The organism is Neobacillus sp. PVCKKU3 (genome assembly GCF_058323225.1).
Genome location: NZ_JBLVQN010000052.1, coordinates 1 through 44,878 on the forward strand (window position 1 = coordinate 1; position 44,878 = coordinate 44,878).

Consider the following 44,878-nt stretch of genomic DNA (forward strand, 5'->3'; position numbering starts at 1 on the left):
GAGATTTATGACCGATTTGGAAGGCCAATCGTCAGCAATTTGTCGGTTAATACCATTTCCTATACCAGGGATGTCAATATCTCAAATCAGGAGGTATTGAAGGTTGCACAAGAACTGGCAAAACTCATAAAAAAAGATACTGATAAATTAACAGAGCGGGATTTAAAGGATTACTGGATCTTAACACGGCCGGAAAAAGCTGAACAAAAGCTGACAGCAAAAGAAAAAAATAATAAAGATTTATCCAATAAAGAATTATACCAGCTGCAGCTAAAAAGAATTGACCTGAAAACAGATTTGGCTGAAATCAGCCAAGAGGAGCTGGAAGTCGCAGCTATTTATCGTGAGATGGCAGGCGGCTATGCTTTGACACCACAAATTGTCAAAAATGAAGATGTTCCATTGGAGGAACTCGCCATCGTAAGCGAAAATTTGGATCGTCTTCCGGGCGTTGATGTCGTCACGGATTGGAAGAGAGAGTATCCTAATGGGGACATCTTTCGTTCTGTTTTAGGAAATGTTACCACGTCAAAAGAAGGGCTTCCCGGGAATTCACTAGATTACTATCTTCCTAGAGGATATAGCCGTAATGACCGTGTGGGAAAAAGTCAGATTGAGTTATTATATGAGGATGTTTTAAAAGGACAGAAAGAAAAAATCCAATACGAGACAGATAATACCGGAAATATTGTTTCGAGCAAGGTAATGAGCGAAGGAAAGCCAGGCAAAGACTTGGTGTTGACGATTGACATAGAATTGCAAAAGCGAGTGGAAGAAATTCTGGCGAATGAACTGATGTCCGCAAAGATCAATGGTGGAGGGCCATTCTTGGATCGTGCCTTTGTTGTCATGCTGAACCCAAAAACAGGTGAAGTTCTATCCTTGGCCGGGAAAAAACTCGAGCAAAAAGATGGGAAGTGGACTGTGAATGATTATGCTTTAGGGACCATTACCTCATCCTATGCCATGGGTTCTGCGGTAAAAGGGGCTACTGTGTTAACTGGTTTCAAGACAGGCGTGATACGGCCAGGTACCCCTATCTTGGATGAACCGCTTAACATTCAAAGTACACCTGTCAAAAAATCGTATACCAACATGGACGTGATTGACGATTTAACAGCGCTAAAAAGATCATCGAACGTGTATATGTTTAAAACAGCCATAAAAATGATGGGGACAGAATATTACCCCAATATGAAACTGCCTGGAGGAACAGTGGTTTTCAAAACCTTTAGGTATTATTTTAACCAATTTGGGTTAGGGGTTAGGACGGGGATTGATTTACCGAACGAGGCTGTGGGCCTTCCTGGAGATACTTCCATACCCGGTAAAGCTCTGGATTTTGCGATTGGACAGTTTGACACCTATACTTCCATTCAATTGGCCCAATATATTGCGACAATTGCTAATAATGGAAATAGGATTAAGCCAAGCATAGTAAAAGAAATTCACGAATCCACAACGGAAAAAGAGTTGGGGCCTGTTTATTCATCAATAGAGCCAGTTGTTCTGAATCGCATAGATATGGAACCTAGTCATATAAAAAGAGTGCAAGAAGGATTAAGGAAGGTTTACCAAGAAGCTGGAGGGACTGCTACATCTTCCTTTGCAGAAGAGCCGTTTCGTTCCTATAATATTGCAGGGAAAACAGGGACAGCAGAAGCATTCTATTATGACCCAATTAAGAAAAAACTCATTACCGACAAACCAACCTATAACTTAACATTGGTCGGTTATGCTCCATTTAATGACCCAGAGATTGCCTTTTCCATTGTCGTTCCCAATACACAAACAGATTCCCATCCCGTAAATAAAAAAATCGGGCAAGGAATACTGAAAGCGTATTTCGATTTAATGAGACATGGGGACGGTTCTTCTGCTTCATAAAGCGGATGAGCCGCCCTTTTTTTGATGCACGAGAACCGTCCCCATGCATCACTCCCGTGTTTGACAGTAGATATTTGGAAATAACTAGATAAGGGAGGTTTTCGAGATGCCGAATTTAAGATATTTAGAGCCGACGGAGCTGCTTGAGAAAATTTATGCTACGCTTTGCTCAGAATATGAGGATGCGCAGCATTATGAAAGTGAGCAGGACCAAGAAGAAATAAAAGTGACAAAGACTCGGCTGACCAAAAAAATATTTAATGAGTTCGTTGTGGATGAAGAGTATTTCCTAACGATGAAGAAAGAAACGTTTAAAGAGAGATATCAATTGTATGAGGCAGATTTAATAAGGATGATTCAAGAATGTAGCGAAAATAGGATTGATTATGAGACGTTTATTCAAATCATCGATGACCTAATTGCCAGTGCGAAATTTCGACTCCAAGCGTTTGAGCAGCTTTCCGATGAAATACAAAAATTACAGGAGGAAGACGAGCCGGACGAGGAGGAAGGAGAATGATGCATGGGGACGGTTCTTCTGCCTCTTGAAGCAGAAGAACCGTCCCTGTGTTTCAAAAGGAGATCCAAATGACAACAACCAAAACCTATATCAAAGAGTGGCAGCAAGCCCTTCAAAATGAAATTAATCACCTAAAAAAGTACGGGGGAAGCCGTTATATTGTGACAAATGGCAGGCTGTTATCAAACGATGACGCCTACAGCTATTACTTCGATACAGCCATCCCATTAAGGATACCCGTTGGTTCAGGGATTAGGTTGGAGTGGGGCGCGATGAAAAGCAGCGGAAAGGTGCTTTCATCCGAGGGCAGGGGAGTCATCCTTGCATTGGAGCAAAGCTTTGGCGACCTCATTTCCGATGCTTTTTTGCTCCATGATCCATGGGAACTGCTCGAACAATTAATCGAACGCTTGGATGAAATCAAAAAAAACAAGCAAAAGCGGCTGAGAGTGAAAAGATTGATGAATCCTTCGATGGAAACCAAGCATCCGGCAGACAAGATTAAGAGCAATGTCCACGAAGTAGTCCTGCGGTCAAAATACAATCCGGTCACGTTCGTCTGGGGGCCGCCGGGAACCGGAAAAACCTACACCTTGGCGAGAACGGCAGCCAACAAATATTTTCAGCAGAAAAAGGTGCTGATTCTGTCGCATAGCAATCAAGCTGTCGATGTCTTAATGGGCGAACTGACAGATTTTATTAAAAGGAAAAACCGATTCCGGGAAGGGGATGTGCTTCGCTATGGTGGTGGCGGTGATACGCTGTCGGCTCATCACGAAATTACCACAGGTCTGCTCATTGAAAAACAGGACCCGCTTCTAGCCCGGGATCGAGAGAAACTAATAGAAGAAAGACGAAACTTAAAGCAGGATATGGCCCATTCTTTTAGCAAACGAGATTCGGATCATCTGCTTGAGCTTGAAACACAAATTGCTAGACTTCTGGAAAAAGTCCGGAAGAAAGAAGTCCAATTAGTAAAAGAGGCGTTCATTATTGGAACGACGCTGGCAAAGGCAGCCAGTGACAGCACCGTTTATGAGCAAGAGTATGATGTCGTCGTCCTTGATGAAGCCAGTATGGCCTATGTGCCCCAGGCAGCTTTTGCGGCTGCACTGGGTCATCGGGTGATTATTTGCGGGGACTTCAAACAGTTGCCTCCGATTGCTTCAAGCCGCGATCCGCTTGTGGCCAAATGGCTGAAAGAGGATGTGTTCCATCATGCTGGGGTTGTGGAATCCCTTAACGATGGGGAGCTTCACCCGCAGCTTTTTTTATTAAAGGAACAGCGGAGGATGCACCCCGATATTTCTGCTTTTACCAACAAGTATATCTATCATTCACTGGTTGGAGATCATGAGAGTGTTTATAAAAGCAGGAACAGAATCACAAGCCTTGCCCCCTTTAAAGGACAGGCTGCCGTGCTAGTGGATACAAGTTTTACGGGCTTACATTGTATGAGTGATAAAGCGACTAATTCAAGATTTAACCTTTGGCAGCTGCTATTGTCTTTTCAATTGATTCATGAAGCATACCTGGACGGGGCTAAATCGATTGGGTATGTGACACCATACCGGGCGCAGGCGAATCTGATGGAATTACTGCTTGAAGAGATATACACGAATGAGCTCGGCCTAGCGGATATTATTGCGGCCACTGTCCATCGATTCCAGGGTAGTGAACGGGATGTGATGATCTTTGATACAGTCGACAGTGCCCCGCAGGACCGGGCTGGAATGCTCCTAACCGGCAAGGACAGTGAACGCCTGATTAATGTCGCGATTACGAGAACGAAGGGGAAATTTCTTCATGTCAGTAATCGAGATTTTATCCAAAAACATGTTTACTCAGGAAAAACGCTAAGACAGCTCGTTGACTATCAGGTCAGGCGCACTCAAGCGGTCACGACGAAGGAAATTGGTTCATGGATTCGCAGCCAACACCCCAAATTAAGATGGATTCATGCACTAAAGCTAGAAGCTGTCTTTCGGGACCTGAAAGCGGCAAAGTTATCGATTACCATCTCCCTGCCGAAGGGAACCGAGTTAACGGGAGAATGGAAGGAGCAGTTAACAAACAGGGGAGAGCGGGTTAAATTAACCCTTATTTCAGACCAGGAAGAGAACCTACCGTTTCCGTATGTCATGGTAGACGAAAAGGTTTTGTGGCTCGGACTCCCGCTTGAAGGCGCCAGAGAAATTCGCCCTCCTTATGTGGCGGCTAGACTAAGCTCCAGTAAAATTTGCGAATACTTGTTAAAACAAATATGATGCACAGGGACGGTTCTTCTGCCTCAAAAGCAGAAGAACCGTCCTTTTTTAGTGCGATTTATGCACAGGAAACGTCCCTACGTCCCAACGCAATTGATGCACGAGAACCGTCCCCATGCTTCACCCATGCTTCAATCTATGCTTCATTGTTTAAATAGTCTGAAATATGTCTAAACTGTTGGTGTAAATTATATTTTTGAGGTGGTATTTTGAAGAAGTTAATAGGTTTTAGTGTGTTGAGTGTTGCTTTGGCAGCGGGGCTTGGGTATGCGGTGTTTTGGGAAGATAAAGATGATGCAAAAGATCCTGGCCAAAAACAGGGTTCCTTACAGCAGGATGCAAGCGAAGTAATGAATAAGGCGGTCGAGGTTGCAGTATCCGATGATGGCAGTGTGAATGCGAATCATTTGTATATCCCATGGACGATTAATAAGAATGGCGGTTTGTTTTTCCTAAGCCAGCGGGAAGGGTCGGTCATTCAAATAAATGGTGACCTCGGCTTGGTAGACGTTCAGAATGTAAAGACCTCTGAGAAGATTTTCAATAAAGGGGAAGCCGGTTTCCTTGGGTTTACGTTAGCACCTGATTTTGCAACAACAAAGAAAGCATTTGCTTTTCACAGCTATCAGAAAGATGGCGAGACCCTGAACCGGATTATTTCACTCAAGCTTGAAGATAAGACGTGGCAGGAAGACAAGGTTCTCTTGGATAAAATTCCTGGCGGCGAGGTTAATAACGGCGGCCGAATTAAAATCGGCCCGGATGGCATGCTGTACGCGACTACCGGTGATATCGGCAAATCGGCGAACGCCCAAAATCTTGACAGCTTAGCCGGAAAAATTTTAAGAATGACCGTGAATGGGGATGTTCCAGCAGATAACCCATATAAAAATTCTTATATTTACTCCTATGGCCATCGTAACCCACAGGGATTGGCTTGGGATCAGGATGGAAACCTGTATAGTTCAGAGCATGGGGAATCAGGGCATGATGAAATTAATCTGATTCAAGCCGGGAAAAACTATGGCTGGCCTGTTGCACAAGGAGATAAAGAGGTACAAGGCATGATGAAGCCGATTCTTCAATCCGGTGATCAAACGTGGGCGCCATCAGGTATGGCTTTTAATGATGGAAAGCTCTTTGTTGCTTCCTTAGCCGGAAAGAAAATCTTTACGTATGACCTTGCCAGCAAGAAATTTGAAGAGTTTTACAGTGAGGCAGGAAGATTAAGGGATGTGCTGGTCGATCACAATGAATTGTATACAATTACCAGTAACCGTGACAAACGCGGAAATCCGACTGATAAAGATGACCGGTTAATTCATATTTCCTTAACAGAAAAAGCGTCTGCCAACTAAAAAAAGGTAATCGTCCATTAAAACAGGACGATTACCTTTTTTGTTTCTCGGACAGCTATCATCCGCCGCCCAGGCTCTTTACATAATCAGCGACTGCATCAATTTCTTTCGTCGTTAAGTTATCTTTAAATGGCGGCATTTGGCCTTTACCATTCTCTACCTGTCTAATAATAGCAGCCTTGTCCATTTTGGTCTGTTGTAAATTTGGACCATTATGTCCGCCTGCGCCTGCATCACCATGACAGGCCATGCAGTTGTTTTTATAGACTGCTTCACCAGAGGCGGTGCCTGAGGTTTCTTTTTTCGTTTTGTTAGCCTGCTGCTTTTCCTTTACATTCTGCTTAACTGGAGAGGTATTGATTTTATTTTTAGGGATATCCTTAACGGATCCGTATTTGCCCTCCAATGAGAAGGTGTAGATTTTATCGCCATGCTTGGTTCCGGCCAGTGTATTTCCGGCAGCATAGATGGAGATATACTGCTTTCCGTCCACTTCATAGGTAATCGGCGGGGCATTTGCACCGGCATCCATTTTAAACTCCCATAATTGATCGCCTTTAGAAGCATCGTAGGCAATAATCCGTCCATCATTATGGCCGGTAAATAAAAGATTTCCTTTTGTTGTTAACAAACCGCTGTAGGCGATGGCATCCCATTTCTTTTGCCAAACAATTTTATTCGTCTTAACATCAAGAGCGGTCACAGTACCTCGGCTAGGAGAATTTTTCACTGGCTGCCAGACGCTGCCGATATATTCTTTCCCCTCGGTAAACCGGTCCTTTTCCTCTTCTGCATAATGGGCATAGGCAAAATAATTGTCATTAGCCATTACGTAAAAATACTCTGTGTTCGGGTTATACGCAGATGGCGGCCAGTTGGCTCCTCCCTGCGGCGTTGGTTTTAGTGTGACAGGCTTATCCCAGAAAGGAGTAAAGATACCGCCTATCTCACCCTTAAAGTCTTTTGGCAAATCGCGTTTTACATCTTCCTCCGTTACTACTTGCGGTACAAATGCATCACCAATTGGGAACGGCTGAGTCGGTGATGTTTTTTGGTTGGCATTTTGCGGAACCGGCTTTTCCTCAATGCCAATCAACGGTTTTCCGTTAGTCCTGTCCAAAATATAAAGCCAGCCTGTTTTACCAGCTTGGACAATACCTTTACGCATTTGTCCGTTCATGTTTACATCAAATAAAACGACAGGGTTGGCCGGGTCCATGTCCCAAATGTCATGATGCACTTCCTGGAAGTGCCATTTATATTCTCCCGTATTGGCATCCAGTGCAAGAACGGAGTTAGCAAATAAGTTATCTCCTTCCCGATTGCTCCCGTTCAGGTCTGGGGAGGTATTCCCGGCTGCAAAATAAATCATCCCCAATTCAGGGTCAACTGCTGGAGTGTTCCATACCGGCGCTCCGCCGGTCAGCCAGTCTTTGCTGCCCTTTGGCCATGTTTCGCTTCCTTTTTCACCAGGGGCAGGAAGCGTATAACTCCGCCAAATTTGTCTGCCTATTTCTGAGTCATAAGCGGCTACGTACCCTCTTATCCCATATTCACCGCCAGCAATCCCCGTATAGACCTTGCCATCATAATAGAGCGGGGCGCTTGTAATCGTATAGCCTTTTTCCCAATCATCGACCCTCGTTTCCCAAACCACCTTGCCTGTTTTTTGATCTAAAGCAACAAGTCTGGCATCCAGTAATCCGATAAAGACTTTTCCATCCCCTAAAGCGACACCGCGGCTTAACCACCCGCAGCAGACAGTATTCATGCCGCTTGGTATCTGCGGACGATATTCCCAAATCATCTTTCCAGTTTTGGCATCAAGTGCCTGGACCTGATTTGCTCCGGTAATGGTGAACATAACGCCATCATAGACAAGCGGAGTCCCCTCACCCGAATATTTGAACTCAGTCCCGGAACCTAAGCTTGTGACCCATTCTAATTTTAAATTTTTCACATTAGCAGCAGTGATTTTTTCAAGAGGGGAGTATCTGCTATTACGGATATCTCCGCCATTTGTGATCCAATTCCCTGATGGAGGGGCGGCAAGTTCATCTGCCCCAAACTTTGGAGCCACCTTTCCCTTGTAGGTCATATGCTGATAAGCACGATAGTCGGTGCCAGCCAGTTGATCCTTTGTCTGATTATCCCCAGCCCCCGGTTTGCTGTCCTCACCCTTGTTTTCTTTCTTTGCTTCAGACTGCGTCTGATGCTGTTTCTCAGGCTTGTGGGCAGTCGTACACCCAGCAAAAACTAACATAAATAACGTAATAAAAATCCAACCAATCTTCTTCAATTAATTATCACTCCTTTCAAATCTTTTACAGTAATTTTCCCGTAAATGAATAAAAGGATGCATGGGGACGGTTCTTTTGCTTCAGAAGCAAAAGAACCGTCCCCATGTTTCATGATATACTTATAATTAAATTGGTAAGAGGAGATCGGATGGTACATGCCTGCAGCAAAAAATGTTTCTTTAGTTAAAAATCGTAATTTCTTGATCGTTGCCATCGCGTTAGGGGTCATATTAAACCCTTTAAATACAACGATGATAACGGTTGCATTACCTGAGATAAAAAATGAGTTTTTGCTTACATCAAAAGATATTACGTGGTTAATTGCTTCCTATTTTATTGTAAGTGCTATTTTCCTGCCCCTCATTGGTAAACTTAGTGACACTTATGGGAGGAAAAGAATCTTTTTATTTGGCCTATTGTTGGTAGGTATTTCTTCATTTACTGCTCCATTATCGCCGAATATGCCATTTCTCTTAGGCATGAGAACAATACAAGCGATCGGTACATCCGCTCTATACCCTGCTGGAATCGGTATTGTTCGCTCCTATATTCAAAAAAATCAAAACAGAGTAATCGGTACACTATCGGTATTTGCGACAACGTCGGCGGCATTTGGACCGACCATCAGCGGACTGTTAATTCAGCAGGGCGGCTGGCATGTGATTTTTTATGTGAACTTTCCGATTATCATTATTTCGGCTATTTTGGTTGTTCTTTTTATTCCGAATGATGTGAGGAGTACAAATAATACATTCAAGTGGGATGGAATTGGGATTATTTTGTTCAGTTTATTTATCACATGCTGGATGTATTTTTTCCAAACACTCGCAAATGGCTTGAATGTATGGGCATTAATTGGTTCTTTAGTGCTGACATTTTTGTTTTACTTTTTCGAAAAAAAGAAAGCGGGGCCCTTTATCGATGTTATTTTCCTAAAGAATAACCCCAATATTTCATTAGTGTATGTTCAGTATATTTTGGCAACGGTGATCTTTTTTGCCCTGCTGCTGTCCATGCCGATTTATTTGCAATCTGTTTTAAAGCTTAGCTCTCAACTTACGGGTATCATCATGCTCTCGATATCCATATTTTCCATTGTTACCACACCGCTTGCGACACGTTGGATCGATAAGTCGGGATATAGAAAGCCGTTACTAACAGGAGGGATTATTGGCGTAGTGGGAGGTGTCCTATTGCTGACAATCAATCATAACTCGCCGCTGTACTGGATATTTATCGTATTAGCGACGATTGGATTAAGTAACGGTATTCTAAATATAGGTTTACAAACACGGCTCTATTCATTTGTTTCTGTAGCGGAAACGGGAACGGCCTCAGGTCTGTTTATGACATCAAGATTCATCGGTAATATCCTTGCCTCCAGCGTATTCGGCGTCATCTTCGCAGCCGGAGTAAACGACACCAGCCAAAATTGGTTGACCATCATTTTACTCATTGTATCCGTCATATTACTGCCAGGAATCCTGTTCATTACAAAAAAGATGCATGGGGACGGTTCTGGTGTTTCGGCCAGTCAGTAGTTTCTATAAGTTTTATTTAAAAGTAAAGGTGTTAGAAGCAAGTAATGGATAAATACTTGCTTCTAACACCTTATTTAGATCTGCCTGAAGTTGTAAAAAAAAGGACATTAGTTTGCGAAATAATAGTATCTATTTCACAAAGTTACAAAGCTTGCCAATCTGCTCTACTTCAACAACTACCACATCTCCGGACTTCATTGGGCAGCTTCCTGAAGGTGAGCCGGTAGCCAAAACATCACCTGGCTCCAGTGTCATAACTTGTGAAATCCAACTGATAAGGAAAGGGATGGAAAGGGACATCTGATTCGTATTACCATCTTGTACCACTGTTCCATTTAATTTTGTTACGATTCGTAAATTAGTAGGATCTAATCCAGTTACAATACACGGACCCAACGGACCGAATGTATCAAAACCTTTCCCTCTTGTGAATTGGGGATCGGTTTTTGTAAGGTCCCTTGCTGTTACATCATTAAATAAAGTGTAGCCAAAAACGTAATCCATTGCCTCTTCTTCTTTTACATTTTTGGCCCGCTTCCCAATAACGATTGCCACTTCTCCCTCTAATTCTACCTGCTGCGTTAAATCAGGTGATGGAAGGATGATTTCACCCTGGTCTGGGATCAAGGAAGAGGTCGGTTTTAAAAACAAAAACGGCTCTTTAAGATTGGCCGTTCCGCCAGTCTCTTTTGCGTGTCCAGCATATGTCCAGCCAAAATTAACGACTTTAGAGGGGATAACTGGCTCCAAAATCTTCACATCGCTATATTTAACCCTTACACCATCAAATTTCAGATCATTATTTACAATTTCAGCAAAATCACTGGACAATTGTAATATCTCATTATCTTCAACCATTCCATAAGAAGCTTTACCGTTAGGTTTCTGATAGCGAACTATCGTTTGTGTTTTTTGAAGCACCTGCATTACCATATGAACTCCTTCACTTACTTGATGTATCTTACCTGTTGCTGATTATATCATATTGTTCTTTTTGTTATTAACCTAATTTTATTACCAATAAATTTGCTATCCTCTACGAGCAAATATGCCCTACAAGTTATAGATGATCTTGTAGGGCATTTTGTTTATGCTGATTTATTATTGGAATTAAGTTCAGACTCAATATGGGATGTTTTAGAAGATTCACCCATACGCCAGTAGGTAAATAGACTTATTGCTATACAAACGGCAACGTAATAGAAGAAGAGAGATTCCTTTCCGGCATTCTTCAACCATAAGGCAACGAACTCAGCTGACCCGCCGAATATAGCAACGGTGAGGGAATACGGAAATCCTACGCCAAGTGCTCGAATTTCGGTTGGGAATAATTCCGCTTTTACAATCGAGTTGATCGATGTATAGCCCGTCACAATCACGAGGCCTACCATCATTAGTAAAAACGCCATGACTGGATTTTTTGTCTGCTGCATAAGCATAAAGAGCGGTACTGTCAGGATGGTACCAAATACTCCGAAACCGATTAATAGCGGGCGGCGGCCAATTCGGTCTGAAAGTGCACCCGCGAGTGGCTGTAGTATAACAAATACGAGTAATGCCAGAAAGTTAATCCAGCTGACAGATTGTTTATCGATTCCTACCGTATTAATCATAAACTTCTGTAAATATGTTGTAAAAGTATAGAAGGCAATCGTTCCGCCGAGCGTTAAGCCAACCACTGTAAGAACTGCCTTAGGATATTTCATTAAAACCTTAATGGTTCCAGCCTTCTTACGGGTTTCTGAGCCCATTTTGGAAAATTGTTCAGATTCGTCCATTGTGCGGCGTAACCATAATACAGCCAATGCCCCTAATGCGCCAATGACGAACGGAATACGCCAGCCCCATGAATACATAGCGCTATCACTAAGTACTTGCTGAAGGATAATCATTACACCGAGTGCCGCCAGCTGCCCGCCGACAAGTGTAACGTATTGAAAACTAGAGTAGAAGCCGCGGCGGCCGCTGCTAGCCATCTCGGATAAATAAGTGGCGGAAGTTCCGTACTCGCCGCCGAGTGAAATCCCTTGAATCAGCCTAGCAATAACGAGAATGATAGGTGATAGAATACCAATGCTGCTATAACCAGGAGTACAGGCAATGATTAAAGAACCCCCGGCCATGATGGTGACGGAAAGTGTCAACGCAGCCCGGCGGCCGCGCCGGTCAGCATATATTCCCATTAATAGACTTCCAATTGGCCGCATGAGAAATCCGATAGCGAAAATCCCAGCTGTATTAAGCAATTGAATGGTTGGATTTCCTTGTGGAAAAAATACAGAAGAAAAATAAATGGCAAAAGCAGAATAGACGTACCAGTCGTACCATTCGATTAGATTTCCAAGCGATCCCTTGAAGATGTTACTTGTAATACGTCGTGATGCTGCACGATCATTTTGTTCTTTCACTCTTAAATCCCCCTTTTATGTTGTAAGCGAATACAAAAAATGTAAATCCAGAGTCCGTTTCGCCCCGTGATGTTTACAAGCTTACTTATTTACAATGCAACTTTCATGCCAAATTGTTTCAGTGGTAACAAAACCTTTATTTATAACGGAATATAAAGAAAATTAATAATTAACATTTTTCTTTCCAAAAAAATAACCGGCAAAAAATTCCGATTAAAACGGAATTTTTTGCCGGATAGATTGAACCAAAACGGATTTTTTTTCCTCTGCATAAATAAGTACCTACTGAATTCCGGAGTCTTTAAAATATTTCATTGCTCCCGGATGGAGGGGCACAACCAGACCTTTTCCTGCTCCATCTCGATTAATATTATTTGCAGCTTGATGCGCTTGTTGCACTGTATTCAAGTTTTCAAAGAATGTCTTGGTCATTTTATAGACTTGATCATCTGTTAGATCGGATCGAACCAGAAGTATGTTACGAATGGCGACTGTCGGAATGGGTTGGTTATTTTTGTAGACACCGGCCGGCAGTTCTGCCTTCTCAAAGAATGGATACTGTTTCGTTAAATGATCGATAATGTTAGCTTGAATGGGAACAATTGCAACTTCCTTCAATTTCTGCAGCTCCAAGACTGCGTTATTGGGAAGGCCGGAAGTAACAAAGGCAGCATCTATTTTTTTGTTTTTTAATTGTTCCATTGCTTCAGCATAGGAAAGGTATTCAGGCTGTATATCCTGATAGGTAATGCTATGTTCCTGCAAAATCATTCGCGCATTTCGCTCAACCCCGCTATTCGGGGCACCTACACCGACTCGCTTTCCTTTTAAATCGTAAACGGACTGAATGTTTTCATCTTGCAGTGTAACAATTTGAACATAGTTAAAATAAAGTCCACCTACTGCTTTAAATGGAGGCTGCTTGGATCTTTCATCCCTAGATTTTACATAGCGGTCCAGCTCGAAGGCGGCTGTATCGGACATGACAAAAGCCAGGTCCGCCTTATGATTCTCCAATAGGCTCACATTCTCGACTGATCCGTCTGTGGACCGGACGGCAGTATTGTAGCCGAGTTTCGTTTTATACACTTTCGCTAATGCCTCCCCAATGGTGAAATAGGGACCAGAAACCGCGCCGGTTGCAATCGTTAAATAGTTTTGTTCGTTTGCTGGATGATGAGATATTTTTTCTGGCTGCTTCGTACATCCAAGTGTAAAAGCCTCTAGTGTGAACAGGGCAATCCCCACCATTAAAAAGAACCTTCTCATTCCGATTCCCTCAAATATTGCTTCAATTTTTCTCGTAATCCCCGCTCGCTGATGGCTAATTGTTTAGCCGTGTTCATGCGGTGACCCTGATTTTTTTCCAAAGTATAAAGGATATATTCTCTATTTACTTCCACAAGCGAAAGGCCCTCCGGAAGGAATAGACCATTCTCATCAGGAGATTCTTTAGAAGGAATATCTTTACGATAAACGGCTTCAGGGAGATCTGAAAGCTGGATCACCTCGTTATCCGATAGGGCAACAGTATATTCTACTATATTGGAAAGTTCCCGAACGTTACCAGGATAGGAGTAGTGGTAAAGCATCTTTTTTGCATCAAGGCTGCACGATTTCGTGCGGATATTCAGATTAGCAGAATAGAAAGCTAAAAAATGGTCGATGAGAAGCGGAACGTCTTCCTTGCGCTCCCTTAATGGAGGAACGTGGATTGGAATCACGTTCAAGCGATAGTAGAGATCCTCGCGGAAGTTCCCTTTTGCCACTTCTTCTAGCAGATTTCGATTTGTCGCGGATATAATTCTTACGTCCACTTCCTTTGCCGCTTGAGAACCGAGTGGAGTGACCACCTTTTCCTGAATCACCCGCAAAATCTTCGCTTGAAGGGCAAGAGGCATTTCGCCGATTTCATCTAGGAAGATGGTACCGCCATCGGATTGTTCAAAAAGGCCTTGTTTGCGCTGATAAGCACCTGTAAACGCGCCTTTTTCGTGCCCAAACAGTTCGCTTTCAAGCAATGATTCTGGAATGGCTGCACAATTAATGACAGAAAACGCGTTTTGTTGGCGTATGCCTTGAAAATGAATCGCACGGGCCACTAATTCTTTGCCGGTTCCGCTTTCCCCCGTAATCAAAATATTGGAGGGAATATCCTTCACCTTCTCAATTAATTGGAATACCTTCTGCATACATTCACTCTTACCGATTAAACCCGCATAGGATTCCCGCTGGCGTACCGCTTCGCCCAATACTTGAACTTGCTGGTGCAGCTGCTGAAAAGTAAGGGCCTTCTTTAACATTAATTTAACTTCTTCGATATTTAGGGGCTTTGTTAGATAATGATAGGCGCCTTCTTTAATGGCTTCAACGGTGGAATCGATTGTGCCATAGGCGGTCATCATAATTACAACCGTATCCGGCCACTTTTCCTTGATGAGCCGAAGAAGATCCATTCCGCTCGACCTGCCTAAATTAAGGTCGAGCAAAACGCCATCAATCGCTTCGCTTTCCAGCAATCTTTGGCTGTTCTCCGCATTAGATGCTGTCCAAACTGTATATTCATCCTCAAGAGCGAACGAAAGGGAGGAGCAAATAGCCTGTTCATCATCAATGATTAAAATATTCATTATGAAGCATCTCCTTCATTAGCAAAAAATAGGCTGAAAGTTGTTCCGGTGTTTTTGGCGCTTTTCACTTCAATCCGTCCTCCATGCTCCTTCATAATCTTTTGGCTAATGTACAGGCCTAATCCAATTCCTTGATTCTTAGTGGTATAAAAAGGCTGAAATAGATGTAGAGCATCCTCTTCCTTAATCCCTTTCCCCGAATCAGCAATCCTCAGAATTTGCATGGACCCCTCGGTTGAAACATGAAAAGTCAATCGTTTTTCCCTCGCGTCTGCCATTGCCTCGATAGCATTAAGGATTAAATTGATTAGTACCTGTTTAATTCGGCCCCGATCCATAAACACTTCCAAGGTTGGGGGAATATCAATTTCTATCATGATCCCTTCACTTCGGATTTGTTTCATAAAAAGATCCGTGACCGATTGAACCAATTCTTGCAGATTTTCCCATTTGCGGTGCATCGGTTTTTCCCGCGAATAATCTAGTAAATCCTCAATAATTCGGTTCATCCTTGCTACTTCTTCCGGGACATGGCGGACGAGTTCGGTTCGAAACCGCGGATCGTCTATTTTTCTAGGAAGCAGCTCAACAAAAGTCTTAATCGCAGTAAGTGGATTGCGGAGTTCATGAGCGATACCAGCGACGAGCTGACCTAAAGCCCGCATCTTTTCCTGTGCTATTAATGCTTCTGTTTGTCTATTAACTTCTTGTTTTAATCGTTTATTCCAAATAAAGCTCCCTATCAGAATGATAAAAATGATTCCCATCACGATGAGCAGCCCATAGACCAGATTTCGCCACCAGCCAATGGCTAAACCGCTATATGGTTCAAGATACTGGGAATATAAGCGTTCGTAAGTACCGTTATGATGGGTTTCTGCTAAACCCTTATTCAATACATTTAATAGTTTATAATTGCCTTTGCGTACGGCAAAAGCATAATCCGCTGGCGGGATCAGTCCCGTCCGAATTCGGTAGTGTTTTTGTTTGTCAGCATTTTGGAGAACGTATTCAGCCGTCCACCGGTTCCCCAAGAATACATCTGCTCTTCCTAAAAAAAGCATGTCAAGCGCATCAGGCTGGTTAAAGGCTTCTAGTATTTGACTCCCTCTAATACCTTCGAGTTGTGTAATGACAGCATCTTCCCGCTGAAGTGCTGCCACTTTTCCTTTCAAATCATTGATACCGGAAATATCTCGAGTGCTGGAGGGAATCACGACAGCGTCCGACATCGTTAGATAGGAATCGCTGAAGTCAATAAAAGAGTTACGGGTACTGGTGTATTTTAGTCCTGCCATCACGTCAAGCTGACCAGCCTTTAGCATTTGAATCGCATCATCCAGCTCAAGCGGAATAAATTGGAGTTGATATCCTTGGTGTTCTACCACTTTCCGGATCAGTTCAATGTCAAACCCGACAGCTTCGCCATCTTGATCCAAATAGGAAAGGGGCGGTAAACTTTTATCAAATCCGACTCGAATCACATGCGGATCCTGCGCTGCCGTCAATTGTGGGAAGGCAGTGAATAGCAGGAGTGTTAGAAAAAATAGTAAACCTAAATATCGCAAAAAAAGCCCTCCCCATATAAACGAAACTTCGATCAGTGGGGGTATAATAACCCAATTATTTTATTTATTGTATCACTCTTAAGCTTAATCAAACAGAGTCTGCGTTAGATTTGGGAAGATGTAAAGGGACGGTTCTGCCTCGTTTCGTACCTGTACTGAACAAGAGATAAGTAAAATCTGTTAACTCCCTGATAGAACCCAGTTTAGAATAAGTGCCTGTCAACGCCACCATTTTTCGACATTATGGAGTGCATGACAGGCACTTTTTGTGTTCACAATATTGACATGATTATTAAATCCTGCTAAGGTAATATAGTTACTTTCGATAACAGTTACCATCGGTAACTATTTTTAGGCGGTGATTTACATTAATTATTCACGGAAATTTTTCCATAAACTATTAATGCTGTATCGTCCTTTTGAAAAAAGGCTCAATACTGAGCTCAGGAAGCATGATCTGCACCGAGCGCAATGGACAATCATTTATTATTTGGAAAATATCAATCCTGCCACCCTTGTTGAACTTTCCAATTACCAGGGCGTCGAGAAACCGACGATTACCAGAACTGTCGGTCAATTAGAAGAATTGGGGTACGTCGAGCAGGTTCGTGGAAAGGATAAGCGGGAAAAGCGGATGCAATTAACTGAGGCAGGCAAAAAGTTATACCAAGACGTTCGCGAGACCGTTGATGCCTATGAAGAAGAAATTTTAAGGGGGATTTCAGAAGAGGATCTGAAAACGGCCATCCGTGTAATGGATGAGATCCGAAAAAATATAATTCAATCGGGAGATGGAGAAGTTGGAACAAGCGAGACCTAAATTGTGGACGAAGGATTTTATCATTATTTCGGCTGCAAACTTTTTCTTATACTTAATTTTTTATTTATTATTGGTGACCATCGCGGTTTACGCTGTCAATCATTATCATGCTAGTGAAAGCCAAGCGGGGCTGGTGACGGGAATTTTCATTATCGGAACCTTGATTGGCCGTCTCGTGATTGGCCGCATCATCGAATCCGTTGGAAATAGGAAAACGATGCTTTTTGGTCTCATCTTTTTTATTTTGACATCCTTATTATATTACATCGATTCAGGAGTTACCTTTTTACTATTTACCCGCTTTGTACATGGTTTAGCTTTAGGGGTAGCCAGTACCGCAACAGGAACGATTGTTGCCCAGATTATCCCGAACGCACGCAAAGGCGAAGGGATTGGCTATTACAGTATGAGTACCACCATGGCCACTGCCATCGGCCCATTCATAGGGTTATACATGAGTCAGCATACAAGCTATTCAGCCATTTTTAGTTTCTGTTTGGCTTTAGGCCTCATCAGTTTCATCATTGCCTTGTTTATGAAAGTGCCGGAAGTCAAAGCATCTGCCAGAAAAGCGGCGGTTAAGGGAGGATTCAAGCTTTCCAACTATATTGAGCCAAAAGCGCTGCCAATTGCCTTGGTCACACTGATTGCCGGCATTTGTTACGCAAGCGTTCTATCTTTTATTAATTTCTATGCGATTGAAATTAATTTAGTAAGCGTGGCGAGCTTCTTCTTTATCGTCTATGCTGTAGCGATCCTGGTATCACGCCCAATCACGGGACGATTAATGGATGTGAAAGGCGCCAACTATGTGATGTATCCTACGTTTCTTCTTTTTGCAGCAGGATTATTCTTATTAAGCACAGCTAGCAACGGCATCATCTTCTTGCTTTCCGCTGTCCTGATTGGATTCGGATTCGGAAATATCCAATCTTGTTCACAGGCCATTGCCGTGAAAGTCACACCGCTTGAGCGGATGGGATTGGCTACATCTACGTACTTTATCGCACTAGATGCAGGCCTAGGATTCGGTCCATATGTGATTGGCTTCATCATCCCGTTAACCGGCTACCGTAACCTATATCTCATCATGGCCATTATAGCCCTAGCCTGCACGGTACTCTACTACATCATGCACGGAAAAAGAAAAGAAACCCTTGCGGAAGTTAGACTGTAAGGCATAGGTTGAGGCATGGGGACGGTTCTCATGCCTCAATTTGCTTGTTTTCTCCAGTTTTCGGTAAAATAAGAAGAGAAAATAAAATAGAAAAGGTGAGAACATGAGTCAATTATCCGAGTTTTTATCCAGTCATCATAATGAAAATGTTGAGGAATTAAAAGAATTGCTCCGGATTCCCAGCGTTAGTTCCCTATCTGAGCATAAAGAGGACATCCAAAAAGCAGCTACATGGATTGCCCATAAATTAGAAGGCATTGGCATGGAACATGTGCAAATCGTCCAGACAAAAGGGCATCCGATTATTTATGCTGACTGGCTTCATCAGGAAAATGCCCCGACTGTATTAGTATACGGGCATTATGACGTACAGCCTGTTGACCCAGTTCATTTATGGGAAACCCCTCCGTTTGAACCAACCATCCGCGATGAAAAGATTTATGCCAGAGGGGCAACAGACGACAAAGGACAGACATTCTTACATATCAAAGCAGTGGAAACCTTGCTAGCGTTAAATGAAAAATTGCCGGTGAACGTAAAATTCTGCATCGAAGGAGAAGAGGAAATCGGAAGTCCTCATCTGCCACAATATCTATCCGAAAATAAAGAGAAACTAGCCTGTGATGTAGTCGTAATTTCCGATTCTGATATGTGGGACAGAGGAGTTCCGGCAATCACCTATTCTTTAAGAGGTTTATGTGCACTTGAATTTACCCTGAAAACAGCTAATTCTGATTTGCATTCAGGCATGTTCGGCGGGGGCGTTCAGAACGCCAACCATTTATTGGTGCAGCTGCTTTCAACCCTTCATGATGAAAATGGTAAAGTAAATGTTGACCATTTCTATGATGATGTCGAGGAACTAACAGAGTTTGAAAAGGAACAAATTAAAGCGTTGGGCTTTGATCAAGAAAAGCTGAAAAAATCGTTAGGGTTAACGGAATTAACGGGAGGGGAAAACAATTACCCATACCCAGAGAAAATCAGTTCCCGGCCAACCCTGGAAATAAACGGCTTATGGGGCGGATTCCAGGGGGAAGGGACTAAAACAGTCATCCCGAACGAGGCACATGCCAAAATCACCTGCCGTCTCGTCCACAATCAAAACCCTGAAAAGATTCAGGGCTTAATCAAAAATCATTTGGAAGAGCATGCACCAAAAGGTTGCACCTTAGAAGTGACTCTACAGGATACAGGTAATCCATTCTTAACGCCAATCGACAGCCCGATGATTCAAAAAGCGGCTGAAGCGTATGAAAAAGTATATGGAAAGGCGCCTGTTTACAAAAGAGAAGGCGGCTCGATTCCAATTGTATCGGATTTCAACCAAGCCCTAAATGTTCCTGTTGTCTTAATGGGCTTCGGACTGCCGGATGAAAATCTTCATGCGCCAAATGAGCATTTTAATCTGGAGAACTTTGATAAAGGCATTTTGACGATTTGTTCGTTTTTGGAACTGGTTAAAAAGTAATTCACATATAGAATAAGTGCCTGTCACCTCTCGAATTTTGTCTATTTCTTTGACATGATTTGGGACGTGGCAGGCACTATTTTTTTAGACACAAATTTGGTGCATGAGAACCGTCCCCATGAACCAACCCCATAGTATACCCTTAAACACTATTTGTTATTAAAGTGCGTACTTACATCGTGATATTATCCAATTTATAATAAGTATACTAGGTAACGGTGACATTACTGATTAAATATCGGAATATTCTGGCTGGAAATTGTGGATACAAGGAGGTAATAACAGATTTAAAATTCCATATAAAATGATATGAAAACTTATTAAATCTAAAAGTAAAAAGTAAGCATGCATTTTTGTTGAAATAGGTAAAAATAACCATTATAATAAAATTAGAACACTTGTTCTATTGGAGGGGAATGGTTTATGAAATCAACAAAAATTTGTTTACTTAAAGATCCTGGTAAGGCTGAATTACAGTTGCTAAATCGTCTTATGCAAGTGTTTTGTTCCTCCTTTCGCTATTCCTTTAATCGTTTATTAGAAGGAGAAAATTCAGGAGATTTGATCAAAAAAATTCAAGAGAAATTCCACCTGAATAAACGGTATGCGGAAGATGCTGTTATGCAGGCCCAAGCAATAATTAAAAGCCAAAAAGAACTATTACCTGCAAGAATTGAAGGCGTACAAGCAAAAATTCAAAAGACAATACAAAAAATGGAAGATTATACAATTGGCAAGAAGAAACCGAAGAAAGTTCCATTAGAAATATGTTTAGCAGGACTCCAATCCCGTTTGGAAAAATGGAAGAAAAAAGAGGAAACCTACCTCCAATTTAAAGCAAATGGAACGATTCCAACCGTGATCTTTGGAAGGAAGAAGAACTTTTTTGACCGTTTAAAAAACAAAATTACAAAAGAAAAATGGAAAGAACTTCGATCGAATACTCTGTATTCGCGCGGAGACAAATCGAAAAAAGGCAATTTAAACACAAGAATCGTATTTGATGAAATGGATGAACAATTCTATGTAGAAATCGCCTATCCACTTTTGAGGGAAAAAGGGGAAAATAGTCCAAGATTACGTTTCAAGCTGCATATCCCAGACAAATATTTGAATGAAATTACAAATGTTGTGATGCCAGCCATTATTGGCCAAACTCCAAAAGGAAAGCCAATCGAAGAATATAACGTATATTCGATAGAAGTGAAACGTAAAGGCGAAAATTATTATGTTCATCTCACCTATGATACCAATACTTATGGTTCAGAATTGAAATGGAATGAAGAAATAACATCTGATCTTGTGGCTGGAATTGATGTAAATATTGATAGAATTGCTGTTTCCATTCTGACCAAACAAGGAAACTTACTCGAAAGCAAAACTTTTTACTGTCATGAAATGGAGTATGTCAAAAGTAATCGAAGAAGTAATATCGCGGGGGAAATAGCCGTTAATGTGATTGAATATCTCCTGCAATGGAATGTTGGTGCAATCGTTTTAGAAGACATCAAACTAAAGCAGGATCACGATACAGACAAACGTTTTAATCGTCTTGTTCATTCATTTGCCAAAAATAAATTACAAAAGGCTATTATTGCAAGAGGCTTGAAATACGGCTTTAAAATAAAAAAAGTGAACCCGGCCTACACTTCTGTTATTGGCCGATTTAAGTATGCTAAAAAGTTCGGTTTATCTGTCCATGAGGCTGCCTCTTTTGTGATTGGCAGAAGAGGCTTAGATTTTGAAGAGAAAATCCCAAAAGAGTTAATCAAGCAACTCCGGTCTTTAGTAAAATCCCATTTGATAAATATTCTTGGGTCAATGGAAGAATCTAGGGAAAAATCAAAGTCGGGGAAAACAAAACGGAAAAATATCGGTATGTTACTCCATAATATTGATCATTTCAAAGAAAATCATGATTGGAAACTATGGAATGTCATCCACAAAACGTTATTCATAAAGAACCAGGAATTACAATTGAAGGAGGTGTAATCCTGGGGGCTAAAATCTTTGCGGCAGTCTCACCAATGGAAGGAATGGTCTGTTGCAAAAGCCGGCTCTAACAGAGCACCGCAGGCAGTCTTGGACTATAGGTCCATGATAGGGGTTCGATTCCCCTCCTGATGGAATGACGTGAGAATCGTCACGGAATGTCCTTCTTTTCTTGGTTCGAAGGGCGAATGTTAGAAATCATTAGATTTTAGTAACCAGGCAGTCAATGATACGTTTTGGAATTATTGGAACAAATCAGATTACCGAGAAATTTATTAAAGCAGCTAGTTTGGTAGAGGGTTTTTCCTTAACCGCTGTGTATTCTCGAACTGAGGAAACTGCTATAAAGTTTGCCGAAAAGTATGGAGTTACGACCATCTTTACGGATATCGAAGAGATGGCAAGAAGTAAGGAAATTGACGCGGTCTATATTGCTAGCCCTAATTCTTTTCATTCAGAACAGGCCATTATATGTATGAACAATGGTAAACATGTTCTTTGTGAAAAGCCGATTGCATCGAATATAGCAGAATTACAAAATATGATTACCGCAGCAAAGTATAATAAAGTATTGTTAATGGAAGCTTTAAAAACAACATGTCTCCCCAATTTTAAAAGTATTCAGAATAACTTACATAAAATTGGAAAAGTCCGCCGGTATATTGCAAGCTTTTGTAAATACTCCTCCCGTTATGATGCTTATAAAGAAGGAACCATTTTAAATGCATTTAATCCTATTTTCTCCAATGGCTCTCTAATGGATATTGGCGTTTATTGTATATATCCAATGGTTGCTTTATTCGGAAAACCCTTACAAATAAAAGCCAATGGTTTATTGCTTGAGTCTGGAGTAGATGGGGAAGGAAGTATCCTTTGTAAATATAAAGAGAGCGAAGCCGTTGTCGTACACTCCAAAATAACCACTTCCTATATCCCATCAGAAATTCAGGGAGAACTAGGAAGCATCATAATCGACCAAATTGAAACTCCGACAAATGTGCAAATTCGATACCAGGATGGAAGTTTTGAAGATATTACTCAATTACAAGAAGATCATTCAATGTATTATGAGGTTAAAGAATTTATTGATTTAATTAAGCGTAACCAATTAGAGTCTTCCATCAATTCTTTTAAAAATTCGCTAATGACACTAGAAGTTATGGACGAGGCACGGAAACAAATTGGACTTGTCTATCCAGCCGATCTGGCGGTGTCAACCAACTCAATTTGAAGTACAGGAAGAAATTTTTGAATGCTACTAATAAAGGAGTTGTCAGTATGCAATTAATTATTGATTCAGCTAATCTAGATGATATCAGGGAACTTGTTGACTATTATCCAATTGATGGGGTTACAACAAACCCCAGCATTATTGTAAAAGAAAAAAAGAATTTCTTACAATTACTTGAGGAAATCAGAGAAGTAATCGGATGCAATAGAGAGTTATTTGTTCAAACACTAGCTGATCATGCAGAAGAAATAGTGAAAGAAGCAAAATATATCCGTGAGAATATACTCGACAAATTAGTGATTAAAGTCCCTGTGACGAAAGAAGGAATCAAGGCAATCAAAGCATTAAGCGAAGCTGGTGTAAGAACAATGGCCACAACCATATATACGCCATTACAAGGATATATTGCAGCAAAAGCAGGTGCTGCGTATATTACACCATATGTTAATCGTATAGAAAAACTTGAAGGAAATGCTATTAATGTTGTTAAGGAGATCGTACAAATAATAGAAAAACATCATTTTAACAGTAAAGTACTTGCTGCAAGCTTTAAAAATGTTCAACAAGTGCATGATGTTTGTCTAGTTGGGGCTCACGGTGTTACTATCCCTCCAGATATTTTAAGATTATGTTTTTCACATCGTGCAACGGAAGCAAATGTTAAGGCATTTATTGAAGATTGGCAAAAAGAATATGGTGAGAAGAGTATTGTAGATACGAATAAAATAAGAGTTTAATAGAAAGTAGAGGTATTTTTGGATGATCAAAATTGCACCTTCCATTCTTTCAGCCAACTTTGCAAGGCTTGGAGATGAAATAAAAGATGTTGAAAAGGGCGGAGCCGATTATATTCATGTTGATGTTATGGATGGTCATTTTGTCCCAAATATAACAATTGGCCCACTAATTGTAGAGGCAATCCGGCCAGTTACAAAATTACCATTAGATGTTCATTTAATGATAGAAAGTCCCGAAAGATACATTGGAGCGTTTGTAAAAGCAGGTGCGGATATTATAACAGTTCATGTTGAAGCATGCACACATTTGCATAGTGTCATTCACCAAATTAAATCGGCAGGCATAAAGGCAGGAGTAGTATTAAATCCACACACCCCAGTCTCTTTAATTCAACATATTCTAGAAGATATCGACCTTGTATTGCTGATGACAGTAAATCCAGGCTTTGGCGGGCAATCTTTCATACATTCTGTCCTGCCAAAAATTAGACAGGTTGCAAGAATGGTAGAAGAGAAAAATTTGGATGTTGAAATTGAAGTAGATGGCGGAGTAAACGCGGAAACAGCCAAACTCTGCATTGAGGCAGGAGCGAATGTCCTTGTTGCTGGATCAGCCATATATAATCAATCTGATCGAAGTAAGGCAATTAGAGAAATTAGGAATTCGACTACCAATCTAGTTCAGAAGGTTTAACAATTTAATAAAACATTGCCTAATCCCCATCCTTCAAATTAGAGATGGGGATTATTTTTATGTTATTGTTGTTCATTAAAAAGAGTTTAGGATTTTGTTTGATTGTTCTGGTAAAGCGGTTTCAATATATTGTTTTCCCCATTCATGCATTGCCTCGAGAATTGGCAAAAGACTTTTTCCGCGTTCTGTCAGTGAATATTCCACTTTCGGAGGAACAACCGGATACACTACCCGTGAAATGATCAGGTCATCCTCAAGTTCCCTTAATTGGCTTACAAGCATCCGATGAGTAATTCCCGGGATCATCGACTTTAATTCACCAAACCGTTTTGTTCCCTCTTTCCCTAAATGCCACATAATCAGCATCTTCCATTTTCCGCTAATAATGGATAAGGTTAATTCTTTTTCACAATTAAAGATTTTCTCACATAAATGGCCCATTTTGTCTTCCTCCTTGCTCTCCTAAAGTCAGAATTATCGGAATTAAGTGTATTTTTCTATACTATATAATAAAAAAGTGCGTACTTACAAACAAAATTTTTTGAGATTATACTATTTTCATAAGAAACAATAACAAACTACTGGTAAATTTGTTGATAAAAGGGTTTTAGAAATCTAAAAATCAGGAGGGGAAAGCATGAATGGTGTAATGATTCCTAAGGAGTTTAAATCGGTCGTCAGTGATTTCAACAGTATGAAGCCATCGAAATTGGATTCGTTGACATTCGTTTTGTTTGGCGCAACCGGTGATTTGGCAAAGAGAAAAATATTTCCTTCGCTGTTTAATTTATTTTTGGATAGAAAAATGCCCGATTCATTAACCATCATTGGATTAGGCAGAAGAGAATGGTCTGATGAAGCATTTCAAAAACATGTTGAAAAATCACTGCAATCATTTTCTGAACGTTTCAATAATGTAGACGCTTACAAGATAAAGGAATTTTTACGTTTTTTTCATTATCGAGCTTTAGATGTTACGGAGCAAGAAGGTTATAAGCAATTACTAAACGTCATTCAAAAATATGAGGAAGAGTTGAGTATTCCTGAAAACCGCATCTTTTATTTATCCGTTGCCCCGGAGTTTTTTGATGTGATTGCCCTGAACATCAAAAAAAGCGGATTAGGGTCAAGCAAGGGATGGAAGCGTTTGGTGATTGAAAAGCCATTTGGGCATGATTTGAAGTCTGCGCAAGAATTAAATGCAAAATTAAGAGAAGCCTTTGAAGAAGATGAAATCTATCTTATCGATCACTATCTCGGCAAGCCGATGGTTCAAAATATCGAAGCCTTGGCGTTTGCTAACCCAATGCTGCAGGCGTTATGGAGCAATAAACATATTTCCAATATTCAAATTACCGCAAGCGAAACGGTCGGGGTTGAGGAAAGAGCGGGTTATTACGATCAGGCCGGTGCCATTCGTGATATGGTCCAAAATCATCTGCTTCAATTAGTGATGATGACTGGCATGCAGCAGCCAGAAAAAATAAGTGCAAACGAGATTCGCAAGCAGAAGATTAAAGTATTAGAACACTTGAGGCCATTAAATATGGACGATGTCGGAAAAAACTTGGTCCGCGGCCAATATAGTCTTGGGGAGATCAATGGAGAACCAGTTCCGTCCTACACGGCAGAACCTGGAATTAAGCCAACATCCATGAACGATACTTTTATTGCTGCTCGTCTCTGGATTGATGATGCTTTTTGGGGCGGCGTACCATTCTATATCCGAACAGGAAAAAGAATGAAGGAGAAGTCTACTAGAATAGTCATTGAATTTAAAAATTCATTAACAGATTTATATAAAGAGAAAAATGAGAAAACACCTCCTAATCTGTTAATCATTGAAATCAGTCCAAATGAAAGTGTTTCCCTGCAATTTAATAGCAAAAATCCGTTAAATAACAGCAAAATTGAGCCTATTAAGGTAACCTTTTCTGCAAATAAAAAGGATGTCCCGGAGGCTTATGAACTCTTGTTATTTGATGCTCTAAATGGTGATTCCACGTTCTTCGTACAGTGGAAAGAGGTAGAACTGTCTTGGAAATGGGTGCAGCCTATTTTGGAAGCGTTTGAGCAAAATGCTTTGCCGCTTCATGGTTATTCAGCCGGAACAATGGGTCCAAGGGCAGCAGATCAACTATTGGAGGAAGATGGATTTAATTGGTGGTAAGCAAAAAACAAGTGAAAGACAGGATGGGAGGAATGAGGAAATGAAGGCAAGAGTAGCCATCAATGGGTTTGGCAGAATCGGCAGGCTGGTTTTCCGCAAAGCGATTATGGACGATACACTTGATGTTGTGGCAATCAATGCCAGCTATCCGGCTGAAACCTTGGCCCACTTAATCAAATATGATACGCTTCATGGAAAATTTAATGGCGACGTGATTCCTGCCGACAATCACCTGATTGTAAACGGCCGCACCATTCAGTTATTAAATAGCCGCGATCCTAAATACCTTCCTTGGAAGGAATATGAAATAGACATCGTTGTCGAAGCAACCGGGAAGTTTAATTCCAGGGAAAAAGCAGTGCTTCACTTAGAGGCAGGGGCAAAGAAAGTGGTGTTAACCGCCCCTGGGAAGAATGAGGATATAACGGTCGTGATGGGGGTCAACCAAGATCAGTTGGATGTTGAGAGGCATTTTATTATTTCCAATGCTTCATGTACAACAAATTGTCTTGCACCTGTTGTAAAAGTATTGGATGACCAGTTTGGGATTGAAAATGGTTTAGTCACTACGGTCCATTCTTACACTAACGATCAAAATAATCTTGATAATCCACACAAGGACCTGCGGCGGGCCCGTGCCTGCGGCCAGAGTATCATTCCAACAACGACCGGTGCGGCAAAATCACTTTCGCTTGTATTGCCGCATTTAAAAGGTAGACTGCATGGCCTTGCACTTCGTGTGCCAACTCCCAACGTTTCACTTGTTGATTTAGTTGTTGATTTAAAAACGGATGTAACTGTTGATGACGTTAATCTTGCCTTTCTATATGCTGCGAACAGCTATTTAAACGGGATTTTGGAATACACAACCGAACCGCTTGTCTCCATTGATTTTAATTCAAATTCTCATTCGGCCATTATCGATGGATTATCAACGATGGTAATTGGTGATAGGAAAATTAAGGTGCTGGCATGGTATGACAATGAATGGGGTTATTCATGCAGGGTAGTTGAACTTGTGAAATTCGTGGCCAAAAAAATGGAAAAAGCAGCAAGAGTAAAGGTAAATTAAAAACAAAAGCGGAAGCGCCCTGGTCAGCGGCGTATGGCCTGGAGCTGGACGTGTCAATTAAAAATCCCTGTCAAAGGTTGACAGGGATTTCCAATGAGTAAGTCATTTTAAAACTAAGATCGATCTGCCTCAATCAATTTCTTTTTTTCAACCAATACAGTATCCATGTAGTTCTTTCCCCATTCATACATTGATTCAAGAATAGGTAAAAGAGTCTTTCCCTGCTCGGTCAGTGAGTATTCTACTTTTGGAGGGACTACAGGATAAACTTCACGATGGACGATCTGATCATCCTCTAATTCGCGCAATTGATTGACAAGCATTCTTTGCGTAATTCCCGGCATCAAAGACTTTAGTTGATTAAATCGTTTTGTTCCTTCTTTGCCAAGATACCATAAAATCAGCATCTTCCATTTCCCGCCGATAATCTCCAGCGTCAATTCTTTTTCACAGTTAAAGGTCTTACTATCAATATGGCCCATCATCAATCCTCCCAAAATCATTATTAGTATATAAATTGATACTATATGAACTTAAAGTGCGTACTTACATAAAGGTATTATACTATTTATAATCATATTTGTACAGATGATTCAGAATTTACCGTGTATTCTGACTGTGGAAAATACAACAATCAAAAGGGGTGATGTTTTGGGTACTAGTAGTGTTGTAAAAGAAGGAGTTCAAACCCTGGCAATGGATTTTCTTTCTGTCGCACAACAAGCAGCGATTGCTGCCTATCCTTGGATTGGAAAAGGCAATAAACATGATGCCGACCACGCTGGAACAGAGGCGATGCGTAAACGCATGAATCTCATTGAAATGAGCGGGCGGGTTGTGATTGGTGAAGGGGAAATGGACGAAGCCCCAATGCTTTATATTAACGAAGAGCTAGGGACAGGCCAGGGTCCATTGGTTGATATTGCCGTTGATCCAGTGGAAGGAACAACCTTTTTGGCGAAGGGGCAGGAAAACTCAATCACAGTTCTTGCGGTAGCAACGAGGGGAAGTCTTTTACATGCACCGGATATGTACATGAAAAAACTGGCTGTCGGGCCAAAGGCGAAAGGTCATATTAACATTCAGGCTTCTTTAACAGAAAATATGATTTCCGTCGCAAAGGCCTTAGGAAAGGATTTATCAGAATTAACTGTCATGATTCAAGATCGACCGCGTCATGACCACTTAATGAAACAGGTCTTTGATGTCGGAGCGAGAGTGAAGCTATTCCCCGATGGAGACGTCACCGCGGCAATTGCTACAGCCATTGATGAATTAGGTATTGATATTTTAGTAGGTACAGGGGGGGCTCCGGAGGGAGTCATTGCTGCCACTGCTTTGAAATGCTTGGGAGGCGATTTCCAAGGTCAGCTGGCCCCGCAAAATCAGGAAGAATTTAATCGCTGTATAAAGATGGGAATCCAAGATCCGGAACAGGTCTTCACATTAGATGAAATGGTCCAATCAGATGATTGCTTTTTTGCTGCAACCGGCATTACAGATGGGATGCTAATGCGGGGTGTAAAGAAGAAAGAAAATGGTTTAATGCTAACTCATTCGTTCATTACCGGCAAAGGAGTAAGTGAAAGATATCAGTTGGTGGAAGCATACCATTCGTTCTGGAAATAAAATTTTTTTGCTAGTTGAAAAAAATGAATTGAAAAAAGGAGAGGAAATAAGATGCCATTAGTTTCAATGAAAGAAATGCTGATTCATGCTAAAGAAAACCATTACGCAGTTGGACAGTTTAATATTAATAATCTGGAGTTTACGCAGGCCATTTTACAAGCAGCCCAAGAGGAAAATTCACCAGTCATTCTAGGCGTATCCGAAGGCGCTGCCAAATATATGGGCGGATTTAAGCTGATTGTTACGATGGTGAAGGAATTGATGGAAGCCTATAAGGTGACAGTACCAGTCGCGATTCATCTTGATCATGGTCCAAGTCTTGAAATGTGTATTAAAGCCATTCATGCCGGATTTACTTCTGTTATGTTCGATGGCTCGCACTATCCGCTTGAGAAGAATATTGAATTAACAAAAAGGGTAGTGGAAGTGGCACATGCTGTAGGCGTATCGGTTGAGGCTGAGCTTGGCCGAATTGGCGGGCAAGAGGACGATTTAAGCGTTGAAGACGCCGATGCGATGTATGCAATCCCTGCTGAATGTGATCAATTGGTCCGCGAAACTGGCGTAGACTGCTTTGCACCGGCGTTAGGTTCCGTCCACGGCCCATATAAAGGTGAGCCAAGACTAGGTTTTGACCGGATGAAGGAAGTGAAAGAACTAACGGGTGTTCCGCTTGTTCTTCATGGCGGTACCGGAATTCCGACAAAGGACATACAAAGAGCGATTTCGCTTGGGACTGCCAAAATTAATGTCAATACAGAAAGTCAAATTTCAGCTACAAAAGCAGTTCGTGAAGTATTAAGTGCGAAGCCAAAAGAATACGACCCACGCAAATTCTTGGGACCTGCACGTGAAGCCATTAAAGATACAGTGAAAGGCAAAATGCGTGAATTCGGTTCTTCAGGAAAAGCTCAGCACGCGGAAGCCTGCTTGGTGACAAACTAAGGGGCCAATTTAGGGAGAAAGGGGAAGCATGATGATTGAGCAAAAGGTAGATTTGGATTTGCTAGCCATTAACACGATTAGAACGCTAAGCATTGATGCAATTGAAAAAGCCGGAACAGGCCATCCCGGTATGCCGATGGGTGCTGCGCCGATGGCTTACACCCTTTGGACGAAGTTTATGAATTATAATCCAAAAAATCCAGCCTGGTTTAACCGTGATCGTTTTGTCTTATCCGCAGGCCATGGATCGATGCTGTTATATAGCTTATTGCATTTAACAGGTTATGATTTGTCTTTGGATGACTTAAAAAATTTCCGCCAATGGCAAAGTAAAACACCTGGGCATCCTGAATTTGGCCATACCGCTGGAGTGGATGCTACAACGGGACCGCTTGGGCAGGGAGTTGCAATGGCCGTCGGGATGGCGATGGCAGAAAGACATTTGGCATCCGTGTATAATCGCCCTGATTTCAATGTGGTTGACCACTGCACCTATAGTATTTGTGGTGATGGGGATTTGATGGAAGGTGTATCAGCCGAAGCAGCTTCACTTGCCGGTCATTTGAAACTTGGCCGTTTAATTGTGTTATATGATTCAAATGATATTTCCCTTGACGGCGATCTCCATATGTCATTTAGTGAAAGCGTTCAGGAGCGTTTCGAAGCATACGGCTGGCAAGTATTGCGGGTCGAAGATGGGAATGATGTTGAGAAAATAGCGGGAGCGTTAGCTGCTGCTAAGGCTAATCAAGAACAGCCAACCTTAATCGAAGTGAAAACAACCATTGGTTATGGTTCTCCTAATAAAGGCGGCAAGTCTGCTTCTCATGGTGCCCCGCTTGGGAAAGAAGAAATAAAACTTGTAAAAGGGCAATACAACTGGGAATGTGAAGAGGATTTTTATATCCCAGAAGATGTAAGACTGTATTTTAAGGAGCTGGAAGAGGCATCCGGGAAGAAGGAACAGGCTTGGAATAACTTGTTTGCCAAGTATGAGAAAGCCTTCCCCTCTCTTGCAAACGAATTAAGATCTGCCATTAGCGGGCAGCTTCCTGAAGGCTGGGATGAGGATGTTCCGCAATATCAAGTTGGCAAAGATACGCTTGCAACTCGTTCTTCAGGCGGAGAGGTGTTAAACGCTCTTGCGAAAAGAGTTCCGCAATTATTTGGCGGCTCGGCCGATTTGTCATCTTCCAATAAGACCTTGTTGAAAGGTGAAGGAAACTTTAGTGCAGCAGATTATAGCGGAAGAAACATTTGGTTTGGAGTACGCGAGTTTGGAATGGGTGCAGCTGTAAATGGCATGGCACTGCATGGCGGCGTAAAGGTATTCGGAGCAACCTTCTTCGTTTTTTCTGACTACCTGCGCCCGGCCATCCGTCTTTCTGCGCTAATGAAAGTGCCGGTCATCTATGTATTCACACATGACAGCATTGCCGTCGGGGAGGACGGTCCAACGCACGAACCGATTGAACAATTGGCATCCTTACGGGCGATGCCCGGACTTTCAACGATCCGCCCGGCAGACGGAAACGAAACAGCCGCAGCGTGGAAGCTTGCAATAGAAAGTACACAAGAACCGACAGCGCTTATCCTTTCACGTCAAGATTTGCCAACAATCGTTGATGCTAAGACAGCCTATGAAGGTGTTAAAAAGGGAGCCTATGTTGTTTCTAAATCGAAAAATATGGATGGGCTTTTACTCGCATCCGGTTCAGAGGTACCGCTTGCCATTGAGGCGCAAAAGGCACTTGAAAAAGAGGGAATTCGTGTTTCTGTGGTAAGCATGCCAAGCTGGGATCGCTTTGAAAAGCAATCGCAGGAATATAAAGAAAGTGTGCTCCCAAAAAATATTCCCGTGCGGCTTGCAATTGAAATGGGGGCTTCCTTGGGCTGGCATAAATACGTTGGTGATTGCGGAAGCGTCATTGCTGCAGACAAATTCGGCGCTTCAGCACCATCCGAGAGAATACTGGAGGAATATGGATTTACCGTTAAGAATATTGTTTCCCAGTTTAAAGCGCTTCTATAAGGTTCTATGAACAATTTGGATAAGGGCAGACTTCAAGCTTTTGAATCTGCCCTTTTTATGGAGGGTTTTGCATGAAAAAGATAGCGGTATTAACGAGCGGCGGGGATGCACCTGGAATGAATACAGCCATTCGTGCTGTTGTTCGCAGAGGGATACACAAGGGATTAAATGTGTATGGGGTGGTAAATGGTTACAAAGGCCTGATTGAGGGCGATTTCACTCAAATGAGCTTAGGAAGTGTAGGGGATATTATTCATCGGGGCGGCACCATCTTAAAAACATCCAGGTGTGAGGAATTCAAGGACACAATCGTACAGCAGCAGGCAATTCAAAGATTAAGAGAAAACGAGATTGAGGGATTAATTATCATTGGCGGGGATGGTTCTTTCAGGGGTGCAAGAAAATTAACAGAGTTAGGTTTCCCGACGGTTGGTATTCCGGGCTCGATTGATAATGATATCGCAGGGACAGACTATTCGATTGGATTCGATACGGCCGTAAATACAGCTGTTCAAGCAATCGATAAAATTCGCGATACAGCATTTTCCCATGAACGCACGTATGTCATTGAGGTGATGGGTCGTGGTGCAGGGGATATTGCCTTATGGGCAGGTGTGTGCGGCGGGGCGGAGTCTATCATTATCCCAGAAGCCGACTATGATTTGGAAGATGTGATTGATCGGATCAAGCAGGGGCATCAGCGCGGAAAAAGACACAGCATTATTGTAGTGGCAGAGGGTGTTGGCAAAGGGCTGCAAATGGGGAAAGAAATTCAAGAAAAAACCGGATTTGAAACAAAGGTTACCATACTAGGGCATATTCAACGAGGGGGTTCTCCAAGCGCCTATGATCGAATGATGAGCAGCCAAATGGGGGCACTAGCCGTTGATTTAATCATAGAGGGGAAAAAAGGTGTAATGGTAGGGGTGAAAAATGGCCAACTAACCCATACAACCTTTGCGGAGATAGAAAAAGACCGACACAAGGTCGATCTTTCCATTTACGAATTAGCTAGAAGCCTTTCTATTTAAGGAAAAAGAATAGGAGAGTGGCCATATTGGAAAAAAAATATTGCATTCATTGCAGAACGCTCTATTCAAAAGAATCGATTTGCGGTATATGTGGAAAAAGTGAATTCCAGGATATAAAAATTATGATTCATCATCAAGAACAATCGAATCGGAAAAAAATCTTAGCTGAACACTCTATATCTTGTAAACTAGCGTAATCCCTCTTCCGTTATGCAGGGGGATTACGCTCGCGACTATATTTATACTTCTACCTTTTTTTCTTGATCACTAACATTTTGGATTGTTTCGATAAATTTCTGCATTGTATTTGTCAGGAATGAATCTGCCCGGCGAATAAAAACCGTTGTGATTTTGGAGTATTTTTCGGGAATATGATAGATTCGAACAACCCCATCTGCCTCCAAGAGACTAACCGTAGATTTTGGGATAATCGTAATCCCCAAACCGGCTATTACACTGCCCAAAATCGTCTCCCAAGTGCCAAATTCCATGATTTTTGCATTGATTCTTCCCTCATCGCGGACCCAGCCCTCCAATTTTGAACGGTAGCTGCACCCTTGTTTGAAAACAAGGAGCGGCTTGTTTTTTAATTCCTCAAAAGGAACCTCTTCCTGGTTGGAGATTAAAACCAACTCCTCTTCAAAGACTTCATATTGAGCAATTTGTGGATGATTAAAATTTCCTGTTACAAATGCTCCGTCCAGTTTATAGCTGAGAATATCCTCGACTAGATCCTCTGTTACACCACTTACAAGAGACAAGTCAATGTTGGGATATTTCTTGTGATAGGCGGATAGAATCAGTGGAAGTTTGTATAATGTCTCAACAGTGCCTATTTCAAGGGTCCCAACCGGGTTATCCGAGTCTTGAACCACTTTTAACATCTCATCGACCATGGAAATAATTTTTTGAGCATAAAACAATAGTTTTTTTCCTTCCGAATTGATAACCATGCCGCGGCTTGAGCGGTGAAATAACTCGGTTTGAAGTTCTTCCTCCAACTGCCTGATCCTTACGGTTACATAGGATTGAACATAATTTAAGCTTTTGGCGGCCTTTGAAATGCTTCCGAATTCAGCTACCTTTTGAAAGATCCGCAAATCCTTAATTTCCATGGCTATTCCCCCCGTATCAATCTGTTATTCCTATTACCACATTGCTAATAGAGATAATATTTCTAATAGAGATAGATAGTATCTCTTTTAATCATTTTACATGATGGCAGAAAGGTCGTAAGATGTTATTAAAGAATTAAGAAAATTTAAATTATTGAAAAAGGAGAGCAGAAACGATGAGCAAAAAAGACTTTGATGTAATTGTAGTTGGCGCAGGATCGATGGGAATGGCAGCAGGTTACTACCTGGCCAAACAGGGTGTGAAAACATTATTGGTAGATGCATTTGATCCGCCTCATACGAATGGCAGCCATCATGGTGACACACGGATTATCCGCCATGCCTATGGTGAAGGACGGGAGTATGTACCGTTTGCCTTAAGAGCCCAAGAGTTATGGTATGAACTTGAAAGAGAAACACATCATAAGATTTTTACAAAAACCGGTGTTTTAGTATTTGGACCTAAAGGTGAATCTGACTTCGTTGCTGAAACGATCGAAGCTGCTAACATTCATGGGTTGGATGTTGATTTACTAGAAGGCGAAGAAATTCATCAGCGCTGGCCTGGAGTAACCGTCCCTGAAAACTTTAACGCAATCTATGAAAAAAACTCCGGCGTCTTATTCAGTGAAAATTGCATTCGCGCCTATCGCGAGCTAGCTGAAGCAAATGGTGCAAAAGTGTTAACACATACAAGGGTTGAGGATTTTGAGATTTCCGAGGACTCTGTCAAAATCCAAACTGAATTTGGTTCCTTTACCGGCAGTAAGTTGATTTTGAGCATGGGGGCTTGGAACAGCAAACTTCTATCAAAATTAAATATTGATATTCCGTTACAGCCTTACCGCCAAGTTGTTGGGTTCTTCGAATGCGAAGAATCACAGTATAGCAATACCCATGGTTTCCCGGCCTTCATGGTTGAAGTACCGACAGGCATCTATTACGGGTTCCCAAGCTTCAGCGGCTGCGGTTTGAAAATAGGATACCATACTTTCGGTCAAAAAATCGACCCAGATACAATTAATCGTGAATTTGGGATCTATACGGAGGATGAAGGAAATATTCGCAGATTCCTAGAAGAATACATGCCGGGTGCTACTGGAACTCTTAAAAGAGGGGCAGTTTGCATGTACACCAAAACACCTGATGAACATTTTGTGATTGATTTGCATCCGCAGTACTCCAATGTGGCAATCGCAGCAGGCTTCTCCGGCCATGGATTTAAATTCTCAAGTGTTGTTGGTGAAACGTTAAGCCAACTAGTGACAACTGGCAAAACTGAACATGATATTTCTCTTTTCTCTATCAATCGCCCTGCTTTAAAACAGAAAGCAAAGATCTAATAGATTATTAAATTGCCATTATCCTAGAACAATAAAAAAAATAATAAATTTAGAGGTGCAAAAATGAGCGAAAAAACATTAACACAAAGCCAATTAACGTATTTAGATGCAAAACCGGGCATTCAATTAATTAAAGCAGGAACCTATAAATTAAATGAATTAAGCGTATTGCGGGGAACACCTGAGTTAAAGGGGCAAATCCTTGATGTGCCGATTACAGATAAAAAACAAGTATTAACAATGGGTTATTATGCACTACAGCCTTCGGTTGATTATTCTGCAGAATTTACGTTTATCGAAATTAAAGTTGTGACCAAAGGTAAAATGGTTGTCCGCGATGTAGAAGGAAATAAATATGTGGCAGAAGTAGGGGACGTATTAGTCTTCTCGCCTAATACAACGGTTATTTTCGATGGTGAAAGTGATGGCGAAGTGGTTTACTTCAAAAATGTAGAAGCAAATCCTACTTATTTGTAATAAACAAACTTATTTTAAAAAGCATTGACAATTACAAACAGAATGATTATTCTGAAAATAATAAAATTGAATAGAGCGGATGATTGTTGTGGGAGAGTGTATTATCTACATCTACCACCGAAGGAGCAAGTTCCAAAAAAACCCTTGGAACCAATCTCTCAGGTAAAAGAACCATAACAGGACGCACCTCTGGAGAGCGTATTTGAAAATGCCACCAAAGGAGAATGCTCCATAAATATTGGAGTTTAACTCTCAGGTAAAAGGACAGAGAAGGGATGATTCTACACCCCTTTTCTGTCCTTTTTTGTTTTTTTTAAAGCAATTATGGAGAAGTGGAGGAATGATCAATGAGTTTACAACAAAACGATTTAACAATTTTTGAGGCGATTGAAAGTGAGAAAAACCGCCAGCTTCATACCTTGGAATTAATAGCATCAGAAAACTTTGTCAGCCCTGATGTTTTGGAAGCAATGGGAAGCGTGATGACGAACAAGTATGCCGAGGGTTATCCAGGTAAGCGCTATTATGGCGGCTGTGAATTTGTGGATGTCGCAGAACAGGCAGCGATTGAACGGTTAACTAAATTATTCGGCGCCAAATTTGCTAATGTCCAGCCTCACTCCGGTGCCCAGGCCAATACTGCTGTGTTTTTCGCCCTGCTTCAACCAGGCGATAAGATTATGGGGATGAATTTATCGCATGGCGGCCATTTAACTCACGGCAGTCCGGTAGCAATGTCAGGAAAATGGTTCGATGTCGTTTCTTATGGGGTAAGAGAAGACAATCACCTGATTGATTACGATGAGCTGGAAGAAGTTGCGAAAAGAGAACAACCAAAATTAATTATCGCCGGTACGAGCGCTTATCCGAGAGTGATTGATTTTGCGAGATTTAGAGAAATCGCCGATCAGGTTGGCGCAAAACTGATGGTTGATATGGCACATATTGCCGGACTTGTTGCTGCAGGTCTCCATCCTTCTCCGGTTCCATATGCGGATGTTGTGACCAGCACTACGCATAAAACATTGCGCGGCCCACGAGGCGGAGTGATTTTAACAAACGATGAAGAAATCATAAAAAAAATTAATAAAGCTGTTTTTCCGGGAATTCAGGGCGGGCCGCTTATGCATATTATTGCAGCTAAGGCAGTTGCTTTCAATGAAGCATTGCAGCCAAGCTTTAAGGAATATGCCAAACAAATTATAGAAAATTCAGCTGCACTGGGAGAGGCGCTAAAGCAGGAAGGGGCAGCGCTTGTATCCGGCGGGACTGATAACCATATTGTGCTCCTGGATGTGCGTCCATGGGATTTAACAGGAAAAGAAGCAGAGAAATTGCTTGAAGAAGTCGGGATAACAGTTAACAAAAACACCATTCCATACGACCCGCAAAGCCCGTTTGTGACAAGCGGAATCCGCATGGGAACAGCCGCGTTAACAACACGTGGAATGAAACAAGAGGAAATGGTGCAAATCGCAAAAGTGATCGCAGCCGTTCTTAAGAGCAAAGGAGATTTAGCCGTAATCGAACAGGGGAGAAAGACAACAAAAGCAATTTGCGGGAGATTTCCATTATTTCAACAGCCAATCACTGTGTAAGAAAGGGGTAGCTTAATGGAGTATCAAAGCTGTTTTGACATCATCGGCCCAATTATGGTTGGGCCATCAAGTTCTCATACCGCCGGTGTTGTATCAATTGGGAAATTTGTTTATGAGTTGCTTGGAGGGTCCCCGCAAAGGGCGGATATTACTTTCTATGATTCGTTCTCCGAAACATACCAGGGACACGGAACGGATAAGGCGCTTCTTGGCGGTCTGCTTGGGATGAACACAGATGATACCAGAATTAGATATGCGGTTGAATTAACTAAACGATACGGGCTTCACTATGAATTTAAATTTGAAGATCGCTGTCCTTATTACGATCATCCAAATACAACTGTTATTAGGGCAAGACGTGCGGGCCATTTTGTTAAAGTAGGCGGTGTATCATTAGGCGGCGGTTTATCAAAAATCTTTATGATTGATGATGAAATAGTTGATATTCGATTAAGCACAAGTGATGATTTTTCAGAAATCGCAGCAAAATTTCGTTCCAATCCTTTTCATGAAGCGATCTTGGAGGGTGTATGATGGATTTTCGGTCAATGAACGAGCTTCTTGAACTTTGTAACCGTGAACGGAAAACAGTTGGCGACATGATGCTGATGGTGGAAATGGAAAAATCAGGCCGTGACAAAGAGACGATCATCGATATGATGGCAAAGCGGTTAATTAAAATGAAGCAAGCAGTGGAGACCGGTGTAGTGGATGCTTCCCCGGCACCAAGCGGTATTTCCGGCGGTGATGCCGTCAAGATGAGCGAATATGTAAATAACGGGAAGGGCTTATCAGGTCCATATATTAACGATGCCATGACGTTCTCAATGGCAACATCTGAAAGCAATGCACGGATGGGCGTGATTGTGGCGACGCCAACGGCCGGGGCAGCCGGTATTTTACCGGGGGTTTTATTTTCACTGCGAAAGAATGACGACACCTCCTATCGGGATTTAGTCATGGGTTTGTTTACCGCAAGTGCACTCGGATATGTGATTGCCAACCGCTCCTTTATCTCTGGAGCGGCAGGAGGATGCCAAGCGGAGGTTGGTTCGGCCACCGCAATGGCGGCAGGGGCAATTGTTGAATTAAAGGGCGGGACACCAGAGCAGGTCGTAAACGCCACCGCAATCGCGATGAAATCCCTTTTAGGGTTAGTATGTGACCCAGTCGCCGGTCTCGTAGAAGTTCCTTGCATTAAGCGAAACGTGATCGGCACTTCGATTGCCTTTTCAGCAGCCGACCTGTCGCTTGCTGGAATTGAAAGCCGGATCCCATGTGATGAAGTCATTGAGGCAATGTACAAAATAGGCAAGGAAATGCCGCGTACACTAAGGGAAACGGCACTCGGCGGCCTAGCGATGACGGACACGGGAATAAAATTAAAGGATCGGTTACTTTGCAGAAACACATAAGACGGAGGGGCTCAGATGAGTACAGATACAGTATTAAAGCGGACACCGCTTTTTGAAACTTATAAAAAGTACGGCGCAAAGGTCATTGATTTTGGAGGCTGGGAGCTTCCGGTTCAATTTTCTGGAATTTTAGAAGAACATGAGGCAGTCCGTAACGAGGCAGGCCTGTTCGATGTTTCACATATGGGTGAGGTTCTTGTAGAAGGAAAAGATGCTGAGAGCTATATTAATTACCTAGTAACAAACGATGTAGCCAAGCTTCAGATCAACCAGGCACAGTATACGGCAATGTGTTATCCGGACGGCGGAACAGTCGATGATTTACTAGTTTACAAGTTAGCGAGTGAAAAGTATCTGCTTGTGATTAATGCGGCAAATATTGAAAAAGATTACGAGTGGATGAAACAGCAGGCACAAGGGAATGTAGCCTTAACAAATATTTCTTCTGACACTGCCCAGCTTGCCATTCAAGGTCCAAAAGCCGAAAAAATTTTACAAAAAGTAACCGATACAAATTTAGCGGAAATTGGCTTTTTCCATTTTGCTGATCATGTCACGGTTTCCGGGATCTCTGGTGTACTAGTCTCGCGCACCGGCTATACGGGGGAGGACGGATTTGAGCTTTATTTAGCGGCAGACAAAGTGGAAGCGCTTTGGGAGAGGCTCTTAGATGCAGGAACAGAAGATGGCTTAAAGCCTTGCGGACTTGGGGCCCGGGATACACTTCGCTTTGAAGCCCGCTTGGCACTGTATGGTCAAGAGCTTTCCAGCGACATCGGACCGCTCGAATCAGGCATTGGATTTGCCGTAAAAACAAACAAAGAATCAGCATTTATAGGTAAGGAAGTACTTGCTAAGCAAAAAGAAGAAGGATTAAAACGAAAAATAGTCGGAATCGAAGTGACAGGGAGAGGAATCCCGCGGCATGGCTATAAAGTATTTTCTGAAGGCGGAGAGGAAATCGGCTTCATTACATCGGGAACCCATTCCCCGACATTGAAGAAAAGTTTAGGCCTTGCCCTTTTAAGCGCAGAGTTTGCAACAGTTGGAACTCAGGTTAAGGTGGAAATTCGCAATAAGCAAATTGAGGCAGTTGTTGTGAAAACACCTTTTTATAAAAAGAGTTAGGTTCATTTTTTCCGAGATTGATTGGTTTTACAGGAATGACTAAATTTTGAAAACTAGGGTGGAAGGAAGGATTCATATGACAAACGCGACAGCAAACCTTTTATATAGCAAGGAGCATGAGTGGGTATTATTATTGGGTGAAAATCGTGTGCGAATCGGAATCTCTGATTATGCACAGCACCAGTTGGGGGATATCGTTTTCGTTGAGAATCCAGCAGAAGGCGATGAATTAACGGCTAACGAAACAATCGGGACAATTGAGTCGGTTAAAGCAGTTTCTGATATTTACTCACCTGTATCCGGTACAGTTGTAAGTGTCAATGAGGAACTGGAAAGCGCTCCTGAGACGATCAATGAACAACCATATGATGCCGGCTGGCTGGTAGAGGTAGAATTGTCCAATCCAGAAGAATTAGAATCCCTTTTAAATGAGGCTGAGTACCAGGCATTTATTAATGAAGGAGAGGAATAGGATGACAGCGACTTATCGATACCTTCCTGATACAAAAGAAGATCAAGCGGAAATGCTTGAATTGTTAAATGTTTCGTCTGTGGAAGCGTTATTCGAGGATTTACCGGCGGAGATTCGTCTCGATGGTGAGCTAAATATACCGGAAGCAGTTCCTGAACCGCTTCTGTTGAAAAAAATGCAGCAGCTTGCTGGGCAAAATATAAATGCAAATCAATACCCGACGTTTCTTGGTGCAGGAACCTATGACCATTACATCCCAAGTGTAGTGAATCACATGATATCCCGCTCTGAATTTTATACAGCCTATACACCCTATCAGCCGGAAATCAGCCAGGGTGAACTGCAGGCGATCTTTGAATTTCAAACAATGGTATGTGAACTGACAGGAATGGATGTAGCCAATTCTTCGATGTACGATGGCTTTACTTCATTGGCTGAAGCAGCCTCTCTTGCAGTTGCTCATACGAAGCGCACTAAAGTAATTGTGTCACAGGCGGTTCATCCTGAATCCCGCGCCGTTCTGAAAACGGTAGCTGTGGGACAGACATATATAATGGAAGAAACTCGTCTTGATGGTGATGTAACAGACTTAAAGCAGCTTGAGGAACAAGTAGACCAAACCACTGCGGCTGTGATTGTCCAATACCCAAATTTCTTTGGTTCGATTGAAGATTTAGCGGAATTGAAGAAAATTGCAGCGGCAAAAGGGGCTCTGTTTATTGTCAGTGCTAACCCGCTTGCGCTGGCACTCTTGGAGGCACCGGGAAATCTCGGGGCGGATATTGTGATCGGTGATATGCAGCCATTAGGAATCCCAATGTCCTTTGGCGGTCCGCATTGTGGTTACTTTGCCGTTGATAAAAAGTTGATGCGTAAAGTCCCGGGCCGGATTGTCGGGCAAACGTCAGATGATCAAGGGAAACGCGGCTTTGTGTTGACCCTGCAAGCACGGGAGCAGCATATTCGCCGTGACAAAGCATCCTCCAATATCTGTTCCAATCAGGCATTGAATGCCCTTGCTTCTGCCATTTGTATGTCGGCACTTGGAAAACAAGGGATTCGTGACATGGCCCAGCTGAACATTGAGAAAGCTGCTTATATGGCCAAACGGTTAAAAGAAAAAGGATTTATTATTGAAAATCAGGCACCATTCTTTAATGAATTTATCGTTGAGCTGCCGCTTCCGGTCAAGCAAGTAAATGCGAAGCTTCTTGAAGCGGGCATCATTGGCGGGTTTGATTTGGGAAGTGAGTACGGGTTCGAAAATCAAATGCTGATTGCTGTAACTGAGCAGCGGACAAAAGAGGAGATTGACCAATTTATCAATGTATTGGAGGCAGTTGTAAATGGTTGAGTATAGTGAGTTAATCTTTGAAATCAGTCGCTCTGGCCGTGTTGGTGCCAGCCTTCCGGCAAGCGATGTTGAAAAAGTTGATTTGCAAGAACTGCTTCCTGCGCATTTGATCCGTCAAGATGCAGCGGAGCTGCCGGAAGTATCTGAGCTTCAGCTGGTACGCCATTATACAGCACTTTCGAATAAAAATCACGGGGTTGATAATGGTTTCTATCCGCTTGGTTCTTGTACAATGAAATACAATCCAAAAATTAACGAAGATGTGGCACGGTTTGACGGCTTTAGCCGCATTCATCCTTATCAGCCGGTTGAAACCGTACAAGGCGCCCTTAGGCTTCTATATGAATTGCAGGAAGAATTAGCTGTCATTACCGGAATGGATGCCGTTACACTGCAGCCTTCTGCCGGTGCTCAAGGCGAATGGACCGGGTTGATGATGGTAAAAGCTTATCATGAGCAAAAGGGTGAAAAGAGAACAAAGGTACTTGTTCCTGACTCTGCCCATGGAACCAACCCTGCCAGTGCAACCGTTGCTGGTTTTAAAACGGTAACCATTCCATCAAATAAAGATGGGTTGGTTGACCTCGAAGAATTAAAGAAACATGTCAATGGTGACACAGCTGCATTAATGCTGACAAACCCGAATACACTTGGATTATTTGAAAAAGAAATCCTGGATATTGCCAAGATTGTCCATGAAGCAGGTGGGTTATTGTATTACGATGGAGCCAATGCGAATGCGATTTTAGGGAAAACGACTCCAGGCAAAATGGGCTTTGACATTGTCCATTTAAATCTTCATAAAACTTTTACAACCCCTCATGGAGGCGGAGGTCCTGGCGCGGGTCCGGTCGGTGTTAAGAAGAAATTGATTCCGTTCCTGCCTGTACCGCGTGTTGACAAAGACGGTGACCGCTATGTGCTGGATACGAATCAGCCCTTGTCAATCGGCAGGGTAAAAGGCTATTATGGGAATTTTGGCATTCTTGTCCGCGCGTATACCTATATTCGGACAATGGGGCCAGAAGGATTGCGTCAAGTATCGGAAAGCGCTGTGCTTCATGCGAATTATCTTCGCAAGAAACTTGAACCGTATTTTGAGGCTCCATATTCACAAGTTTGTAAGCACGAATTTGTTTTATCGGGATCCAAACAGAAAAAGCTTGGTGTCAGGACTCTTGATATGGCTAAACGCCTGCTTGATTTCGGCTATCATCCGCCTACCATCTACTTCCCGTTGAATGTAGAAGAATGCCTGATGATTGAACCGACAGAAACAGAGTCAAAAGAAACATTGGATGCTTTTGCTGATGTGATGATTCAAATTGCTAAAGAAGTAGAAGAAAATCCTGGCGTGGTGCTGGAGGCCCCGCATACAACCGTGATTGGACGATTGGATGAGGTACAGGCGGCAAGGCAGCCAATCTTGCGCTATAAAAAGGAAGCAAGCAAAGAAACTGTAAAATCTTAACCGTTCATAGTTAAAAAAATAGGCCACCACGTATGAAAAGAGGCGGATTGTCATTACTTTCATTCGTGGTGGTTTTAAACAAACTGAATCAATTTTTGACTCGATTCGTTCATGGGAGTAGATGAAATGACTGTGGAACACGTTCGCAAACCTGATTGGCTTAAAATTAAATTAAATACGAATGAACAATATACCGGTTTAAAGAAAATGATGCGTGAAAAAAAGCTTCATACAGTCTGTGAAGAGGCGAAATGCCCTAACATTCATGAATGTTGGGCTGTAAGAAGAACCGCAACATTTATGATATTAGGAAGTGTCTGCACTAGGGCTTGCCGTTTCTGTGCTGTACAAACCGGGCTTCCGACAGAGCTGGATTTGGTGGAGCCGGAACGTGTAGCTGAATCGGTCGAGCAAATGGGTTTAAAGCATGTTGTCATCACCGCTGTTGCCCGAGATGATTTAAAAGATGGAGGCGCGAGCGTTTTCGCCGAGACCGTTCGTGCAGTTCGGCGCCGGAACCCATTTTGCAGTGTAGAAGTTCTTCCATCCGATATGAATGGAGAATATGAAAATTTAAAAATATTAATGGATGCAAGGCCCGATATATTAAACCATAACATTGAAACGGTAAAGCGCTTGACCCCAAAAGTGCGTGCCCGCGCTACATATGAACGGTCGCTCGAGTTTTTAAGAAGGTCAAAAGAAATAAACCCAAACATTCCGACCAAATCCAGCATTATGATTGGTCTTGGCGAAACAAAAGAAGAAATTATGGAAGCGATGGACGATCTTCGTGCTAACAATGTGGACATCGTTACAATTGGCCAATATTTGCAGCCGACAAAACAACATTTAAAAGTCCAAAAGTATTGGAGTCCGCAAGAGTTCAACGAATTAAAGGAAATCGCCATGCAAAAAGGGTTCAGTCATTGTGAAGCAGGCCCACTCGTTCGCTCTTCTTATCATGCAGATGAACAGGTTAATGCGATAAAAATGAATGTGTAAATTATCGCGTTGGACTATAG

General features: G+C 42.1%; 37 protein-coding genes and 2 riboswitches. Of the genes, 28 read left to right on the forward strand and 9 right to left on the reverse strand.

What is annotated here, in order from left to right; all coding sequences use genetic code 11:
• From ACNQGS_RS25330 to ACNQGS_RS25345, 4 genes are all read left to right on the forward strand, one after another.
• Positions 1–1,887: peptidoglycan D,D-transpeptidase FtsI family protein (locus ACNQGS_RS25330; RefSeq protein WP_491489745.1), on the forward strand; the 1,887-nt coding region annotated here is incomplete at its 5' end.
• 106 nt (positions 1,888–1,993) lie between these two features.
• The gene (locus ACNQGS_RS25335; RefSeq protein ID WP_491489746.1) at positions 1,994–2,407 is read left to right on the forward strand and encodes a hypothetical protein; all 414 of its coding nucleotides are present in this window, start codon (positions 1,994–1,996) and stop codon (positions 2,405–2,407) included.
• A gap of 68 nt (positions 2,408–2,475) precedes the next feature.
• Positions 2,476–4,674 carry a DEAD/DEAH box helicase gene (locus ACNQGS_RS25340; RefSeq protein ID WP_491489747.1) on the forward strand — a complete coding sequence of 733 codons (2,199 nt, stop codon included), beginning with the start codon at positions 2,476–2,478 and terminating at the stop codon, positions 4,672–4,674.
• Between the two features lie 209 nt (positions 4,675–4,883).
• Positions 4,884–6,032 carry a PQQ-dependent sugar dehydrogenase gene (locus tag ACNQGS_RS25345; RefSeq protein WP_423800614.1) on the forward strand — a complete coding sequence of 383 codons (1,149 nt, stop codon included), beginning with the start codon at positions 4,884–4,886 and terminating at the stop codon, positions 6,030–6,032.
• 58 nt (positions 6,033–6,090) lie between these two features.
• On the opposite strand, the gene ACNQGS_RS25350 is transcribed toward ACNQGS_RS25345, so the two are convergent.
• On the reverse strand, positions 6,091–8,331 hold the full coding sequence (locus ACNQGS_RS25350) for an outer membrane protein assembly factor BamB family protein (RefSeq protein ID WP_491489748.1): 2,241 nt from the start codon (positions 8,329–8,331) through the stop codon (positions 6,091–6,093).
• Between the two features lie 156 nt (positions 8,332–8,487).
• Here ACNQGS_RS25350 and ACNQGS_RS25355 point away from each other — a divergent pair, with 156 nt between their 5' ends.
• Complete coding sequence (locus ACNQGS_RS25355; RefSeq protein WP_491489749.1) at positions 8,488–9,873, forward strand: MFS transporter; 1,386 nt, start codon at positions 8,488–8,490, stop codon at positions 9,871–9,873.
• 129 nt (positions 9,874–10,002) lie between these two features.
• Here ACNQGS_RS25355 and ACNQGS_RS25360 read toward each other — a convergent pair whose 3' ends face one another.
• The 5 genes from ACNQGS_RS25360 to ACNQGS_RS25380 form a co-directional block, all read right to left on the reverse strand.
• Complete coding sequence (locus ACNQGS_RS25360) at positions 10,003–10,800, reverse strand: fumarylacetoacetate hydrolase family protein (RefSeq protein WP_491489750.1); 798 nt, start codon at positions 10,798–10,800, stop codon at positions 10,003–10,005.
• A gap of 161 nt (positions 10,801–10,961) precedes the next feature.
• Entirely contained in the window at positions 10,962–12,281 is a 1,320-nt protein-coding gene (locus ACNQGS_RS25365; RefSeq protein ID WP_491489752.1) for an MFS transporter, read from the reverse strand.
• A 282-nt stretch (positions 12,282–12,563) separates the two neighbouring features.
• Positions 12,564–13,550 carry a TAXI family TRAP transporter solute-binding subunit gene (locus ACNQGS_RS25370; RefSeq protein ID WP_491489753.1) on the reverse strand — a complete coding sequence of 329 codons (987 nt, stop codon included), beginning with the start codon at positions 13,548–13,550 and terminating at the stop codon, positions 12,564–12,566.
• Positions 13,547–14,911, reverse strand: coding sequence for a sigma-54-dependent transcriptional regulator (locus ACNQGS_RS25375; RefSeq protein ID WP_491489754.1), 1,365 nt, complete (start codon positions 14,909–14,911; stop codon positions 13,547–13,549). Before ACNQGS_RS25375 ends, ACNQGS_RS25370 begins: the two co-directional genes overlap by 4 nt.
• Positions 14,911–16,479, reverse strand: a complete 1,569-nt coding sequence (locus ACNQGS_RS25380; RefSeq protein WP_491489755.1) for a transporter substrate-binding domain-containing protein — start codon at positions 16,477–16,479, stop codon at positions 14,911–14,913. Before ACNQGS_RS25380 ends, ACNQGS_RS25375 begins: the two co-directional genes overlap by 1 nt.
• A 403-nt stretch (positions 16,480–16,882) precedes the next feature.
• Here ACNQGS_RS25380 and ACNQGS_RS25385 point away from each other — a divergent pair, with 403 nt between their 5' ends.
• The 7 genes from ACNQGS_RS25385 to rpe all read left to right on the forward strand — a co-directional run bounded on the left by ACNQGS_RS25385 (position 16,883) and on the right by rpe (position 24,601).
• The gene (locus ACNQGS_RS25385; protein WP_491489756.1) at positions 16,883–17,299 is read left to right on the forward strand and encodes a MarR family winged helix-turn-helix transcriptional regulator; all 417 of its coding nucleotides are present in this window, start codon (positions 16,883–16,885) and stop codon (positions 17,297–17,299) included.
• Positions 17,280–18,476: an MFS transporter gene (locus tag ACNQGS_RS25390; protein WP_491489757.1), complete on the forward strand. Its 1,197-nt coding sequence runs from the start codon at positions 17,280–17,282 to the stop codon at positions 18,474–18,476. Before ACNQGS_RS25385 ends, ACNQGS_RS25390 begins: the two co-directional genes overlap by 20 nt.
• A gap of 103 nt (positions 18,477–18,579) precedes the next feature.
• Complete coding sequence (locus tag ACNQGS_RS25395) at positions 18,580–19,947, forward strand: dipeptidase (RefSeq protein WP_491489758.1); 1,368 nt, start codon at positions 18,580–18,582, stop codon at positions 19,945–19,947.
• Positions 19,948–20,370: 423 nt separating this feature from the next.
• Positions 20,371–21,939: an IS200/IS605 family accessory protein TnpB-related protein gene (locus ACNQGS_RS25400; protein WP_491489759.1), complete on the forward strand. Its 1,569-nt coding sequence runs from the start codon at positions 20,371–20,373 to the stop codon at positions 21,937–21,939.
• 226 nt (positions 21,940–22,165) lie between these two features.
• Entirely contained in the window at positions 22,166–23,170 is a 1,005-nt protein-coding gene (locus tag ACNQGS_RS25405) for a Gfo/Idh/MocA family protein (RefSeq protein WP_491489760.1), read from the forward strand.
• Between the two features lie 47 nt (positions 23,171–23,217).
• Positions 23,218–23,907 (forward strand): fructose-6-phosphate aldolase, encoded by a 690-nt coding sequence (locus ACNQGS_RS25410; RefSeq protein ID WP_491489761.1) that lies wholly within the window; start codon positions 23,218–23,220, stop codon positions 23,905–23,907.
• Positions 23,908–23,929: 22 nt separating this feature from the next.
• A complete protein-coding gene (gene rpe, locus ACNQGS_RS25415) occupies positions 23,930–24,601 on the forward strand; it encodes a ribulose-phosphate 3-epimerase (protein WP_378588343.1) in 672 nt (223 codons plus the stop codon).
• A 75-nt stretch (positions 24,602–24,676) separates the two neighbouring features.
• On the opposite strand, the gene ACNQGS_RS25420 is transcribed toward rpe, so the two are convergent.
• Positions 24,677–25,042 carry a winged helix-turn-helix transcriptional regulator gene (locus ACNQGS_RS25420; protein WP_378588346.1) on the reverse strand — a complete coding sequence of 122 codons (366 nt, stop codon included), beginning with the start codon at positions 25,040–25,042 and terminating at the stop codon, positions 24,677–24,679.
• Positions 25,043–25,310: 268 nt separating this feature from the next.
• Here ACNQGS_RS25420 and zwf point away from each other — a divergent pair, with 268 nt between their 5' ends.
• Both zwf and ACNQGS_RS25430 read left to right on the forward strand, forming a co-directional pair.
• Positions 25,311–26,771, forward strand: a complete 1,461-nt coding sequence (zwf, locus tag ACNQGS_RS25425; RefSeq protein ID WP_491489775.1) for a glucose-6-phosphate dehydrogenase — start codon at positions 25,311–25,313, stop codon at positions 26,769–26,771.
• A 40-nt stretch (positions 26,772–26,811) separates the two neighbouring features.
• A complete protein-coding gene (locus tag ACNQGS_RS25430; protein ID WP_491489762.1) occupies positions 26,812–27,843 on the forward strand; it encodes a glyceraldehyde-3-phosphate dehydrogenase in 1,032 nt (343 codons plus the stop codon).
• A gap of 113 nt (positions 27,844–27,956) precedes the next feature.
• Here the strand turns inward: ACNQGS_RS25430 and hxlR are convergent, their stop codons facing one another.
• A complete protein-coding gene (gene hxlR, locus ACNQGS_RS25435; RefSeq protein WP_491489763.1) occupies positions 27,957–28,325 on the reverse strand; it encodes a transcriptional activator HxlR in 369 nt (122 codons plus the stop codon).
• A 214-nt stretch (positions 28,326–28,539) separates the two neighbouring features.
• On the opposite strand from hxlR, the gene glpX reads away from it, so the two are divergent.
• The 4 genes from glpX (at position 28,540) to pfkA (ending at position 33,480) form a co-directional block, all read left to right on the forward strand.
• The gene (gene glpX, locus ACNQGS_RS25440) at positions 28,540–29,472 is read left to right on the forward strand and encodes a class II fructose-bisphosphatase (protein ID WP_491489776.1); all 933 of its coding nucleotides are present in this window, start codon (positions 28,540–28,542) and stop codon (positions 29,470–29,472) included.
• Positions 29,473–29,523: 51 nt separating this feature from the next.
• Positions 29,524–30,417 (forward strand): class II fructose-1,6-bisphosphate aldolase, encoded by an 894-nt coding sequence (fba, locus tag ACNQGS_RS25445; RefSeq protein WP_378588348.1) that lies wholly within the window; start codon positions 29,524–29,526, stop codon positions 30,415–30,417.
• 31 nt (positions 30,418–30,448) lie between these two features.
• On the forward strand, positions 30,449–32,449 hold the full coding sequence (gene tkt, locus ACNQGS_RS25450; RefSeq protein WP_491489765.1) for a transketolase: 2,001 nt from the start codon (positions 30,449–30,451) through the stop codon (positions 32,447–32,449).
• A 71-nt stretch (positions 32,450–32,520) separates the two neighbouring features.
• Complete coding sequence (gene pfkA, locus ACNQGS_RS25455; RefSeq protein WP_491489766.1) at positions 32,521–33,480, forward strand: 6-phosphofructokinase; 960 nt, start codon at positions 32,521–32,523, stop codon at positions 33,478–33,480.
• Positions 33,481–33,719: 239 nt separating this feature from the next.
• Here pfkA and ACNQGS_RS25460 read toward each other — a convergent pair whose 3' ends face one another.
• Positions 33,720–34,595, reverse strand: a complete 876-nt coding sequence (locus ACNQGS_RS25460) for a LysR family transcriptional regulator (RefSeq protein ID WP_423800637.1) — start codon at positions 34,593–34,595, stop codon at positions 33,720–33,722.
• A gap of 176 nt (positions 34,596–34,771) precedes the next feature.
• Here ACNQGS_RS25460 and solA point away from each other — a divergent pair, with 176 nt between their 5' ends.
• The 10 genes from solA to lipA all read left to right on the forward strand — a co-directional run bounded on the left by solA (position 34,772) and on the right by lipA (position 44,858).
• On the forward strand, positions 34,772–35,938 hold the full coding sequence (gene solA / locus ACNQGS_RS25465; protein ID WP_491489767.1) for an N-methyl-L-tryptophan oxidase: 1,167 nt from the start codon (positions 34,772–34,774) through the stop codon (positions 35,936–35,938).
• A 63-nt stretch (positions 35,939–36,001) separates the two neighbouring features.
• Complete coding sequence (locus ACNQGS_RS25470; protein ID WP_213147528.1) at positions 36,002–36,415, forward strand: hypothetical protein; 414 nt, start codon at positions 36,002–36,004, stop codon at positions 36,413–36,415.
• A gap of 79 nt (positions 36,416–36,494) precedes the next feature.
• Positions 36,495–36,599: riboswitch (glycine riboswitch) on the forward strand.
• 3 nt (positions 36,600–36,602) lie between these two features.
• A riboswitch (glycine riboswitch) is annotated at positions 36,603–36,685 on the forward strand.
• Positions 36,686–36,762: 77 nt separating this feature from the next.
• A complete protein-coding gene (glyA, locus tag ACNQGS_RS25475) occupies positions 36,763–38,013 on the forward strand; it encodes a serine hydroxymethyltransferase (RefSeq protein WP_491489768.1) in 1,251 nt (416 codons plus the stop codon).
• Positions 38,014–38,028: 15 nt separating this feature from the next.
• Positions 38,029–38,547 (forward strand): serine dehydratase beta chain, encoded by a 519-nt coding sequence (locus tag ACNQGS_RS25480; protein ID WP_423800640.1) that lies wholly within the window; start codon positions 38,029–38,031, stop codon positions 38,545–38,547.
• Entirely contained in the window at positions 38,547–39,428 is an 882-nt protein-coding gene (gene sdaAA, locus ACNQGS_RS25485) for an L-serine ammonia-lyase, iron-sulfur-dependent, subunit alpha (RefSeq protein ID WP_491489769.1), read from the forward strand. Before ACNQGS_RS25480 ends, sdaAA begins: the two co-directional genes overlap by 1 nt.
• A gap of 15 nt (positions 39,429–39,443) precedes the next feature.
• Positions 39,444–40,556 carry a glycine cleavage system aminomethyltransferase GcvT gene (gcvT, locus tag ACNQGS_RS25490; RefSeq protein ID WP_491489770.1) on the forward strand — a complete coding sequence of 371 codons (1,113 nt, stop codon included), beginning with the start codon at positions 39,444–39,446 and terminating at the stop codon, positions 40,554–40,556.
• Positions 40,557–40,632: 76 nt separating this feature from the next.
• Positions 40,633–41,028, forward strand: a complete 396-nt coding sequence (gene gcvH, locus ACNQGS_RS25495) for a glycine cleavage system protein GcvH (RefSeq protein ID WP_423800643.1) — start codon at positions 40,633–40,635, stop codon at positions 41,026–41,028.
• 1 nt (position 41,029) lies between these two features.
• The gene (gene gcvPA / locus ACNQGS_RS25500; protein WP_491489771.1) at positions 41,030–42,382 is read left to right on the forward strand and encodes an aminomethyl-transferring glycine dehydrogenase subunit GcvPA; all 1,353 of its coding nucleotides are present in this window, start codon (positions 41,030–41,032) and stop codon (positions 42,380–42,382) included.
• The gene (gcvPB, locus tag ACNQGS_RS25505; RefSeq protein WP_491489773.1) at positions 42,375–43,853 is read left to right on the forward strand and encodes an aminomethyl-transferring glycine dehydrogenase subunit GcvPB; all 1,479 of its coding nucleotides are present in this window, start codon (positions 42,375–42,377) and stop codon (positions 43,851–43,853) included. Before gcvPA ends, gcvPB begins: the two co-directional genes overlap by 8 nt.
• A 126-nt stretch (positions 43,854–43,979) precedes the next feature.
• Entirely contained in the window at positions 43,980–44,858 is an 879-nt protein-coding gene (lipA, locus tag ACNQGS_RS25510; RefSeq protein WP_491489774.1) for a lipoyl synthase, read from the forward strand.
• Positions 44,859–44,878: the final 20 nt, after the last annotated feature.

Bases quoted from the DNA above. Each gene is read 5' to 3' on its own strand.
- pfkA (WP_491489766.1), top strand. From the start codon at position 32,521: ATGAAAAAGATAGCGGTATTAACGAGCGGCGGGGATGCACCTGGAATG.
- ACNQGS_RS25385 (WP_491489756.1), top strand. From the start codon at position 16,883: ATGCTGTATCGTCCTTTTGAAAAAAGGCTCAATACTGAGCTCAGGAAG.
- gcvPB (WP_491489773.1), top strand. From the start codon at position 42,375: ATGGTTGAGTATAGTGAGTTAATCTTTGAAATCAGTCGCTCTGGCCGT.
- ACNQGS_RS25400 (WP_491489759.1), top strand. From the start codon at position 20,371: ATGAAATCAACAAAAATTTGTTTACTTAAAGATCCTGGTAAGGCTGAA.
- fba (WP_378588348.1), top strand. From the start codon at position 29,524: ATGCCATTAGTTTCAATGAAAGAAATGCTGATTCATGCTAAAGAAAAC.
- ACNQGS_RS25375 (WP_491489754.1), bottom strand. From the start codon at position 14,911: ATGAATATTTTAATCATTGATGATGAACAGGCTATTTGCTCCTCCCTT.
- lipA (WP_491489774.1), top strand. From the start codon at position 43,980: ATGACTGTGGAACACGTTCGCAAACCTGATTGGCTTAAAATTAAATTA.
- ACNQGS_RS25395 (WP_491489758.1), top strand. From the start codon at position 18,580: ATGAGTCAATTATCCGAGTTTTTATCCAGTCATCATAATGAAAATGTT.
- ACNQGS_RS25405 (WP_491489760.1), top strand. From the start codon at position 22,166: ATGATACGTTTTGGAATTATTGGAACAAATCAGATTACCGAGAAATTT.
- ACNQGS_RS25410 (WP_491489761.1), top strand. From the start codon at position 23,218: ATGCAATTAATTATTGATTCAGCTAATCTAGATGATATCAGGGAACTT.
- ACNQGS_RS25460 (WP_423800637.1), bottom strand. From the start codon at position 34,595: ATGGAAATTAAGGATTTGCGGATCTTTCAAAAGGTAGCTGAATTCGGA.
- glyA (WP_491489768.1), top strand. From the start codon at position 36,763: ATGAGTTTACAACAAAACGATTTAACAATTTTTGAGGCGATTGAAAGT.
- ACNQGS_RS25420 (WP_378588346.1), bottom strand. From the start codon at position 25,042: ATGGGCCATTTATGTGAGAAAATCTTTAATTGTGAAAAAGAATTAACC.
- ACNQGS_RS25335 (WP_491489746.1), top strand. From the start codon at position 1,994: ATGCCGAATTTAAGATATTTAGAGCCGACGGAGCTGCTTGAGAAAATT.
- ACNQGS_RS25430 (WP_491489762.1), top strand. From the start codon at position 26,812: ATGAAGGCAAGAGTAGCCATCAATGGGTTTGGCAGAATCGGCAGGCTG.
- ACNQGS_RS25480 (WP_423800640.1), top strand. From the start codon at position 38,029: ATGGAGTATCAAAGCTGTTTTGACATCATCGGCCCAATTATGGTTGGG.
- gcvH (WP_423800643.1), top strand. From the start codon at position 40,633: ATGACAAACGCGACAGCAAACCTTTTATATAGCAAGGAGCATGAGTGG.
- ACNQGS_RS25340 (WP_491489747.1), top strand. From the start codon at position 2,476: ATGACAACAACCAAAACCTATATCAAAGAGTGGCAGCAAGCCCTTCAA.
- hxlR (WP_491489763.1), bottom strand. From the start codon at position 28,325: ATGGGCCATATTGATAGTAAGACCTTTAACTGTGAAAAAGAATTGACG.
- gcvT (WP_491489770.1), top strand. From the start codon at position 39,444: ATGAGTACAGATACAGTATTAAAGCGGACACCGCTTTTTGAAACTTAT.
- glpX (WP_491489776.1), top strand. From the start codon at position 28,540: ATGGATTTTCTTTCTGTCGCACAACAAGCAGCGATTGCTGCCTATCCT.
- ACNQGS_RS25360 (WP_491489750.1), bottom strand. From the start codon at position 10,800: ATGCAGGTGCTTCAAAAAACACAAACGATAGTTCGCTATCAGAAACCT.
- ACNQGS_RS25470 (WP_213147528.1), top strand. From the start codon at position 36,002: ATGAGCGAAAAAACATTAACACAAAGCCAATTAACGTATTTAGATGCA.
- ACNQGS_RS25355 (WP_491489749.1), top strand. From the start codon at position 8,488: ATGCCTGCAGCAAAAAATGTTTCTTTAGTTAAAAATCGTAATTTCTTG.
- sdaAA (WP_491489769.1), top strand. From the start codon at position 38,547: ATGGATTTTCGGTCAATGAACGAGCTTCTTGAACTTTGTAACCGTGAA.
- ACNQGS_RS25370 (WP_491489753.1), bottom strand. From the start codon at position 13,550: ATGAGAAGGTTCTTTTTAATGGTGGGGATTGCCCTGTTCACACTAGAG.
- solA (WP_491489767.1), top strand. From the start codon at position 34,772: ATGAGCAAAAAAGACTTTGATGTAATTGTAGTTGGCGCAGGATCGATG.
- tkt (WP_491489765.1), top strand. From the start codon at position 30,449: ATGATTGAGCAAAAGGTAGATTTGGATTTGCTAGCCATTAACACGATT.
- rpe (WP_378588343.1), top strand. From the start codon at position 23,930: ATGATCAAAATTGCACCTTCCATTCTTTCAGCCAACTTTGCAAGGCTT.
- gcvPA (WP_491489771.1), top strand. From the start codon at position 41,030: ATGACAGCGACTTATCGATACCTTCCTGATACAAAAGAAGATCAAGCG.